The organism is Herbaspirillum sp. RV1423 (assembly GCF_000577615.1).
GTDB lineage: Bacteria > Pseudomonadota > Gammaproteobacteria > Burkholderiales > Burkholderiaceae_D > Herbaspirillum.
Map to the genome: position 1 here is coordinate 57,672 of NZ_CBXX010000002.1, position 57,671 is coordinate 115,342.

Consider the following 57,671-nt stretch of genomic DNA (forward strand, 5'->3'; position numbering starts at 1 on the left):
GCGGCATCGGCGCTGACGCCCACCAGATACGGATGCGGCAACGGCGTCGGTTGCAGACGGGTGAAGAACGCCGGCGGCAATGTCGCGAAGGCGTTGGCAAACGGCAAAGAGGCAGCATCGGTATGGTCGCCGGAACCGCTGAAGGGGGCTGGTGCATTCATGGGCTGTACGCGCGTCGCGCGGAAGATAGGCAACTAAGGCAACTGCAAAACGCCATTTTGACAGAGATGCGGGGATTCCACCTGAGCAAGCTGCGTTTCCCGACAAGATATGAGACCATCCGGCAAAACATCGACAAGCTCAATCATGAAAAACATCCATCGCCTCAGACATTGCGTGCTGCTCCTGACAGCGTTTCTTTGCATCGCCGTTGGCGCCGCAGCGGCCGGCACGCCGCCGTATGCGCCGGTGAAGGAACGCGTCTGCACCGACTGCAAGATCACCGCGCCGGCCGAGATGATCCCGTCGCGCGGCGTGGTGCTTTCCAACGGCAGTTTCAGCACGCCGCTCGGTTATTGGGAAGCGGTCGACATCGACAGTCGCAGGATGACGCGCTTCATCACGCAGATCAATCCATCCACGCACAAGCTCGCCATCGCGCAAAGCCGTTCGGTCGATTTGAGCGAGGAAGATGTGGCGGCGATCGTCGCGCTGGCCAATGCGGTCTGGCGTTTTCCGCAGAAACTGCCCGCCGCGGCGGCAACGGACGTGGTGTGGGGCGTCGACCTGTTCGACGGCGGCGCGACCAGGAAAGAGTCCGGCATGGGCGTGTTGCAAGGGGAAGGCGCCGATCTGAAGAACGGACTTGAGCAAATCTGGAAGCGTCTGGCGCGTTGACCCTGGCCTGTAACCCGGCGTTCGGCGTCATCTCCCGGTAACAATGCAGGACTAAGTTGGCATGGCGGGTTTGCCGCCCGGCCGGCGGATGGCGGCACATCTTGCGGTGATTCCTTCATGCCGGACCGAGGAGATGCAGATGCAGAATGCGGTGGCGTTTGCCGACAACGACGTGGTTGTGATTGCCTGGAGTTACGGCCGCAAGCTGGCCGGTTGCATGGGATTCGCGGTGTATCGCATCGACGCCGCCGGCAAGGAAACGCCGCTGCCGTCGATGGCGGTGTTTCCGAAGATGAAGCGTTTTCCGGCGCAGACCACAGAACAATTCCCGGTCCAGAAGTTCTACTGGAAAGATCCTTATGCCCGCCTGATCGCCGATGGCGGCAAGGATGGCGTCGACAACCGTACGTTCCGCTACAAGATCGTGCCGCTGGAAGGCGCGCCGGGAAAACTGCGGCCGATGCGTGTCGGTTTCGCCATTTCCAACGCAGTGACGCTGACGCCGCAAGTCGCGCCGGATCTGCGCGCCTATTTCAATCGCGGGCTGATCTCGACGCAGCGCGTGTCGCGCGCGATGGACGGTCGTCCCGACAAAGACAGTTTGCTGGCCATGGTCGCGCAGGCCGGCAGCGCTGTGCGCAAGAGTCTGGCCGGCGACATGCTGGATGCGCTGCTGGATTTCGTCGGCCGCGTCAGCCAAGGAGGCGCCCTGTACGCCGCCTTGTATGAGCTCGGGGACGACGAGCTGATTTCCGCCCTGGAAGGCGCCGGCAAGAAATTGCACCTGATCCTTTCCAACCCCAAGGCCGGCGACAAGCAGAGCGCCAGCGGCGTCACCGACGGCAATCAGGCCTCGCGCCAACGCCTGCGCAAGACGGCCGGCACGCTGATCGATCGCATGGCGCCGGACAACCATATCGCACACAACAAATTCCTCGTCTACGTCGACGCCAAGGGCAAACCGCGCGCGGTGCTGTTCGGTTCGACCAACTGGACGTCGACCGGTTTATGCACGCAGACCAACAACAGCATCGTCTCCGACGATGCGGCGCTGGCCGGACGTTATCTCGATTACTGGAAGCAATTGGCGAAGGACACCGAAGCCGCCGGCGGCAAGGCGAAATCCTTGCAGGGAGCGCAATTGCGGGCCTGGGATACCAAACCGAAGTCGTTCAAGCAGGATGGCGGTGCGACGGTTGCAAGCTGGTTTTCTCCCAATACGGCCAAGCCGCGCGGACGCTCGCGCGCCGATGAGCCGCGTCCGCCCGACATGGAAGCGCTGGCGGCATTGATCGCCGGCGCGCAGCACGCGGTACTGTTCCTGGCGTTTTATCCGGGCACGCCGAGCATCGTGAACTGGGTGGCGCAAGCGCAGAAAGCCAACAAGGCCCTGTTCGTGCGCGGCTGTGTGACCAATCCATCGACGGCGGCGGGTTTCCTGTACGAGTTGCAAGGCGTCGAGCCGCCCAAGCGCAAGAAGGGCGATCCGCCGGGCAAGCAGGATCCGCGAGTGATCTCGGCCAAGGCGCTGACCTCGGTGATTCCGTCCGGCTGGCAAAAGGAAATCCTGTCCGCCGGCTTTGCCGTCACGCACGACAAGATCGTCGTCATCGATCCGTTCTCGGAAAACTGCACGGTGGTCACCGGCAGCCACAATCTCGGCTACAAGGCGTCTTACGACAATGACGACAACCTCGCGATCTTCACCGGCCAGCGGGCGTTGGCGCAGGCTTACGTAACCCATGTGCTGGATATCTACGACCATTTCTCGTGGCGCTGGATGGTGCAGGAAAAAGGCGCAAAGGCCGCCGACACCATGCTGAGCCTGACGCCGGACGAATGGCAAAGCAAGTACTTCGACGACAACGGCGAAATCCGTTCGGCGCAGTTGAAGTTCTGGCTGGGGGCGGTGCCGGACTGATGTCCGGCACGGGAGAGCTTGCGCCCGGCAGGCGATGCCGGGCGCGGCAAGGCGGATTACTTGTTGACCAGCTTGGCTGGCACCGCCAGCGTCAATATGCCGCCCAAGAACAGCGACGCCGCCAGCACATACATCCCGCTATTGGTGCTTTGGGTAACGTCCTTGAGCCAGCCGACCACGTAAGGGCTGACAAAACCCGCCAGGTTGCCCAGCGAATTGATCAGCGCAATGCCTGCGGCCGCAGCCGTGCCGCTCAGGAAGGCGGTCGGCAGGCTCCAGAACAGCGGCAGCGTGGTCAGGATGCCGACCGCAGCCAGCGTCAGCGAAGCCATCGCCAGCAAGGTGTTGTGGTCGTACACGGTGCTGAACAGCAGGCCGACGCAGCCGAGGAAGGCCGGAATCGCCACGTGCCAGCGCCGTTCGCGTTGCTGGTCGGCGCTGCGGCCGATCATGATCATGGCGACCGCGGCAACGGCATACGGAATCGCGGTCAGCAAGCCGATGTTGAGCGGATCGGTGACCCCGGTGGTCTTGATGATGGTGGGCAGCCAGAAGCTCACGCCATATAGGCCCATCACGAAGCAGAAGTAGATCAGCGCGCTCAGCCACACCTTGCCGTCGGCGAACATCTGGCCGATGGAAATGGGTTCCTTGCCGGTTTCCTCTTCCTTGATCTGGCTTTCCAGAAGGCGCTTTTCATCCTCGTTGAGCCAGCCGGCATCGCGGATGCGATCCTTGAGGTAAAAGATCACGACCACGCCGAGGACTATCGACGGAATCGCTTCCAGGATGAACATCCACTGCCAGCCGGCCAGGCCGTGGACGCCCGGGAATGCATGCATGATCCAGCCCGACAGCGGGCCGCCGATCACGCCCGAGATGGCGATGCCGGTCATGAACAGCGCGGTGATCTTGCCGCGCCGATGCGACGGGTACCAGTACGTCAGGTACAGGATCACGCCGGGGAAGAAGCCGGCTTCGGCCACGCCCAGCAGGAAGCGCATGACGTAGAACATCTCCGGCGTGGTCACGTAGATCATGGCGCCGGAGATGATGCCCCAGGTGATCATGATGCGGGCGATCCACAGGCGCGCGCCCACCTTGTGCAGGATGACGTTGCTGGGCACTTCGAAGATGAAGTAACCGATGAAGAAAATGCCGGCGCCGAGACCGTAGATGGTTTCGCTGAACTTCAGGTCCTGCAGCATCTGCAGCTTGGCGAAACCGACATTGACGCGGTCGAGGTAAGAGGCGACATAACAGAGGAACAGAAGCGGAAGCAGGCGCCAGGTGACCTTGGCGAAGGTGGCTTCTTCAAACGACAGATTGCTGCCGGGCGACGCGGCAATGCCTTGTGCTGGGGTATACGACATGTCTCACTCCATACGTATTGAACAATTTGATCAGTCTTGTTGTTATAAAAAACCAGTCGCAAGGACTGGCGTATTAAGTACTGATGGATTTTCTTTTTATTGCAGCGTGATTATAGACACAAAAAATGCCGATTCCGCGCAAAGTCCCGCATCGCTGACAAAATCCTGACGCAGTTGTCATGCGCATGCTATACGCAGCGTCCGCCGTCCACTTCCAGGCAGGTGCCGGTGATGAACGAGGCTTCGTCCGAACCCAGGTAGAGGCAGGCGTTGGCGACATCGTCCGGCGTCGAGAAGCGGCCCAGCGGAATCGTCGCGGTGAATTTCTTGCGGTTTTCCGGGGTGTCGGGCAAGCCCATGAATTCGGTCAGCAGGCCGGTGGCCGACATCACCGGATTGACGCAGTTGACGCGGATATTGTCCGGGCCGAGTTCCGCCGCCATCGACTTGCTGGTCGTGATGACCGCGCCCTTGCTGCCGTTGTACCAGGTCAGGCCCGGGCGCGGGCGGATGCCGGCGGTCGAGGCGATATTGATGAAGGCGCCGCCGCCGGCCTTGCGGAAATAGGGCACGAAGGTCTTTGCGCTCAGGAAGATGCTCTTGACGTTGATGGCGTACAGGCGGTCGAATTCGTCTTCCTCGACTTCCAGCATGGGGCGGTTGCGGTGCGTGGTGCCGGCGTTGTTGACGACAATGTGCAGGCCGCCGAAAGCGTCCAGCGCGGCCGCCAGCATGGCCGCCGTGTCGGCGCTCCTGGATACGTCGGATCTGATGAAGCGCGCCTGGCCGCCGGCCGCGACGATCTCGTCGACGACGCGCTTGCCGCCGGCTTCGTTGATGTCCGCCACCAGCACGCGCGCGCCTTCGCGCGCATAGGTCTTGGCGATGCCTTCGCCGAATCCCGAACCGGCGCCGGTCACGATGGCTACTTTGTCTTTGAGTCGCATGTCTTCTCCTTGTGGTGTGATGAGTTGTTTTTGATCGTGTCGTGCTTAGTCGTGTTTGATGGCGATGGTTTTCAACACGGTGAAGCCGTACAGCGCTTCGAAGCCTTTTTCGCGTCCGTGGCCGCTGGCCTTGACGCCGCCGAACGGCAATTCCACGCCGCCGCCGGCGCCATAATTGTTGATGAAAATCTGGCCGCTGCGAATCGCGCGCGCCAGGCGCATCTGGCGTCCGCCGTCGCGCGTCCACACGCTGGCGACCAGGCCGAAATCGGTGGCGTTGGCCAGCCGGATTGCATCGGCCTCATCCTCGAACGGCATCGCCGCAAGCACCGGGCCGAACACTTCTTCCTGCGCCAGACGATGTCGATACGGCACATCGCGCAACAGGACCGGCGCCTGATAAAAACCGGAAGCCGGCACGCCGTCGGCGATGCGGCCTTGCGCCACGACGGGGATCCTGCTGTCGGCGGCTTCGCGCAGGAAACCGGCGACGCGTTCCTGCTGCGTCTTGCGGATCAGCGGACCGCAGTCCAGGTCCATCGTCGGCGTGCCGACGCGCAGCTTGCCGAAGGCCTGGCCGACACGTTCCAGCACCTGTTCGTAGGCGCTACGCTGCACCAGCAGGCGGCTGCCGGCGGAGCAGGTTTGGCCGGCGTTCTGCACGATGGCGTTGACGACCACCGGCAGCATGGCGTCGAAGTCGGCATCGGCAAACACCACCTGGGGCGACTTGCCGCCCAGCTCCAGTGTGACCGGCGTGTGGTGCTCGGCGGCGGCGCGCACCACGATCTTGCCGACGTTGGGCGAACCGGTGAACGACACATGATCGACCTCGGGGTGCTTGACCAGCAGGTCGCCGGCCTCATGTCCGTAGCCGGTCACGATGTTGAGCACGCCTTCCGGAAAACCGGTTTCGGCCGCCAGTTCGGCCACGCGCAGCAGCGACAGGCAGGCGTCTTCGGCGGGCTTGACGACGCAGGTGTTGCCGGCGGCGAGCGCGCCGCCGACACAGCGGCCGAAGATCTGCATCGGATAATTCCACGGCACGATGTGCGCGGTTACGCCATGCGGTTCGCGCAGCGTCAGCACGGTGTAGCCGGTCTGGTAGGGAATGGTCTCGCCGTGCAGCTTGTCGGCCGCTCCCGCATAAAACTCGAAATAGCGCGCGATCGCCGAGGCATCGGCGCGCGCCTGCTTGAGCGGCTTGCCGCAATCGCGCGCTTCCAGTTGCGCCAGTTCTTCGTGATGCTCTTGCAATTTCAGCGCCAGTTTCATCATCAGGCGGCCGCGTTCGGCGGCGCTGGTGCGGCTCCAGACGTGGTCGTAGGCCTTGCGCGCCGCTTGCACGGCGGCATCGACGTCGGCCGCATTGCCGCGCGCCAGCGATGCGAACACCTGGCCGTCGGAAGGATCGACGACGGGGATGCTCTCGCCCGAAGAGGGCGCGGTCCAGAGGTTGTTGATGAAGTGCTGTTTCATGGCGCTGAAAGTCCTTTCATGACGTGATTACATGGCAATCGACATGCCGCCGTCCACATACAGAACGTGACCGTTGACGTAGGAAGCGGCGCTGGAAGCGAGGAAAACCGCGGCGCCGGCGATCTCTGCCGGCTGCGCCCAGCGTCCCAGCGGCGTGCGCGTGGCGAAGTGGGCATTGATCTTGGGATCGGCGATCGCGGCGGCATTGGCCTCGGTGGCCACGCCGCCCGGCGCGATCGCGTTGCTGGTGATGCCGAGCGGACCGTATTCGGCGGCGAGCGCGCGCATCATCCCGGTCAGGCCGGCTTTGGCGCCGGTATAGACGGCGTCGCCGGAGCGTGCGATCTTGCCCGCGATCGACGTCACCGTGATCAGCCTGCCGCTCTTGTTGGGCACCATCAGGCGCGCCGCTTCGCGCGACAGCGTGTAGCCGGCCACCAGGTTGGTTTCCAGCATGGCATGGATATCGTCGTCGCTGAATTGCAGCAGGGGTTTGCGGTTGCGCATGCCGGCGTTGTTGACGAGGATGTCGAGGCGGCCATGTTGCTGCGTGATCTGCGCGAAAGCTTCCCTGACCGCCGCCTTGTCGGTCACGTCGAAGGCGAGGGCGCCGGCGGACAAGCCTTGTTCCGTCAGGCTTTGCACCGCGCTCGCCAGGGTGTCGGGATCGCGGCCGTTGAGAATCACATGCGCGCCGCTGCCGGCCAGCGCGCGGGCGATTTCCAGGCCGATATCGCGGGCCGCGCCGGTGACGAGGGCGATTTTCCCGGCCAGTGAAAACTGTTGCAGGTATGGTTGAAGATTCTGCTGCTGATTTGCTTGGATCATGATGGCTTCGATAAACAATGGACGGCAAAAGATACCACCGCCGCAGAGATCGGGCCGGGCCGTTTTGTCTCCTGTCGTTTTGTTTTATGGGTAGCGAATCGGAAGTTTCCGTCGCTGCCTCGGTTGCTTTCAATGTATGTTGGCAAACCAAAGATGTCAACTTATATTACTACTTTGGCCGCCAGGACCGCCTGGGCCATAACGCAGCCTTATGGCATCCTCGCGAATCGGGTAACATGGTCGACAAAACAAGCACTGCAGCATTGCCTGCCGGAGACACGCCATGACGAAATCGCAAGCCGATAAACTCGACGCCAACATTGTCAGCATCAAGCCACCGTTGCGGGCGACGCAATTGTCCGTCGAAGCTCTGGCGCTGGCCGCCGCCGGTCTCGGCCCGGTGCGCCAGGAGCGTTTTGCCGAGCGCGTCTATGAAAACCTGTTCCACGCCATCGTCGAAGGCAAGATCGCGGTCGGCAGCCGCCTGCCTTCCGAGAACGACCTGGCGACGTTGTTCGACGTTTCGCGCCCCATCGTGCGCCAGGCGCTGGACCGGCTGCGCGAAGATCAACTGGTCGAATCGCGGCGCGGTTCCGGCACCTATGTGACGGATAAGCCCGACCTTGCCGTCAAGCCCGCTGGCGCCGAGCCGTCCGAGCGCATCGGCCACATTATGAACGGTCTTGAACTGCGCATGGTGATCGAGCCCGAATGCGCCTACATGGCGGCCCTGCGCCGCAGCACCGCAGACCTGGCGAAAATGGACGAACTGCTGACCGGCTTCGAAGAAGCCAACGCCGTCGGCGGCATTGCCCATCACTTCGATTTCGCCTTCCATGAAGCGATTGCGACGGCGACCGCCAACATGCGTTTCGTACAAGTGCTCAAGACCCTGGAATACGACGTCAGCCATGCCGTCAACATGCTGCGCCACCTGATGCACATCCAGCCCTGGAAGCGCACCCAGGACGCCATGGACGAGCATCGCAACATCTTCGAACTGATCAGGAAACAGGACGCCGAAGGCGCGCGGCACGCCATGCGCGGCCATATTGAAAATGCACGCAGCCGGATGTTCAATAGCCGTCCCGGCTTGTAAGTGAAAATAACAACTTAAATCACGGATATATCCGCATGGAATTGCGTCAACTCAGATACTTCGTCGCCATCGTCGATCACGGTTCACTCTCGCGCGCGGCACGCGTGCTGCACATCGCCCAGCCGGCGCTGACCCAGCAGATCCGCCAACTGGAGGAAGAACTGGAAGCACAATTGCTGCACCGCTCAGCCCAGGGCGTGATTGCCACCGACGCCGGCAAGACGTTTTACGAACACGCGCAGGCCATTCTCAAGCAGGTCGCCGACGCCAAGTCGGCGGTGGCGCAATCCAACGACAAGCCGTCCGGCACCGTGGCGTTGGGCATTCCGCAAAGCGTCTCCGGCGCGCTGGCCTTGCCGCTGCTGACCGCCATCCGCGCCACCTATCCGGAAATCACCTTGCTGCTGACCGAGGAATTGACCGGCAACCTGATCGTGCAACTGCGTTCGGGGCGGATCAACCTGGCGGTGCTGTTCGACGACGGCCAGTTGTCGGCCTTTGCCAGCACGCCGATGGTGGAAGAGGAAATGATGTACATCACGCGCGCGGACTCGCAATACGGTGTCGCAGGCGGCAAAGGGCGGAACAAATCGGTCACGCTGGCCAAGGCCATCAAGGCGCCGCTGATCCTGCCGGGCTTGCAGCACGGCGTGCGGCCGCGCATCGAAGACATCGTCCGTTCGCACGGCATGTCGCTCGACAATGTGATTGAGATCAACTCGGTGGCGATCCTGAAATCAGCGATCCTGGCCGACATCGGCGCGACTATTTTGCCGGTCGCTCCCTTGCTGACGGAAATCGAACGCGGCGACATGGTCGCGCATCCGATCAGCGGCGAACGCATGGTGCGCACGCTGGTCTTGTGCGCCTCAAAGAATATTCCGTTGACCAATGCTGCGGCGGCGGTGGAGCGGCTGGTGCTGGATGTGACCGACGACTTGTGCCGCAAGGGCAAGTGGTTGCATACGGAGGCGCTGGCGCGGGAGTAATCCGTCCCTCCATCGCCGTCGTCCTGACGAAAGTCAGGACCCAGCGTCGTAGCTACCGTCTTCACGACACTGGGTCCCAGCGTTCGCCGGGACGACTGCGGCTTGTAGAGTTGCTCTTTTTCAGTGCTTGTCGACAGCCGGATCTGGTAATGCCTCGCCATCAAGCTAATCCAATGCCGTCGTCCTGACTTTCGCCGGGACGACTGCGGCTTGTAGAGTTGCTCTTTTCAGTGCTTGTCGACAGCCGGATCCGGCAATGCTGCGCCATCAAGCTAATCCAATGCCGTCGTCCTGACGAAAGTCAGGACCCAGCGTCGTAGCTACCGTCTTCACGATACAGGGTCCCAGCGTTCGCCGGGACGGCTGCGGCTTGTAGAGTTGCTCTTTTCAGTTCTTGTCGACAGCCGGATCCGGCAACGCCGCGCCATCCAGCAAGGCGCCCATCACGCGCTCGCCCAGCGCCAGTCCCACGCTCATGCCGATGCCGGTGTGCATCAGCACCACGGTCGTCCTGGCGTCGACGGGCGTCGCCGAGAACGGTCCCGGTCCTTTGCTGCCGTACACGCCTTGCCAGCGTTCCAGCACATTCAGGCGCACGCCCAGCGTGTGTTCCGTCAGACCGATCATCAACCGGTCGATTTCCTCATTATTGAACGGCGGCGCGTCGACGCCGTAGTAGTGGGAGTCGCCGATGATCAACTCTTGGTAAGGCGTCGGGCTGACCAGCAAATGGATGCCGTGGCGGTTCAGCGCCGGTGTTTTTTCTTCGATTTCGGCATGTACGCCGGCGGCACTGGACAAGTCAGAGAAGGCGCCGTAATGCGTGCAGGACAAGCCGGTCAGCACCGCATGCGTCAAGGGAAAATGCTCCTGCGGCACGGCGCGCAGCATTTGCAGGCGGCACACTTTCAGGTTCATCCCGGCAAGCTTGTCGGCAAACAGCGTCTGGTAGTCGTGACCGGAACAAACGATCACGCGCTCGGCGCGGAATTCGCCTGCGGTGCCGGAGAGGCGGCCGTCGGCGGCTTCCTTGACCAGCGAGTTGAAATGAAACTGCACGCCCTGGGATTGCAGGTAGCACACCAGCGCGGGCACCGCTTCGCGCGAATACAGTTGCAGATCCTGGGTACCGTGCAGGGCCGAGCGATGATGGCGGAAGCGGCCGCCGTACAGCGCTTCCAGTTGCGGTCCTTCCAGCAGCGAGGCGTCGTAGCCGTGCTGGCGCGCGCGCACGATCATGAATTCTTCAAGCACGGCATGTTCGGCTGCGCTGCGTGCAAACAGCAGGGTGCCGGCTTCGCGTGCGCTGAAGTTGGCGCGCTGCGCCAGGTGCAGCCAGATCTCGCGGCTTTGCTTGGCAAGGCCGAGCATGACGCCGGGCGGCTGGCCGGTGACCAGGCCCATGCCGAAATTGCGGATCGATGCGCCGAGCGGCGTCGAAGTGCGTTCGAATACCGCCACGCGCAGGCCGCGCCTGACGGCGGCGTAGGCGTGCGCCAGTCCGAGGATGCCGGCGCCGACGACGGCGACGTCAATGTGTTCCATGTTGCTGTTGCTCATTCGATGTCCTTGATGCGTGTGCCTGGTTTTTCGTTTCCTGAATCCCTTGCATGAGCCATCTCGCCGACGGAATGACTCATGCAAGGAATCGGCACGGGCCGGAGCAAAATCGCTTGCTCCGGCCCGTGCGTTCATGCGCGGCCGGTTATTTCTTTTCGGCCTTGCTTTCGTAACGCTTGCTCCATTCGGTCAGGATGCGGTCGCGGTTGGTGCTGGTCCAGACGAAGTCGTTCTTGGTCAGGCGCTTTTCGTAATCCGCGGGCAGCAGCGGGTCGGGCTTGGCGATGCCGGGCACGGCGAGCACGGCGAAGTTCTTTTCATACTGCAGCATGGCGTCCTTGCTGGCGGAGAAATCGGCCAGGCGCTTGGCGGCTTCCAGATTCTTGGTGCCCTTGACGATGGCGGTTGCTTCCAGATCCCAGCCCAGGCCTTCCGACGGCAGGATGATGTCGATCGGCGCGCCTTCCTTCTTGGTCTTCACGGCGCGGTATTCAAACGCGATGCCGATCGGGAATTCGCCGGTGGCGGCCTGTTTGCATGGCTTGGAGCCGGAGTGGGTGTACTGGCCGATATTCTTGTGCAGCGCGTCCATGTAGGCCCACGCCTTCTCTTCGCCCATCATCTGGATCCATGCGGTGACGTCGAGGTAGCCGGTGCCGGAAGAGGCCGGATGCGGCATCACGATCTTGCCGGCGTAGACCGGCTTGGTCAGGTCGGCCCACGAAGTCGGCTTCGGCAGACCTTGCTTTTGCGCTTCGACGGTATTGAAGCAGATCGCCGAACCCCACACGTCCATGCCGACCCATGCCGGCGGATTGGCGGGGCTGCGGTATTTGGCTTCGATGTTCGACAGATTCTTGGGAGCGTAAGGCGTCAGCATGCCTTCCTTGTCCAGGATCGCCAGGCTGGAAGCGGCCAGACCCCAGATCACGTCAGCCTTGGGATTGGCTTTTTCGGCCAGCAGCTTGGCGGTGACGATGCCGGTGGAGTCGCGCACCCATTTGATTTCGATGTCGGGATTGGTCTTTTCGAACTCGGTCTGGTAGGCCTTGATCTGATCGGCTTCCAGCGCGGTGTAGACGGTCAGCGTGGTCGCCGCATGCGCGGACAGCAGGGCGCCTGCACCCAGTACGGAAGCAAGCAGTTTAAGAATGTTTGTAGGTTTCATGGTTGCTTTCTTGTGGTGGAAAAGTTGGTACGACGAACGACAACATCAACAGGTCTTCAATGCGTTTCAATGTTTCTTGCCGGCGCTGCGCCATGCCTGCGCCTTGCGCACCCAGTAGCCCAGCCCCCAATGCATCAGCAGCGACACCGCAATCGAGGTCAGCAGAATCAAGGTCGACATGGCAGCCGCCGGCCCGACATCGCCGGCGTCGTCCATGTTCAGTACGGCGATCGCGGCCAGCACGGTGTTGGGGCTGTACAGGAAGATCACCGCCGACACCGTCGTCATCGACGACACGAACAGGTAGCGGAAGATTTCCAGCACCGCCGGCAGGCACAGCGGCACGGTGATGCGCAGGTAGGTGCGCAGCAAGGGCACCTTGAGCGAGGCCGAGGCGGCTTCGAATTCGGGATCGATCTGCTTCAATGCCGTGACGGCGGTCAGATGCGCCGTGGTGTAGAAGTGGATCACCGAGCACAGGATCAGGATCGCCATGCTGCCGTACAGGAAGTTCAGCGGATTGGCCGGATGGTTGAAAAAGAACACGAAGCCCAGCCCCAGCACCAGCCCCGGCACCGCCATCGGCAAAAAGGTCAGGAAGCGCAGCGAGGTGTCGAGCCAGCGGTGGCCGCGCGTCTTTTCCATGAGCCAGGCGCCGGTGAAAATGATCGCCGTGCCGACGATGCTGGTGCCGATCGCCAGGCGCAGGCTGTTCCAGTAGGCCAGCCAGCCGCCGCCGTCCATGTTGTCGAAGTCGTAGTGCATCAACGTCAGGTTCAGGTTGTACGGCCACAGTTTGACCAGCGACGCGCCGACCGCCACCGCGATCATCAGCAGCAAGGCGGCGCTGATGGCCATCAGGACCAGCGTGTAGACGCCGTCCCGGCGCCAGTGTCGGCGCGGCGTCAGCACTTCGGCGCGGCTGCTCATTTGCGCGCGCTGGCGCTTTTGCAGCCAGCCGTCGACGCAGAAAGTGAGCAGCGCGGGGATCAGCAGCAGCAAACCGATCAGCGCGCCCCGATCGAATTGCTGCTGGCCGACCACCGCCTTGTAGGCTTCCACCGCCAGCACGCTGAACGCGCCGCCGACGATCTTGGGCACGCCGAAATCGGTGATCGCCAGCGTGAACACCAGGCAGAACGCGCCGAAGATGCCGTAGCGCGAGGCCGGCAAGGTCACGGTGCGAAAGGTTTTCCAGCTATTGGCCCCCATTGCCGAGGCGGCGTCGTACAGCCGCGCGTCGGCCAGCGACAGCGCCGACAGCAGAATCATCAGCGCATGCGGAAAGGTGTAGAACGCCTCGCCCAGCAGGATGCCCCAGAAGCCGTAGATGCTGCCGTTCATCCATTCCTTGAACAGTCCCTGGTTGCCGAACAGGTAGATCAGCGCGATGCCGGGCAGCAGCGACGGCGCCAACAGCGGCAGCAGGGCGATGGCGCGCCACAGTCCCTTGAACGGCGCCAGCGTGCGCTGCAAGCCGTAGGCGAACAGATAAGCCAGCGGCACCACCAGCAGCGCCGTGGCGGCGGCCACGCCGATGCTGCGCGCGATCATCGGCACGAAGTTGGGATTGGCGACCAGCCGGCTCCACGGCGCCATGCCGGCCCAGAGGCCGCCGCGATCGAACAGCGCCTGTCCCAGCACCGCCGCCAGCGGCAATGCCAGCGCCAGCAGCAGGAGCAGCAGCAAGCCGTATTTCAGGCCGAGCGAGAGCAGCGCATCTTTATTGACGGAGGACAGCCGCCGCGCCGACGCTGCTGACGGTACTGGCGCCATTGGCGACATCGCCGGCAGTGCCTGCGCATGCGTCGAGGCATCCATGGGCGTGTTGGCGGAAGTATTCATACTTCAGGCAAACAGATGCAGGGAATGCTGGGGCAAGGCGATCCACATGCGCTGCGCGGACACGTCGGGCAATTGCGCGCGGACGTCGTTGCTCACGTCGGCCATCAGGCGCCGGCCCGGCAATTCGTCCAGTTCCAGCATCATCCGGTAGCGATTGCCGAGGTAGATCTGATCGACCACGCGCGCCGAAAAACGGTTGGCGGCATCGACCGCCGGCAGCACGTCGACCGCTTCCGGCCGGCAGAACAGGCGGCCGCTGTCGACTTTTTGCTTTTCCTGTTCTACGCTGAGCATCAGCGGGCCCACGCTGACCTGCCGCTCCGACACGCGCTGGAACGGCAGCCAGTTGGCCTGGCCGACGAAGTCGGCGACGAAGGGCGTGGCCGGATGGCGATAAATGCGGTCCGGTGTATCGAACTGCTCGATGCGGCCGTGGTGCATGATGGCGATGCGGTCGGACATCACCATCGCTTCTTCCTGGTCATGCGTCACCATCAGCGTGGTGATGTTGAATTCTTTTTGCAGACGGCGGATTTCCAGTTGCAGATGCTCGCGCACCTGCGCATCGAGCGCGGACAGCGGTTCGTCGAGCAGCAGCAGCGACGGCGAGGGCGCCAACGCGCGCGCCAGCGCCACGCGTTGCTGCTGGCCGCCGGACAACTGTCCCGGATATTTTTTTTCGCTGCCGGCCAGGCCGATCATGGCCAGCATGTCGGTCACGCGCTGCTGCATCTGCGCGCGCGTCATGCGGCGCGCATTGAGGCCATAGGCGACGTTCTGCGCCACGGTCAGGTTGGGGAAGAGCGCATAGGACTGGAACAGGATGCCGTAGTCGCGCGACTGCGGCGGCAGATGCGAGATGTCCCGGCCGTGCGCATGGATGCTGCCGTCGTCCTGCTTTTCGAGGCCGGCGATGGTGCGCAACAGCGTGGTCTTGCCGCAGCCGGAAGGGCCGAGCAGGCACACCATTTCGCCTTTCCCGACCTCAAGTGAAACATGATCGAGCGCCGTGAATGCGCCGAAGCGCTTCCGGATATTGCGAATCGATAAAAACGCGTCGGAAGAACTGGCGGCGACGTTGGCGGGAGTTGATAACGGAGTAGGCATCGCGCTCTTTCTATCAAGACTATGCCGGGTTCGGCCAGAAAGTGAGCGGATATTACGTAGCTAATATGACATCTGGATGACACCTGCCGTGATATATATGAACTGGATTCCATCCATAGATCAGGGTTATGGATGGAGTCTTTCCGGCAACTTTACGGCATGGCGCGCACGGGTTTTCGGCCGGGAGTGATCGTGAGCGGCAGGAAGATGCAGGGAGGGATGGAAGATATGGTCTAATAGGCTTCATCTTTCTGTATGGGTGACCCTTTGAACAAGTCCGGAATCAAAACGATGGTCGTGCTGAGCGCAGGCCTGCTGGCCGCTTGTTCCGTCCCGAAGCCGGACACGCAGGCCAATCGCGATGCCACCGCGAGGGAAATTGCCGAGCAGGTCAAAACCACGCCCGACGGCACTTCCACCGCCGATTCCCTGGACGGCTACAAGGAAGATCTGGCGCGCCGCATTTCGCAGGTCAATTCGACCAGGGTACATGTGGAACGTCCGCAGGCGCTGTTGCGTTCGGTCATCGTCATCAAGTATGTGGTCGACAAGGACGGCAACCTGACGCGCAGCGAAGTGGTGCGCGGCAACAAGGACAAGGTCACCGAAGCGACCGCGCTGGCGGCGTTGCGCAACACGGCGCCATTTCCCAAGCCGCCGGCAATGCTGCTGCGCGGCGGCCGGGTCGAGATATCGGAGACCTGGCTGTTCAATAATGACGGACGCTTCCAGTTGCGAACGATCGCCCAGCCGCAGAAAAATGAATAAGGGCGACGCCGATTGCCTGCTTACCGTCAGGGAATCGGTGTCGTCGCTTGCCCTCAGAACTTTTTCACCATGGAGATCGACTTGATTGACTTTGACCATTTCACTCCCGGCCTGTCGTTGGCCGGTGGTTTGATGATTGGCGGCGCGGCGGCCGGATTGATCCTGTTCAACGGCCGGATCGCCGGCATCAGCGGCATCCTCGGCGGTTTGCTGAAAATGCCGCGGAAGGATACGGCGTGGCGGGCAGCCTTCCTGATCGGATTGCTCGCGGCGCCGTTGATCGCAGCCTGGTCCGGCGTCGCCGTTGTACTTGATGTCAAGGCCGGCTGGGGGGAAATCCTGGCGGCGGGATTCATCGTCGGTCTCGGCACCCGTTATGCCGGAGGCTGTACCAGCGGTCACGGCGTCTGCGGTCTGGCGCGCGGATCGTTGCGCTCGCTGGTCGCGACCTTGACATTCATGGTGACGGGCTTTCTGACTGTGTTCGTCAGACTGCATGTGATCGGAGCATGAAGATGAATATCTTGACCGCGTTATTGGCAGGCCTGCTGTTCGGTTTCGGTTTACTGGTGTCGGGCATGGCGAATCCCGCCAAGGTCCTCGGCTTTCTCGATCTGGCTGGCATATGGGACCCGTCGCTGGCCTTCGTCATGGTCGGTGCCATCCTTGTCGGCGTGCCGGCTTTCTGGATGGCAAAGCGTCGCAGCCTGTCCTTGCTGGGCTTGCCCATGCAATTGCCGGCCCAGGCAGCGGTGACGTTGCGGCTGGTGCTCGGCAGCGCCGCTTTCGGCGTAGGCTGGGGACTGGCGGGTTTTTGTCCGGGACCTGCCTTGGTCGCCATCGGCGCCGGCTATGCGAAAGCCTTCGGTTTTGGCGCGGCCATGATTGCCGGCATGCTGGTTTTCGATTTATTCGAGCGGATCAAAAAGCACTGAGTGTTTTTACGGGCGCACGCGACGTGCCGCCCGGCTGCAAGGATGCTCAGTCCTCGGCAACGATGCAATTGCGCCCACGCTGCTTGGCCATGTAGAGACGCTTGTCGACCAGTTCCATGAAGTCGATGCGATGGTCTTGCGTGGAGGGGATGATGGTCGCCATGCCCAGGCTGATCGTGACGACGCTTTCCACCTGCGATTTTTCGTGCGGGATTTTTTCCTTCAGCACCATCTTGCGGCAACGCTGCGCCACTTTGAGGCCTGAGGCGCGGTCGGTTTCCGGCAGGATCAGCACGAACTCTTCGCCGCCGTAGCGTGCAAAGAAATCGCGCGTGCGCGTGGCGGCCTGGTTCAGCACGCCGGCGATCTGCTTGAGGCAGGCGTCGCCGCGGATGTGGCCGTAATGATCGTTGTATTGCTTGAAGTAGTCGATGTCGAGCATGATGATCGACAAAGGCGTGCGGTTCTTGACAGCGTTGGCCCATTCGACTTCCAGCGCGGAGTCGAACATGCGGCGATTGGCGACCTCGGTGAGGCTGTCGCGGTAGGACAGCGCCTCCAGCTCTTTCTGCAATTCTGCCAGGCGCGCTTCGGTCTTCTTCCGTTCCGTGATGTCGAACATGAAGCCGATCAGCGCATCGACCTCGCCGTCGGGCTTGCGCACCACATGCACGACGTCGCGGATCCAGACATGCTCACCATCGCGCGTGATGGCGCGGTAATCGGCCTCGTGGTCGACGCCGGACTTCGACTGCGATACGCAAAAATTCACCACGCCTTCGCGGTCTTCCGCATGGATGCGCATGGCCCAGTCTTCCACGGTGACCCAGCTTTCCGGCGTCCAGCCCAATAGCGCCTCGATCTGCGGGCCGATGTAGGCGAACTTCATGGTGCTCCAGTCGATTTTCCAGGGGATCGCTTTGGTCGATTCAAGCAGCGTCTTGTAGACGGCGCTATCCGGTTCCATTTGTTTTTGTACTCGTTTGTTCATGAAATATGGATGAAATTAAAACGATGAGGCAGCTTCGCCGACGATGACCGTATTGTCGTAAGGATAACCTGCGGCAATCCCTGGCGGCTGTCATAGCGACGGGAAACCTCAAAAATATCAAGCGTGTGGGTAATGCTGTTCAGTTAAGTTCAAAAGCTCTTTACCGCATAGTCAGCCCATCACAACCGTCGTCCTGACGAAAGTCAGGACCCAGCGTCGTATCGGATGTTTTCACGACACCAGGTCCTGGCATACGCCGAGACGACGGCTGAAGAAAACAGGCTTGACTGAACGGCATTGCAAGCGCGAGAGCGTATTTTTTGTTCGATAGGTAGAGTTAATTAAATGAACACATTTAATCAATTGTGCAAAAGATGCGCGTCTGATTTATCGTTTAGGGCATTGAAGAAAGATTTGACGCTGCCCGAGCAGCGCGCCCGTCCTCAACTTATCTACTGACAGGAACGCAGCACATGTCTTCGAATGCCTCCACATTCACTTCGCAAAACGAACTTCCCCAAGACTCGGCAATTTATCGCAGCATGGCCGACATGCTCGGCCAGGCTGGCATCCGCATCAACGGCGGCAACCCATGGGACATGCAATTGCATCGCGCCGGCGTTCCCGAGCGTGCGTTCGCACAGGCCAACCTGGGATTGGGCGAGGCCTACATGGATGGCGACTGGGACGCCGAACAGCTCGATGAATTTTTCTCCCGACTGTTGCGCACCCGGCTGGCCGACACCGTCAAGCCGTTGCGGTTGATCGGCCATGTGCTCGCCGCGAAATTCATGAACCGACAGAACCTCAAGCGCGCGCGCACGGTCGGCGAAGTGCATTACGACCTTGGCAACGATTTTTATTCGGCGATGCTCGACTCGCGCATGACCTACACCTGCGGTTACTGGAACAGCGCCGCCACGCTGGAAGAAGCGCAGGAAGCCAAGCTCGACCTGATCTGTCGCAAGCTGCAACTCAAGCCGGGAATGCGCGTGCTCGACATCGGCTGCGGCTGGGGCAGTTTCATGGCCTTTGCCGCCGAGCGTTACGGCGTGCATGCCGTCGGCGTCAGCATTTCGAAAGAGCAGATTGCATTGGCGAAGGAGCGTTACCCGCATCTGCCGCTGGAGTTCCGCCTGCAAGACTATCGCGAACTCAACGAGCATTTCGACGCCATCGTCAGCATCGGCATGTTCGAACACGTGGGCCGCAAGAACTACCGCACCTACATGGACGTTGCCCATCGCTGCCTCGACAACGACGGTCTGTTCCTGTTGCACACGATCGGCAAGAACCAGCGTAAATCGTCGCCCGATCCGTGGATCGACAAGTACATCTTCCCGAACGGCGACCTGCCGTCGATCGGCCAGATCGGCGATGCGCTGGATCATCTGTTCGTGGTGGAAGACTTGCACAACTTCGGCGCCGATTACGACAAGACCCTGATGGCGTGGCACAGCAACTTCGAAGCCGCCTGGCCGCGTTTCGAAGCGCAACTGGGGGGACGCTTCCGCCGCATGTGGCGCTACTACCTGCTGTCTTGCGCCGGCGCTTTCCGCGCGCGCGATATCCAGCTATGGCAATGGGTGTTGTCCAAGAAAGGCGTGATGGGCGGCTATCGGCGCGAGAACGTCTGAAGCGCGTTTTCATGCGGCATGCGGATCGTCTGGTTCAGTCGCTGTGCAGGCGATCCGCAAGCAAAGGCAGCAATGATTCAGCCGGCGTCTCGCATTTCAGCACCAGCAAATGATCCGCCCGCGTGACGCCGCGATTGATCGCGGCAATCGGTTTGCCGGCTTCCGCGGCCATGCGGCAAAAGCGGTAGCCTGAAAACACCACCAGCGACGACCCGACCACCAATACCGCATCCGCCGCAGCCACTGCGCGTTCGGCAGCCTCCGAGCGATCCCGCGGCACGCCGTCGCCGAAGAACACGACATCGGGCTGAAGCATGCCGCCGCATGCCGGGCAGGGCGGAACCTGAAAGCCGGCCAGCGCGTCCGTAGCCAGTTCCGCATCGCCATCCGGCAAGGCGGCGGCGTCGTTGCCGACCAGACCGGGATTGGCTCGCTCGAGCAGCGTTTGCACTGCGCGGCGCGTCTGCATCGTGCCGCAAGCCAGACACACAACGCGATGGATGTTGCCGTGCAGTTCGATCACGGCACGGCTCCCCGCCTGCTGATGCAAGCCGTCGACGTTTTGCGTCAGGAGCGCGGCTATCCTGCCGGCTGCCTCAAGCGCGGCCAGCGCGCGATGGCCGGCATTCGGCGCGGTCTGCGCGAGCTTGGGCCAGCCGATCATGCTGCGCGCCCAGTAACGCCGCCGCATCGTTTCCGAAGCGCGGAAGGCCGGACCTTCCATCGGCGCCTTGCCGCGCCGCACGCCATTGGCGTCGCGATAATCCGGGATGCCCGATGCGGTGCTGATGCCGGCGCCGGTAAGGACCAGCACATTGCGGTGAGGCGCCACGAACGCCGAGACGGCGCTCGCATCCGCGTCGAGCCGGTTGATGTGGATGACGTCGTTTTCCAAGGATGCCGGGTTTCTTCAATGATCCTGCTTCACACTCTGTCCATGCCCGCCGACACCACAAACGACACCACCGCCGCCGTGATCGACCAGACGGCCAGGCGGTATTGCGGAATGAATTTGGTGATGAAAGGCAGCAGGAAATACAGGACGACGCCGATGAGGATGCTGGTAATGACTCGTTTCATGACTTGACGTTGTTAATGTGGATGAATGCGCCGGCCGGTTCAGCCGTGCCGGGGACGATTGCGATCCTATCATTGATTGGCGTCGGAAGACGATAGGGCGCCTGAACGTTTCTTCTCATCTGTCCTTATCGTTCACGTCCCGCCTCCTGAACGGCTTTTTGCACCGGGGACAATAGATATTCGAGCACCGTGCGCTTTCCTTGCTGTATTTCCGCGACAACCTGCATGCCTGGCGTTAGCGGCAGAAGCGCACCTTGCGGATCTCGTAGCGTTTGCCGATCCAGTCTGATTCTCGCTTTATAGGTCCATGCCGCAACGTTGGCCGATTCATTGCCGTTTTTGGTCGGATCGATCTGGCTTTGCCGGTTATTCTCGCTGGCGTCGGCGCCGATATGCGTGACAACGCCGCTGAGCATGCCGTATTTCTGGAATGGATACGTCGCCAGCTTGATTTGCGCTTTTTGGCCGATCAATACGAAACCGACGTCTTCGTTCTTGATATTGACATCGGCAAACAACAGTTCATCGCGGGGAACCAGCGACATGACGACGCTGCCCGGCTGCACCACAGCCCCCAGAGTCGTGGTCGCCAGATCCTTGATGGTGCCGTCCTGAGGCGCTTTCAATTCCATCAAGCCTTCGCGATACGCGGTCTTCTCAAGGCCGGGCTGCAACTGCGCGATCCTGGCCCGGATTTCGGCACGTTCCTTTTCCAGCTCGCTGCGGTAGGCGCTTTGTATCTGGCTGATGCGTTTTCCTTGGGCCTCGATGGTCGCATCGATGGCTGATACGGCGGAATGCTGCGCATCCAGATCGCGTGCCTTCTCGGTAGCTTCGCGACGTTTCTCCGCAGTCGCCAGCGGGCTGAAGAAACCTTCCTGTTCCAGTTTCGTGTATGCCTCGGCGGAACGCTCATAGGAAGGCAATGTCTGTTCGAGCTTGGCCAGGATCTGCAACGCGCTGCGACGCTCATGTTCTGCTTTGCTCAGCAGGGCGCGCTCCTGTTCCAGGCTGTCGAGGTAAGCCTGGCGATGGGCTCGGTATTGTCCCAGTACCTGCGCGAACAATACGGGATTGTCTCCGGCAACAGGCAGCATCGGTTGGCCCGAAAGTTCGGCTTCAATGCGCCGCTCCTGCATTGTCTGGTGAGCGAGGTCGTTGGCGATGCCGGCGCTGTCGGCCCGGGCAAGCGTGGTGTCCAGTCGCGCAAGGACTTGACCGGCCTTGACGCTGTCGCCTTCGTTGACAAGGAGCTGCTGGACAACGCCGGATTCGGCCGGCTGCACAATCTTGAGCAAGGTTTGCGGCGTCAGCTTGCCTTCCGCGCTGGCGATGATGTCAAGCTTCCCGAAGCTCGCCCAGAGAATCATCAGAAATATCAATATGCAGACTGTCCACAACACCAGTCGGCCAGTCTCGCCGGGAGCCGCGTCCTCGATCAGGCGCAAAGGATCGTCCCAGCGGTGACCGGGGCGCAGGGGAATGATTTTCGCGCCGGCCTGTCGCGGGCCGGATTGCGAGGATACCGCATCGATGCGGTTCTCCGAGGTGTTGCTGTCCGGTTGACCTTGGTTCTTCCCTGAAGATGTCGGCATGCTCATTCTCCTTGCCCATTGACGCGGTGAGCGAGAGCGGCGGAGTCGGGTGCAGCGGAAGGGACGGCCATTGCTTGCGCGCCGCCGACGCCGATTCTGTAGATGGCATCGACCTTGAGGCTGCGGGGCAGGCCGTGCGTGATGAACAGCATGGTGACCTTGCCTTTCAAGCCATTGATGGTCTTGGCGAAGAGTTCTGCGGTAACGGCGTCGAGCGCACTGGTCGCCTCATCGAAGATCAGGATGTCGGGGCGTTTCAGCAACGCCCGGGCAATGGCGATGCGCTGCTTCTGCCCACCGGAAAGACCGGCGCCGCGTTCGCCGATTTCGGTCTGGTAGCCTTGCGGCAATTCCTCTATCGCCTGATGAATTTCGGCCATCTTGCAAGCCGTGCTGACTTGCTCGAAACTGGCGCGAGGATTGGCCATCAACAGATTGTCGTAAATGGTGCCGGAAAATAACGTCGTCTCTTGCGGCACCACGCCGAAATGCTGGCGCAATTCATTGGCGGACAGGTAGCGGATGTCGACGCCATCCACGCGTATGCAACCGCTTTCGGGTTGATAAAACCCTTGCAGCAATTTGGCCAGCGTGCTCTTGCCGCAGCCAGACGGGCCCATGATGGCGACGGCCTGTCCCGGCTGAACATGCAAGGAGAGATTTTCGTAGAGCAACGCCTGCTGCTCGTGATAGCGGAAGGAAATCTGTTCGATCCGGATGCTGCCGCGAGCGTGATGGCTGCGCGCAGGCGTGACGGAGTATGGCTCCGCAGGCGCATTCATCAGGTCGCCGAGCCGGGCTACGGACAGGCTGGCCTGCTGGAATTGTTGCCACAGGCCGACCAGGCGCAGCATCGGTTGCGATATCTTTCCTGCAAACATCTGGAAAGCCACCAGCATGCCGATCGTGAATTCCACCGAATGCATTACCGTATAAGCGCCGATGCCGAGTATCAGCAGGCTCATGCATTGTTCGAGAAGGCTGGCAATCGTGTTGTAGGAGTTGCCAAGTTGTTTGGTGATGAAGCCCGCCTGCAGATAATCCGCCAGATAGTTGCGATAGCGGCTGCCCAATTGCGGCTCAAGCTGCAGCGATTTCACGGTCTCCATGCCGGCAATGTATTCCGTCACAAAAGCCTGATTGCGCGCACCCAACTGGAACTGCTCCTGCAAGCGCACCTGGAACAAAGGCGCCGCCACGATGCTCAAGACGACGATCAATCCCAGAATCGACAGCACGATCAGCGTCAACATGACACTGTAATAAAACATGATGCCGATGAAGATCAGTAAGAAAGGCAAGTCGAGAACCAAAGCCACCGCGGCGCTCGCGATGAATTCGCGTATCGTCTCCACGCCGTGCAGGCGGGCCGCGATGACGCCGGTAGGGCGATGCTGAAAATATAAAGGCGGCAACTTCAGCAAATGTTCAAAGACCGATGACCCCAATACCGCATCGACCCGGTTCCCGGTATGCAGGATCAAATACTGCCTCAACCATGACAGCGCAGCGGAAAACAGCGTGAATATCGCCATGCCGACGGCAATCACAATCAGGGTGCTTTGCGTGCGATGAACCACCACCTTGTCGATGATGGTTTGGGTGAAGAGGGGCGTCGCCAGCGCAATCAATTGAATGGCCAGCGATGCCAGCAAAACTTCCTGCCACAACTTGCGATGCTTCAGCAGTTCAGGGATGAACCAGCGGAATCCGAAGAGTCGTTGCGACCGGCCGGCCTCGTTCCGGTCTGCATCTTTGACCTCTTCAGGGGGAAGCGAGAGGCGGATCGCCCGGCCAAGATAACGCGCGGAGAAATCGGCGAATGTCAGCGAACATGGAGAAGACTCGCCCGATAAAACCAGCGACACATGAGTATCGCCGACCTGCAGGATCAGGGCCGGAAGCAAACCGGTTTCCTCAATGGATGGTGTCGCGTCGCTGCGTAGCCATACCAGCAAGGGCAATGGTTCGCTGTGCAGCTTGCGCACCGCGCACGAAGCAGGAGAAGCGTCGCAGCCATACGCCGCGATGGCCGCCAACAATGTCTCCTGCGTATACGGCGAAGCAAATTGTTGTGTGGCCAGCGTCAGCGAGAACGGTTTTCGGAACAGCGTACAAACGCTTTCCAGAATCCAGAAAAAATCCTTTTGCGCAAGCTCTGCTTGCTTCATGAACAACCCCCGAACAGGTTTTCGATATTTTTGTTTGCTTGCAACTCCGATATGCATTGAGTTGCGATAGACGGAAAACGCCGGAAATCATGTCATGAAAATCGCCGCATTCATCCTTCTTGTCGGTGCGAAATGACGGAAAAAATGAAGAACATTGGAAATGTCGCGACAAGTCGAGTCCTTGTTGATCGAAAATTGAAAAACAATTTCGCAATTATTCGTGGTGAGGGGAGACGGTTTCAATTTGGCAAGACTATTTGCGATGTTGCGACGGCTTGTAAAGAAGGATGTTCACCGCATAGGAAGCGGACAGCGATAGGGGCGATATTTCGTAAAAATGCGATGTTCCAAATGTGCGCAGGGAATTACCATGCCGAGATTGAAAGCAAAAGAGCGACCTCGCATTGCGTAACGCGGGAGTTGCTGAACGCATTCAGCAGCGCGTAATTTCAACATCAACTACATATGGCAGATATTCCATTGAAAACGACAGCATCGACCAGAAGGTACATTTTTACGCCCCTATTCATCGTGATGGCGGCTCTTTTTTATCGGCTTGTGCTCCATCCACGCACATCGTACGTAAGCCAACGAGCGTGCCCATTCTGGTTGAAGGCATCAACGTTCTTTTTGTGAATTCACCAATGGTGGGCCAAGGGAAGCCGACAAACAAAGTCACCGATCAGGAGTTGTCATCGCCTTTTGCGACAAACGATAAATTGCGCGACGCCGTGGTCGAAAAGCTCCCGCGGCTACTTGCAGAAAAAGGCATCGAGGCGCTTGCGGCATCAACCAATCCAGTCCCTGGTGTGCCATCGTCTCCGATCAATGATTTGTTCCCCAAAACATTTCGTACTAACCATCTGGTGGTGATATTGCCTATGTCCTCCAGCACCTCATGTTATTACAGCATTTGCACTACTCTTTATAGGGTATCGGTGAGCCTTCGAACTCCTGTTGAAAATAAAGAGCTTGCTTTAACGTATCTGGTCCAAGAGCCGTTTAATCGGGTTAAGGATTTCGATGAGTTTATCGGTGCGATGGCGGCCAATATATTCTCGATGATCTCTCCAAAAAATAACTCGGAGAAGGAAGATAGATAGGTGGTAACCAGTCTTGAGCTTCTTTAAGTCGAGACTATTTCAATAAAATTTCGGTGCGCCAATTTCAAAAAAGAATACTGGCTGTCAAATCGCTGACATCTCGTGAAAATACGATGTTCTCAATGCGAGCGGGTCTCTAGAATAGTGCGGTGGAAAATCGGGGAAAGATGAAGGCAAGATGTCGCGTGCGCTTTGACTTGTCTCCTATCGCAAGTCTGAATTAACCAAGAATCCCACACTTGAAATAGAACCGTGCAATGAATCCATTCAGCGTCGTCTTGCTTAGTGTCAGCCTTAGTTGTACAGGCTGTCACGACGAAAATATAGGAGCGACTCCCATGCTGGAACCGCCATTGAAGCCAGGGCAAGTACTGGACAAGAACAGCGAATATGCCAAGAAATGGCCGGGCAGGCCTGCGCTCTTCAAGCTGAAAGACAATCTGATTTTAGCGATACCGCCGCAGTACCAGCAATTCTGGTTGCAATATGACCGATGGGGACGTGACCGAGTGATGCGTCCGCCGACACCTATCAGCAAACTTCCTAAGGTAGGACCAATTGGTTTCAAAATGTTCTTCCCCGATTTCAACGGCTATACACCGGATAACTATTTGAATGAGTTTGATGAGGATATGGTGAATGTTGTGCAGGTGGGGTCTGCACCTATGGAATACGCGGAGCCGGGCGCCGCTGGTAGTCATGTACCCAATATGTTTGACCGTGTATCGACAGGTCAATATCGCTCAATTGATCCGGAGAAATATGAAGACAAATTCGGTTTGCGCTGTTACGAAAAACTCAATGTGACGTCAAAAGATGAGATACGGCGAGAGTATTGTTTTGGCTCGCGTGATGTAGCAACAGGCGAAACTATTATGTTGGACGTTGATGTCTCGCCATATCCTGATTGGGTCAAGTTTCCTTTTATAAAAACAAAATATTTCAGCAAAAAATACGGAGGCATGGAAATCGCGTGGCGAGCACATGCAAAGCATTTCAAGGATTGGGAAAGTATTGATGAGCAGATATGGAAATACATCGATGCATGGAATATTGCTCCTACTCCCAATACCGTTTCTGAAAAATAAATTGATAACACAAAAGGATAGATATGAGCGACATCAAACTCAGCGCTGCACAAATGGCAAAAATCGACGGCTTCGGAAAGTCTAAAAGCTATCCCGCTATGTATCGGTATATCTCCGATGAAATCAAAGCTGGACGTATTTCTGGCGTAAGTGCTGATCAGGCTTATTGGTTCGAGCAGGCAGGGCCGATCAATCAAGGTGATGTGTCATCGCCTGCCTCGGCGTTTATACGTGCCGCTACTAAACATGGATTGGCGCTGAATGGGCAGCCTGCTAATGACGCCTATATTCAGAAGATTTCCAATGAAATTGGTGAGCAGGTGTATGTGGATATACAAAGATCAAATGGGATACCACCGTTTTCTGAGCAGTTGCGTCGAGACATTGGCTCCGCTCTCAACACGGGCCACATGACCATAGGCGGCTGGGGTGGCTCTTTCTACTATTGGCGTGAGCAATATAAAGATCCCAATACCGGTGTCACCACCACAGTCGGCCAAGCGATTCTGGGCAACCCGGTCGAACGCGCCAAATTTATTGAAGTCAACAAGCAAGCCATTGCCGAGACGGTCGGCAAGTTCGGTGTCGGCATTCTGACCGATCCTGCATTTGTGTCGGCGGTTGGCGGAGGCTTCGATACTTTCTTCGGTCCGAATGCATCGGTCTCCGATGCGGCAATTGGCCTGAATATGCTTTCCTCCGCCAGCAAGGAGATGGTTATCAAATTTGGTCCAGATGCTGCGCGCCAATTGGAAAAGTCGATCCTGCAACAAGTGCCCGGTCTCAATTTGCTCTATGCACCCGCACGTGGTTTATCCGACAGCATTTCCAATCTCTTTGAAAGGCCGACGCCTGGTGGCGGCATCGATACCGCTTCCCAAGACTTGGCTGACAGCGTCAATGCCAAGCTCGATATTCTGCTGGCAAACAAGGACACGACTGATGCCATCGTCTACGCATTGCCTGGCGGGGTGAATGCTCATGGAGAAGAACAAGGTGCGGCCGGTGCTGTTGTTCTGCTCAAGAGTGGGGAAACGCTCACGATCAATGCCGACGGAGAGATTGCCTATCGCTTTAAAAACACCGATGCCGCTGGTGAGGAGATTTGGACCAATCAGAATTTCGATGGCGCCAAGTCAACCATCAAGCATGGTTCCGAAACCACCACTGACAGCGGCGCCCAAAACCTTTCCCATGCATTGGCCGTGACTGCCAGCTTCCTCGGTCTGGTGCAAGCGATTCAGAGCGGCAAGCCGTTGCCGATCGTGGGGGCAGGGATCAACACGCTGGCGGCGATTGACCCGAAAAACACCGTCCTCTCCGGAGCCAGTTCGGCGGTGAGCGCGGTGGCCAGTCTGATCAATCTACAAAAGAACATCCAGAAGGGCGATGCCGTCGGCAGCCTGGTGGCCGGCGCCAATCTTGTCAGCTACAGCGCATCGGCCTATGCCAGTTCGCTGGGTTACACCGCCACGCAGCAAGCCAGCGCACTGACGCAAGCCGCCGCCGCGGAAAAATTCGGCAGCGCCAGCGGCGCCATCGGCGCGGTAGGTGAAGCGCTTCCCTATATCAATCTCGTCTATAGCCTCACGCAAGGAAATTATGTCGGCGCGGCGGTTGCCATGCTGTCCCTGATTCCGGTCTACGGGCAAATGATTGCCGGCGCCTATGCCGTCTACAGCATGGTGACCGGCGACGACGATCTGCCATCGGCCAGCGGCGGCTACAAATGGAATGCCGACGGCAGCGTCGGCATAGACATCCGCTATACAGCAGGAGGCGGCGACCGCATTCTGGTCGGACGCCTGAGCAGTTACCTTGATACCCTCAAGGCCATCATGAATCAGGCGCAAGCACAAAACCCCGCCGCCAAGCTCGGCCTGATCGCCAATCGGCTGCCGGGCCTGCACTACGACACGGGCGGCGCCATACTGACCGACATTGATCCGGTCACCGGCAAGGACCGCAGCATTACCTACGACACCGAAGGCCGCCCCAGGAATGCAGCGGTCGGCAGCCCTGAATTCTTCCGCACGCTCAACGAACAATTCATCTATTCAGCATTGGGAAGAGAAGCCATCGCGCCGCAATGGGAAGTCGACACGGCACGCCTGCAAACGCAAGCCAACGACCCGCAAGCCGGCCTCACCGAACTGCAACGCGCCCAACGCAACAATCAACTCGCCGCTGCACCGGATAAGAACGCCAGCAGCCAAACCTGGCGCCCCATCATGCTCGACCTGAACGGCGATGGCGTGCAGGTGGTCGGCAAGAGCGCCACCAACGTCTACTTCGACATCGACAACAGCGGCTTCTTCAAGAACACCTCGTGGATCAGCAAGCAGGACGGCTTCCTCGTACTCGACCGCAACTACAACGGCTTCATCGACGACAGCAGCGAGCTGTTCTCGAACGGCTTTGTGGCCGATGCGGTCAAGGGACTTGCGAGCATGCGCTGGGTCGACGCCAACGCTGACGGTCACATCACCGTGGCTGATCCGGTGTTCGATCAACTGCGCATCTGGCAAGACGCCAACGGCAACGGCGTCGTCGATACCGGAGAGACCAAGACGTTAAAGGAACTCGGCATCACTGCGCTGCATTACAAGCTTGGCAGCTACGACCGCAACGGCCAGACCTGGCAGATGAGCAGTCCCGACCTGCAAGCCGATGCGGTAGGTACGCGCACGCACACCGTCGACGGCGGCATTATTGTCGAAAGCAGCAGCGGCACAGTCTCGATGATCGTCACGCGCACTGAAGACCTGTCCAACATCAAGCCTGGCAAGGACCGCATCAGTCAGGGGATTGAAGATATTCCCTTGGACATTCTTGCCAGCGATCTGTTGAAGAACGACATTGTTGGTGGCTCCAGCGGTTCGGCCTTGACGATGACGGGGGTGAGCGACGCCAAGCACGGTACGGTGAGCTTGCAAAACGGTGTGGTGCACTTTACGCCGGATCGCGACTACAGTGGCAGCGATGCCGGATTCAGCTATTCGGTGTCGGATGGTCACGGCGGTACAGCGACTACAGATGTGGCGATAACGTTCAAGGCGATCAATGATGCACCGGTGATTGTTAGTGACGGTCATGTCAAGAAATTCATCTATGGGTACGCGACTTTTGCACCCGGTGATTTTAGCGGTGACCCTGCAAACATCGTGAATATAATTCCAACTGGTAATTACCATCCGGAATCCGCTACGTATCCTGTCTATCAACCTTGGCGTGGCAGCCCGCAGCCGACGGACTATGTTGAGACGTACTGGGGGAAAATTACCGCCACCGATGTGGATAGTCACAGCCTGTCTTACGGCGTCAGTACCGGAACGGCGCTCACAGGAACACCATGGAATGTAGGCAATGCGGGGTCGGTTCTTGACGTCGTTGGCGGGGTTCCATGGAGCACCTTGAACGACTTGAGCACGAAAAATCCCATGTCATACCAGACTCAATACGGAAGGGTCGTTGTCGGCAACGACGGCACATGGGCTTATCTTCCTCAGCAATACAACACAAGGCCGTCGCGCGAGGGCATGTCCAACCCTCCTGAAGGCGGTCCTGCTATCTTGGCGAGCAATAAAGCCGACGAAGACGCGTTCTATATCACAGTGAAAGACGAGCAGGGCGCTATTGTGTCCAGGATGGTGACGGTGCGTCTTCCGGATTGGCATGCACCGAGAACTTTTGAAAATCCCATCGTCCTCGACCTCGACCGTAACGGCATCACCCTGCAATCGGCGCAAAACAGCAACGCCTACTACGACATCAAAAACGACGGCTGGCGCTACCAGATGGGCTGGACCACCGGCGGCGACGGTTTCCTGGCCTTCGATGCCAACGGCGACGGCAAGATTGCCGGGCGCGGCGAATTGAGCTTCAAGGACTACCTACCTGGCGCGCAGACTGACCTGGAAGGCCTGGCGGCGTTCGACACCAACCACGATGGCAAGATCAGCGCCGCCGACGCGGTGTGGAGCAAGCTGCGCGTCTGGCAGGACGCCAACGGCAACGGCGTCTCCGACGACGGCGAAATCATGAGCCTCGACAAGGCCGGCATCAAGGAAATATCGCTCACCAGCGACAAGAAGTTCTCCACCTCCAACGGCAATGTTATCCACGGCATGGCGCAGGTAACGATGACCGACGGCAGCGCCATGCAGGCGGCCGACGTGGCGTTTCAGACTACCGACCGGGTCGTGTTCACCGAGCCCGACGGCACGCAGGAAGTCTACACGCGCAAACCGTTCTCCGAAGCGACCGACATCAAGGGCAGCGACGCCGACGACACGCTGGTGGGCACCACCGGCAGCAACCATATCGTCGGCGGCAAGGGCAATGACTTTATCTTCGACGATCAGGGCAGCGACGTGATCGAAGGCGGCGACGGCGACGACGTTATCCATTCCGGCGCCGACGACGATGTCGTGGTGGGCGGTGCAGGGCGCGACACCGTCTTTGCCGGCAATGGCAACGACATGATCCTGGGCGGCGACGACGCCGATGCGCTATTCGGTGACGCAGGCAATGACATCCTCTTTGGCGGCGCCGGCAACGACCTGCTCGACGGCGGCATCGGCAACGACGTCTTGTCGGGCGACCAGGGCGACGACAACCTGTACGGCGGCAGCGGCGCCGATGCCCTGTTCGGCGGCGCTGGCAACGACATGCTCTCGGGCGGCGACGGCAACGATCAGTTGCAGGGCGATGCAGGCGACGACATCCTGGACGGCGGCGCCGGAGCTGACGCCATGACCGGCGGGACGGGCGACGACATCTACGTCGTCGACGACCGCGGCGACACCGTCATCGAGAAAGAGAACGAAGGCGTGGACACCGTGCGCACCAGCCTGGACGGCTACGTGCTGGCCGCCAATGTGGAGAACCTGACCCTGACCGATGTTGCCAACGCGGCCAATGAAGCGGCTCCTGTGATGGGTGAGATTCCTATAGGAACCGGTAGCGGTTTCAGTCCCCTCATGGGGTATTTTGCGCAGCGCGGCACCGGCAACGACCTGGACAACATACTTGTCGGCAACCGCACCGACAACGTGCTCGACGGCGGCAAGGGTGCCGACCGCATGATCGGCGGCGTCGGCAATGACACCTATATTGTTGATCAAGCCGGCGACGTCGTCGTCGAACACGCCGATGAAGGCAATGACACCGTGATTGCCGGCATCGACTATGTGCTCGGGGCCAATGTGGAAAATCTGATCCTCTCCGATGTTGCTGAGGAATTTCCTAGTGTGACAGGGGAGATCGCCATAGGAATTCCTAGCGACTTCATTCCTCACATAACGTATTTCGCAGAGCGCGGCACCGGCAACGACCTGGACAACGTGCTTGTCGGCAACCGCGCCGACAACGTGCTCGACGGCGGCAAGGGCGCCGACCGCATGATCGGTGGCGCGGGCGACGACACCTATATCGTCGACCAGTCCGGCGACGTGGCGGTGGAATATGCCGACCAAGGCATCGATACCGTCCGGTCCAGTGTCAGCTACACGCTGGGCCACCATCTGGAAAACCTCGTCCTGACCGGCAGCGGCATGCAAACCGGCACCGGCAACAACCTCGACAACACGCTCATCGGCAGCGACGATGCCTATAACATGCTCTACGGCGGCGGCGGCAACGACATCTTGCGCGGCGGCAAAGGTTTCGACTCGCTCTATGGCGGCGACGGCAACGATATTCTGGACGGCGGCGCGGGCATGGACCGGCTCATCGGCGGCGACGGCAGCGACACCTATGTGTTCCGCACCGGGTCCGGCGACGACATGGTTGAAATCTACAACAACGGCTACAACACCGGAACCGACGACAATCAAGACATCATCCAATTTGCCGACATCGCCTCGACCGGCCTCAAGGGCTTGAAGCGCAACGACTGGGACCTGATCATCAGCTACGGCCGCTACGACACGGTCACCATCCGCAGCTATTTCCTTGCCGACCACCTGAAACCGGCGCAATTCAGCTTCGCCGACGGCGTGACCTGGTCGCCCGAACAGTTGCTTGCCGCCTATCCATTGCATCTGACCGACCGCAGCGAGAATGTATCGCTCAACAACACCCATGCCCAGACCCTGTATGCCGAATGGGGCGATGACACCGTCTATGCCGGCCGCGGCAATACCATTCTCTATGGCGGCGCCGGTAACGATTATCTGTCGGGAGGCGCCGGCAACGACCTCGTCCACGGCGGCGACGGCAACGATACTTTATTGCATAGCCGCGGCAACAACCTGCTGATCGGCGGACGAGGCGACGATACCATGACGACCTCGGACGGCCGCGACGTCATCGCCTTCAACCGCGGCGACGGTCGCGACAGCGTCAATCTGATCATGGGAGAGGACAAGACGCTGTCGCTGGGCGGTGGAATCCGCTATGCGGACTTGCAATTGAAGAAGTCGGGCCTGGATCTGTTGCTGTCGACCGGCAACAACGACCAGATCACCTTCAAGAATTGGTACGAGACTTGGTACCCGACCACGGCATCGCACAATCTGTCGACCTTGCAAATGGTCATCGAAGGCAGCGCCGACTACAACGCCGCATCCGGCGACAAGATGCGCAACAAGAAGGTGGCGCAATTCGATTTCAATCAGGTGGTGCAACAGTTCGAGCAGGCGCGTCAGGCCGCGCCCGCGCTCAATAGCTGGAGCGTTGCAGACGCCTTGCTGAAGGCGCATCTGCAAGGCAGCGATACGGCCGCCATCGGCGGCGATCTGGCCTATGCCTATGCGAAAAACGGCAACTGGTCGGACACGGCTGCCCAGGCCTTGCTGGCGACGCCGGAATTCGGCCGGCAGCAGGCGCTTGCGACAGCGAAATAAATCGATGGCAGCACGAGAATGGATACACGCGAAACGACAGGAAATGCAATGACACCAACACAAGCGAACGATGCAGACGGCAAGACGCAGCAGTCTGCCATAGAGGAGGCCGAGGCGGCCCTGGACAAACTGTCGATGCTGGGCCCGGTGGCCTGGCTGTACGGACGTACCCAGGACCGGCGTTTCCTCTTCATGGCCGACCTGGATTGGGCGGTGATGCCGCCGGTGGTGCTCGACCAGTGCCGTCTCTTTATGCGGGGAAAGATGCCGTTTGCCTTCATGACCTGGGCGTTCGTCGGCGATGAAGTTCATGCGCGCCTCAGCCAGGGGCAGGGAAAACTGGCGCCGCATGAGTGGCGGTCGGGCGAACATGCCTGGCTGATCGATGTGGTTGCGCCCTTTGGCGGGGAGACGGAGATACTGGATGAACTGGCTCAGCTCAAATTCGCCGACCGTCCGTTGGTGAATTATCTGGCGTTCAGTCAGGCCACGCGGAAACTGGAGGTCAGAAGCCTGGTCCCCGGCCAGAAGATTGGCAGTACAGCCGAAACGGCAACCGTCCCGGCAACCACGCCCTTGCATTGAATGCTTTTGAAGGGATCGATGGGGTATATTTAAAACTTATACCACCATCGACAATCGGTATTTCCTTGGTCTTCTCTTAAAAGAATAGACTTCAGTCACAGCAGTTTCGGTGAACGGATTGTTGTGAAGACCGCTACCACGGTCGTTTTGTCTGGCAGTGACGCATCGTACCCGATGCAGTAATGGCAGGCGATATCTGAATAATCATTTTGGAGACGTACATGGAATACCGTTCGGCAGCCGAGCCTGCTGAATTGTCAGCCCCTGACCGGTCGGGGCGGGCAGTGCAGCCGGCAGCAACCTCTGCAGCAAGTTCCGTCTCGATTTCAGCACCGCTCGCGGCGGTCAGTCTCGACGACAAATACACCGCGACTTCGGGTTCGATCTTCCTGTCCGGCATCCAGGCGCTGGTGCGTTTGCCGCTGCTGCAATACCTGCGCGACCGGAAAGCAGGACTCAACACGGCAGGCTTCATTTCCGGCTATCGCGGTTCGCCGCTGGGCGGGCTCGACGAAGCCTTGTGGAGGGCGCAGCCGCATCTCGACGCGCACAAGATCAAATTCCAGCCCGGCACCAATGAAGACATGGCGGCCACTGCCGTATGGGGCACGCAGCAGGTTGACCTGATCGGCCCGGCCAAGGTCGACGGCGTGTTCGCCATGTGGTACGGCAAGGGGCCGGGCGTGGACCGCTGCGGCGACGTGCTCAAGCACATGAACCACGCCGGCACGTCGGCCAGGGGCGGCGTGCTGCTGGTGGCGGGCGACGATCACGGCGCGTATTCGTCGACGCTGCCGCATCAATCCGATCACATCTTTTCGGCATCGATGATTCCGATGCTGTATCCCTGCAATGTGCAGGAATACCTCGACCTCGGCCTGCATGGCTGGGCGATGTCGCGTTTCTCCGGCTGCACGGTGGGCTTCAAGGCGCTGGCCGATACGGTCGAGTCGAGCGCGTCGGTGGATGCCGATCCTTTCCGCATCGACATCAAATACCCGGTCGATTTCGTCATGCCCGAAGGCGGCCTCAACGCTCGTTTATCGACCGACACGCTGGGCGTGCAGGCGCGCAAGCAGGAAGCGCTGATGCAGGATTACAAGATTTACGCCGCGCTGGCTTACGCGCGCGCCAACAAGCTCAATCGCGTGATGATCGACAGCCCCAAGGCGCGGCTGGGCATCATCGCCTCGGGCAAGTCTTATCTGGACGTGCTGGAGGCGCTGAGCGAACTGGGCATTGACGAGGCATTCGCCGCCGACATCGGCCTGCGCCTGTTCAAGGTATCGATGCCGTGGCCGCTGGAGCCGGAAGGCGTGCGCGAATTCGCGCAGGGCCTCGACGAAATCCTGGTGGTCGAAGAAAAGCGCCAGATGGTCGAATACCAGCTCAAGGAACAACTCTACAACTGGCGCGACGACGTGCGGCCGCGCGTGATCGGCAAGTTCGATGAAAAGGGCGAATGGGTGGCGCCGCGCGGCGAGTGGCTGCTGACCTCCAAGGCGGATTTCTCGGTGGCGCAGATTGCGCGCGTGATCGCGGCGCGCATTGCGCGTTTCCACACCAGCGACCTGATCAAGGCGCGGCTGGCTTTCCTCGACGCCAAGGATGCGGTACTGAACAAGGCGGTGAGCACGCCGCCGCGTCCGGCGTATTACTGTTCGGGTTGTCCGCACAACACCTCGACCAAGGTGCCGGAAGGCAGCTTTGCGCTGGCAGGGATCGGCTGTCACGTGATGGCCACGGCGATCTATCCGGAATTCAACAAGCTGACCACGCATATGGGCGGCGAGGGCGGTCCGTGGATCGGGCAGGCGCCGTTTTCTCTGGTGCCGCACGTGTTCGCCAACCTCGGCGACGGTACGTATTTCCACTCGGGTTATCTGGCGATTCGCGCTGCCGTGGCGGCCAACGTCAACATGACCTACAAGATCCTCTACAACGATGCGGTGGCGATGACCGGCGGCCAGCCGGTTGACGGCACGACTTCCGTGCCGATGATCGCGCAGCAGATGGCCGCCGAAGGCATCAAGCGCATCGCGCTGGTGAGCGAAGACATCAGCCGCTACGCCGACCGCTCCAACCTGCCGGCACTGGCAACCGTCCATGACCGCAAGGACATGGACGCGGTGCAGCGTGAGTTGCGCGAGTTGCCCGGCGTGACCGTGATCATCTACGACCAGACCTGTGCCGCCGAGAAACGCCGTCGCCGCAAGAAAGGCGACTATCCCGATCCCGACCGGCGCCTGTTCATCAACGAGGCGGTGTGCGAAGGCTGCGGCGACTGCGGCGTGCAATCCAACTGCACGTCGATTTTGCCGTTGGAGACCGAGTTCGGCCGCAAGCGCGCCATCGATCAATCCTCGTGCAACAAGGACTATTCCTGCGTCAAAGGCTTTTGCCCGAGCTTCGTCACCGTCAGCGGCGGCAAGCTGAAGAAGTCCAAGACCGGCGTCATCAAGAAGGACAGCGCCGACGATTTCGGCGTGCTGCCGGAACCGGCAATACCATCCTGCGACACGCCGTTCAACATCCTCATCAACGGCATCGGCGGCACCGGCGTCATCACCATCGGCGCGCTGATGGGCATGGCCGCGCATCTGGAAGGCAAAGGCGCATCGGTGCTGGACATGACCGGCATGTCGCAAAAGAACGGTTCGGTCACCTCGCATGTGCGCATCGCGCGCACGCCGCAGGCGATCCGCGCCCAGCGCATCGCCACCGGCGAGGCCGACCTGATCCTCGGTTGCGACATGCTGACCGCCGGTTCGCACGACGCGATTTCCAAGATGCGTCCGGGCCGCACGCGCGCTGTGGTCAATGTGCATCAGCAACCGCCGGGACAGTTTGCGAAAAATCCCGACTGGCAGTTTCCCTTCGAGGAGGTCAAGGCGCTGATCCTGGAATCGGTCGACCGGCAAGCCGATTTCATCGACGCCACGCGTCTGGCGACGGCCTTGATGGGCGACTCGATCGCGACCAATCTGTTCATGCTCGGCTACGCGTATCAGCGCGGCGAATTGCCGCTGAGCGAAGCCGCCTTGCTGCGCGCCATCGAGATGAACGGCGTCGCCGTCGAATCCAACAAGACCAGTTTCCTGTGGGGCCGCCGCGCCGCCGTCGATCCGGCGCGCGTTGAGCGCATCGCCGTGCCGGCGCAACCGGTGGTGGTCCGCATGCCGGAAACGCTGGACAAGCTGATCAAGCGTCGCGTGGCTTTCCTGACCGACTATCAGGATGCGGCCTATGCACAATCCTTCGCACGTTTCGTCGAACTGGTGCGCCAGAAGGAAGCGGCATTGAATCTCGGCGACAAGCTCAGTATGGCGGTGGCGCGCAATCTGTCCAAACTGATGGCTTACAAGGATGAGTATGAAGTCGCACGCCTGTATGCCGACGGACGTTTCATGGAGCAGCTCAGGCAGCAATTTGAAGGCGACTTCACGCTGAGCTTCAACCTGGCGCCGCCGCTATTTTCGAAAAAGGATGCGCAAGGCCGTCCGGTCAAGGCGAATTACGGTGCGTGGATGATGCCGGCGTTCAGGTTGCTGGCGAAACTCAAGGGCTTGCGCGGCGGCAGCTTCGACATTTTCGGTTACACCGAAGAGCGCAAAGCGGAGCGCCGCCTGATCGCCGAATATCTCGAGGCGGTGGGCTTGCTGTTGAATGAGCTGAGTGCGGACAAGCTGGCGCTGGCTATCGAGATCGCGCAGTTGCCGGAGCAGATCCGCGGCTATGGCCACGTCAAGGACAAGGCGCTGGCGCAAGCGCGCATCAAGCAGCAGGATTTGCTGGCGCGTTATCGGAAACCGCTTCCTGTCCCGTTGGAAGCGGCATAGACAGAAGTTTTTCATTGGGAAACATGGGCGTCAATTGTTGTGCTATCGACAATTGTCTTGTCAATCAAGTCCCAATCCCAATGGAGAAATGCATGTCCATACGTCCGATAAAAATGATCCTGTGCCTGTCGCTCGCCGCATTTGCGTTTCTGGTGACGGTGAATAATGTCACCGATTACCAGTCCAATTACGCCTTCGTGCGGCACGTCCTGTCGATGGACACGACGTTTCCCGGCAATGCTTTGATGTATCGCGCCATCACGGAAGAAGCACTGTGGCATGCCGCTTACTGGCTGATCATTGCGGGCGAGGCGGCGACATGCCTGGCGTTGCTGGCGGGGACGCTGCAATTGTGGAAACGGCGCCATGCCAGCGGCGCCGTCTTCAACGCCGGCAAGCGGTGCGTATTGGTCGGCTGCACGATCGGTTTTGTCGTCTGGTTTGTCGGTTTCCTGGTGATCGGCGGCGAGTGGTTCGTCATGTGGCAGTCGCCGACATGGAAGGGACAAGATGCGGCCTTCCGTTTTTGCATGACAATCATCGGCGTCATGATTTTCGTGAACCAGCCGGATATCGACACGATTGAGGCGCCGGCGGAAACGATGGGTTAATGTCGCGCCGATGACAGCCGGCTTCTGCTTTTTGCGTTAGGCTGCAATTGGACAGTGATTCGGCTGTAATGCCTGTACAGGCACAATAAAATATATCAATAGACTGAGGAGACCCTCCATGGATTTTGAACTGAACGAAGACCAACTGGCCTTCCAGAGCAGCGCGCGCGACTTCGCCGCCGGCGAGATGGCGCCGCATGCGGCCAGGTGGGACGAAGAAGCGTATTTCCCTGTCGACGTCATCGCCAAGGCCGGCGAGCTCGGATTCTGCGGCCTGTACACGCCGGAAGAGGCGGGCGGCCTCGGCTTGTCGCGCCTCGACGCGACCGTGGTGTTCGAAGAGCTGGCGCACGCCTGCCCGTCGACGGCGGCTTTCCTCACCATCCATAACATGGTCAGTTGGATGATCGCATCCTGGGCGACTCCTGAAGTCAAGGCAAGCTGGTGCGAAGCGCTCGCCGCCGGCAAGAAGATCGGCTCTTATTGCCTGACCGAACCCGGTTCGGGCTCCGATGCCGCCTCGCTCAAGACTACCGCCAAGCTGGTCGACGGCCATTACGTCATCAACGGTTCCAAGGCCTTTATCTCGGGTGCGGGCGCCACCGACGTGCTGGTGCTGATGGCGCGCACCGGCGGCGAGGGGGCCAAAGGCGTGTCGGCCATCGTGGTGCCGGCCGATACGCCCGGCATCGGTTACGGCAAGAAGGAAGTCAAGATGGGCTGGAACAGCCAGCCCACGCGCACCATCAGCTTCGACAACGTCAAGGTGCCGGCCAGTCATTTGCTCGGGCAGGAAGGCGAAGGCTTCAAGTTCGCCATGAAGGGACTGGACGGCGGCCGCATCAACATCGCCACCTGTTCGGTCGGTGCGGCGCAGGCGGCGCTCGACGCCGCGCACGCCTACATGAAGGAGCGCAAGCAGTTCGGCCGTCCGATTGCGGACTTCCAGGCGCTGCAATTCAAGCTGGCCGACATGCAGACCGAACTGGTCGCTTCGCGCCAGATGGTGCGCCTGGCCGCCGTCAAACTCGACGCCGGATCGCCCAACGCCACGACTTACTGCGCGATGGCGAAGCGCTTCGCCACCGATCTCGGTTTCAAGATCTGCAACGAGGCGCTGCAGATCCACGGCGGTTACGGTTACATCCGCGAATATCCGCTGGAACGCTATTTCCGCGACGTGCGCGTGCATCAGATCCTGGAAGGCACCAACGAAATCATGCGCGTGATCATCGCGCGCCATCTGCTCAACAACGAATCCAACGAGGACATCCGATGACTTCCTATGCCAACCTGCGTCTCGACACGGTGGGCCATACCGCCGTCGTCACGCTCGCCAATCCGCCTGCCAATACCTGGACGCAGGAGGGGCTGGCCGACCTGACGCGCCTGGTCGGCGACCTGAATGACGACCGCAACATCTACAGCATGGTGGTCACGGGCGAGGGCGAGAAATTCTTTTCCGCCGGCGCCGACCTCAAGCTGTTCGCCGACGGCGACAAGGCGCTGGCGCGTGAAATGGCGCGCCGTTTCGGCGAAGCCTTCGAGACGCTGAGCGGGTTCCGCGGCGTGTCGATTGCCGCCATCAACGGCTATGCCATGGGCGGCGGGCTGGAATGTGCGCTGGCTTGCGACATCCGCATCGCCGAAACGCAGGCGCAAATGGCCTTGCCGGAGGCATCGGTCGGGCTGCTGCCGTGTGCCGGCGGCACGCAGTTGCTGCCCTGGCTGGTCGGCGAAGGCTGGGCCAAGCGCATGATCCTGTGCGGCGAGCGCGTCAACGCCGACACCGCCTTGCGCATCGGCCTGGTGGAAGAAGTCGTGCCGCAAGGGCAGGCCAAAGCGCGTGCGCTCGAACTGGCCAGGCAGGTCGACAAGCAAAGCCCGTCCAGCGTCGCGGCCAGCAAGAAACTGATCCAGGGCGCGCGGCATCAGCCGCCGGCAGCCAATCTGCCGATCGAGCGCGAGCTGTTCCTCGACCTGTTCAGCACCCAGGACCAGAAGGAGGGTGTGAATGCCTTCCTGCAAAAACGCAGTCCGGAATGGAAAAACGCCTGACGCAAGAAGTTGCGATTCTGGAAAGAAGCAGGGGGAGCCGGAAGCGAAAACTTCCGGCTTTTATGTTTTTCGGTTGCAACATTTTGTGTTTTGCATGGCATCATAACGTCGGTTTTTGGTTCCCGTTTTGATCCCATTCGAATCTACATTGCATTCAGCCTGAAAATGAAACAGCAAATCATCACCCTGGGCGGCGGCGGTTTTTCGACCGAGAGCGATCCTTCGCTCGATGAGTACATCCTGCAACAAGCCCGCACGGCGCATCCGCGCATCGGTTTCGTGCCGACCGCCAGCGGCGATGCGGCGGCCTCTCTGTTGAAGTTTTATGCGCGCTTTGCCGCGCTCGAATGCATGCCGACGCATTTGTCTTTTTTTGGCCGCACGCCCGACCTGCGGGACTGGACGATGGCGCAGGACGTGATTTTCGTCGGCGGCGGCAACACCAGAAGCATGCTGGCCATATGGCGTGAATGGGGTTTTGCCGACATCCTGAAGGAAGCCTTGCAAAACGGCGCCGTGCTGGCCGGCGTCAGCGCGGGCGCGATTTGCTGGTTCGAGCATGGCGTCACCGATTCCCATGCCGGCATGCTGGCGCCGATTGACGGACTGGGTTTTCTGCGCGGAAGCTGCTGTCCGCATTATTCCCAGGAAGCGGAGCGCAGACCGGCTTTCGAGCAATTCGTGCGTGCTGAAAAAATCCCGGCCGGCGTCGCCATCGACGACGGCGCGGCCTTGCATTTCATCGACGGCAAACCGGTGCGGGTCGTGGCCGGAAGGACCGGCGCGGGAGCCTATCTGGTCAGCAAGCAGGGTTCAGCGACGCTGGCGGAGAATTAAAGCCGGTTATCGGACCGTAGGGCCATGCGCTGCGGGAACTGTCGCCCGCATCAGCGATCTTCCTGTCTGACATCCAGACAGGAGCCGCACATGGAAATACCTTTTCTCAACGACTTGCCGCGGGGGCCATTGCAGTCCGGCCTGATCGTCGCCGTTGCCGCCGTTGTGGCGATTTCGCTCGCGCTGATCGTGCATCGGGCGGGTATCCTGCTGTTGCGACGGCTGGTGCGCAACCGGCCGTTTACCACCAACGCCACCCACATCGCGTTTCGCGCGAGCCAGTTATGTGCGGTCTTGCTTGCCGTGCGCCTGGTGTTGACCGCTGCTCCGGACGACACGCCGGGATTGCAATCCTTGTCCTATATCGGCACGGTGGCGCTGATACTGGCGCTGACCTGGTTGGCGATGAAGTGCATCGAGTCGGTCAGCGCCACGGTCATCCAGCTCAACCCCTACGACGTCGCCGACAATCTCAAGGCGCGTCGCATCCTGACACAGACGCGCGTGCTGACGCGCAGCGCTTATTTCATCATCGGCCTGCTGGGGTTGTCGTTCGTGCTGCTGACGTTGCCGGGGGCGCGCCAGTTCGGCGCCAGCCTGCTGGCGTCGGCGGGCGTGGCCGGGCTGGTCGCCGGTATCGCGGCGCGGCCGGTGCTGGGCAACTTCATCGCCGGCCTGCAGATCGCCTTCTCGCAACCGATCCGCATCGACGACGTGCTGATCGTCAACGGCGAATGGGGACGCGTGGAAGAAATCACCGGTACTTTCGTCGTCGTGCGCATCTGGGATGAGCGCCGCATGATCGTGCCGCTGCAATGGTTTATCGAGAATCCGTTCGAGAACTGGACGCACACTTCGTCGACCATCCTCGGCACGGTATTTCTGTGGCTGGATTTCAGCGTGCCGGTCGACGCATTGCGCGTGGAGTTCGAACGCCTCTGCAAGGAAGCGCCGCAATGGGACGGGCGTGTCTGCGCGCTGCAGGTTACCGACGCCAATGAACGCGCCATGCAGGTCCGCCTGCTGGTGAGCGCGCAGAATTCCGGCAATGCCTTCGAGCTGCGCTGCAAGATTCGCGAATCGATGATCGCTTTCATTGCCGACAACCATCCCGATGCCTTGCCGCGCCTGCGGTCGGCGGTCGACCCGGTGGCGCCGGACAGGATAAACGGCGGCGCGCCGATGCAGCGCTGATCCTTCGCAGCGCCGTCTTTTCGCGCAGCGTGGAGGCAAGGCGTCAGGCTGAACTGCCGCCAATCCCTCGCCAATCCCCTATACTTGCGCGATCTTGAAACAGACGGCAACGGCGCCGTGACGAAGGCAGCAACGTGACGCAACAACAAGCAGGTTTTCTTCTCACCAGACACTGGCGCGATACGCCGGCCGGCACGGAGGTCGAGTTCTGGCTGGCGACCGACGACGGGCCGCGTCTGGTGCGCCTGCCGGTGCAGCATTCGGTTGCCTTCATCCCCGCCGAGCAGCGCGCGCAGGCCGAAGCGGTTTTGCAAAGGGAGCGCCAGGTCGAGTTGCGTCCCCTGCAACTGGTCGATTTCCGGCACCGCCCCATGCTGGGCTTGTATTGCCGTCAGCACCGCCAGTTGATCAAGATCGAAAAGCTGCTCAGGGAATACGGCATCGATATCTACGAAGCAGACATTCGTCCGCCCGAACGCTACCTCATGGAGCGCTTCATCACGGCGCCGGTACTCTTTTCCGGCGAAGCCAACGGCGACGGTCCGTTGCTCAACACGCAACTCAAGCCCGCGCCCGGTTATCGTCCGCAACTGAAGCTGGTGTCGCTGGACATCGAAACGACCATGCGCGGCGACCTGTATTCGATTGCACTGGAAGGCTGCGGCCAGCGCCAGGTTTATATGCTCGGTCCGCCCAACGGCAACGCCGCCGGACTCGATTTCGACATGGTGTATTGCGACAGCCGTCCGCAGATGCTGGAAAAGCTGAATCAATGGATGGCGCGGCACGACCCTGACGTCATCATCGGCTGGAACGTGGTGCAGTTCGACCTGCGCGTGCTGCAGGAACATGCCGGACGTTTCGGGATCCCGCTGCGTTTCGGCCGCGACGGCAGCGCACTTGAATGGCGCGAGCACGGCTTCCAGCAAAACCATTATTTCGCCGCCGCTGCCGGACGCCTGATCGTCGACGGCATCGAAGCGCTGCGCTCGGCGACCTGGAGTTTTCCGTCGTTCAGCCTGGAGTCGGTCGCGCAAACCTTGCTGGGCGAGGGCAAGGACATCACCAACGCTTACCAGCGCATGGATGAGATCGACCGCCGCTTTGCCGAAGACAAACCGGCGCTGGCGGCCTACAACCTCAAGGATTGCGAACTAGTCACGCGCATTTTCGCCAAGACCGAACTGCTGTCCTTCCTGCTTGAGCGCGCCTCTGTCACGGGCTTGCCGGCTGACCGCAATGGCGGCTCGGTGGCGGCGTTCAGCCATCTCTACATGCCGCACATGCATCGCCTCGGGTTCGTCGCGCCCAATCTCGGCGACACGCCGGGCGAGCCGAGTCCGGGCGGTTTCGTCATGGATTCGCAGGCGGGATTGTTCGACTCGGTGCTGGTGCTGGATTACAAAAGCCTGTATCCGTCCATCATCCGCACCTTCCTGATCGACCCGGTCGGGCTGGTCGAAGGGCTGGCCCATCCGGGCGATGCCGACTCGGTGCCGGGGTTTCGCGGTGCGCGTTTTTCACGCCGCAAGCACAGCCTGCCGGCCATCGTCGCGCAGATCTGGCAAGGCCGCGAAGTCGCCAAGCGTCAGCAGAACAAGCCCTTGTCGCAGGCGCTGAAGATCATCATGAACGCCCTGTACGGCGTGCTCGGTTCGACCGGCTGCCGCTTCTTCGATGCGCGCCTGGCGTCGTCGATCACCATGCGCGGCCACGAGATCATGCATCGCACGCGCGAACTGATCGAAGCGCAGGGCTATCAGGTCATCTACGGCGACACCGATTCGACCTTCGTCTGGCTCCGCAAGGCGCACAGCGAAGCGCAGGCCGACGCCATCGGCAACGCGCTGGTCCGGCACGTCAACGCGTGGTGGGGCGCGCACCTGCAACAGGAATACGGACTCGACAATGCGCTTGAGCTGGAATACGAAACGCATTACCGCCGCTTCCTCATGCCCAACGTGCGCGGCACGGATTTCGGCAGCAAGAAGCGCTATGCCGGCATGGTGGTCAAACCGGACGGCAGCGAGGAAATGGTCTACAAGGGACTGGAATCGGTGCGCACCGACTGGACGCCGCTGGCGCAGCAGTTCCAGCAGGAGCTATACCAGCGCATCTTCCGGCGCGAACCTTATCAGGCTTACGTGCGCGACTACGTCCGGCGCACGCTCGGCGGCGAACTCGACGACGCGCTGGTCTATCGCAAGCGCCTGCGGCGTCCGCTCGACGCCTACGAACGCAACGTGCCGCCGCATGTGCGGGCGGCGCGCATGGCCGATGAATTCAACCGCGAACAAGGCCGGCCATTGCAATACCAGGACGGCGGCTGGATCAGCTACGTCATGACCACGGCCGGGCCGGAACCGCTGGAAACGCGCCGCTCGACCATCGACTACGACCACTACGTGACGCGCCAGTTGCAACCGGTGGCCGACGCCATCCTGCCGTTCTTGCAGGACGATTTCGCCGCGCTGGTGACGGGACAGAAGGAATTGTTCTGACTGTGCCGGCCGCCGGATGTTTTCGGCGGCCGGCATTCTATCCTCAGTCCGCGACCTTCACGACGATTTTTCCGAACTGTTGTCCGGATTCCAGATAGGCATATGCCTGTGGCGCTTCTTCAAAGCCGAACACGCGGTCGATGACAGGATGCAGCCGCTTGGCGCCGGCGAACGATTCCGTGCTGGCGCCGTGCGGCGAGCCGTTCAGCAGAAATCGCGGCTGCCGACATGGATTTCGCCGAGCAGATGCGACAGGTCGACTAAGCGTTTGGCCACCAGGTGCTTGACGCCTGAATGGGTCTGCCAGATGCCGTAGACGCCTAACAGCGTGGCGTTGAGGACTTCGTTGCGCTGTTTTTCCACCAGCGACGGCCAGAGGATGACGTTGGTCGAGCCGGTCTCGTCTTCGATCGTGATGAACAGCACGCCTTTGGCCGTGCCGGGGCGCTGGCGCACGGTGACGATGCCGCAGCCGCGCGCGAACTGGCCGTCCTGGAAAGTGGCCATGACTTCATAGGGAAGAAATTTACGCTTGCTCAGGATCGGCCGCAGCAAGGCCAGCGGATGGCGCCCGAGCGTCAGGCCGGCGCTGCGGTAATCGGCGACGATGTCCTCGGCTTCCGACGGCGCCGGCAATTGCAAGGCGTCTTCCCGCGACGGCGCGGCGTGCAGCAAGTCTTTGGCGGGCGCGGCATCGAGCGCCTGCCACAGGGCCTCGCGCCGATGGCCGCTCAGCGCGCTCAGGGCGTTGCCGGCCGCGAGCGCCTGCAGGTCGCGCTTGTCGAGGCCGGCGCGACGGGCCAGGTCTTGCAGGTCGGTGAAGGGATGCGCGCGGCGCGCCTGTTCGATGCCTTGCGACGGTTCCTGTTTCATGCCGCCGATCAGGGACAGGCCGAGGCGCACTGCGGGGCGGGCATCGGGATGCTGGGCGTCGATATTTTCCAGCGTGCTTTCCCAATCGCTGTGCATGACGTCGGCCGGCAGTACGCGCACGCCATGCCGGCGGGCGTCCTGGATCAGTTGCGACGGCGAATAAAACCCCATGGGCTGGCTGTTGAGCAGCGAGCACAGGAAGGCTTCCGGCTCATGGCATTTGATCCAACTGCTGGCATAGGCGAGCAGGGCGAAGCTGGCGGCGTGGCTTTCGGGGAAACCGTATTCGCCGAAGCCCTGGATCTGGCGGAAGATGGCTTGCGCGAACGCCTTTTCGTAACCGCGTTCGAGCATGCCCTGGATGAGCCGGGTTTCGTATTTTTCCATGCCGCCCTTGCGTTTCCAGGCCGCCATGGCGCGCCGCAAACCGTCGGCCTCTCCCGGCGTGAAGCCGGCTGCGAGGACGGCGATCTGCATGACCTGTTCCTGGAAGATCGGCACGCCGCGCGTGCGCTCCAGGGCCTGGCGCAGGATTTCCTTGGGATAGGTTTCGGGTTCGCGGCCTTCGCGCCGGCGCAGGAAGGGATGCACCATGCCGCCCTGGATCGGCCCCGGCCGCACGATCGCCACCTGCACCACCAGATCGTAAAAGCGGCGCGGCTTCAGCCGCGGCAGCATGCTCATCTGGGCGCGGCTTTCGATCTGGAACACGCCGATGGTGTCGGCCTTGCAGATCATGTCGTAGGTGACGGGGTCTTCGCGCGGGATATCCTGCATCGTGAACGGCATGCCGCGCCGCTTGCCGACCAGTTCCAGCGCACGCCGCAAGGCCGACAGCATGCCCAGCGCCAGCACGTCGACCTTGAGCAGGCCGAGCGATTCGAGGTCGTCCTTGTCCCACTGGATCACCGAGCGATCCGGCATGGCGGCATTCTCAATCGGCACCAATCGCGACAGCTTGTCGCGCGCGATCACGAAGCCGCCGCTGTGTTGCGACAGGTGACGCGGGAATTTGATCAGTTGCAAGGCCAGGATGGCCCACTGGCGGGCGATCGGCGATTCCGGGTCGAGGCCGCATTCGGCAAAGCGTTCCAGCATGTTGTAGCGGTTGTCGAACCACTGGTGCGACTTGGCGACCTTGTCGACGATGGACGCATCCACGCCGAGCGCCTTGCCGACGTCGCGCAACACGCCGCGCGGCCGGTAAGTGTGTACGGCGGCGGCGATGGCGGCGCGCATGCGGCCGTATTTGCGGTAGATGTACTGGATAACTTCTTCGCGCCGCTGGTGTTCGAAGTCGACATCGATGTCGGGCGGCTCGCCGCGCTCCTTGCTGATGAAGCGTTCGAACAGCATGACCGAGCAGGTCGGATCGACTTCGGTCACGCCCAGGCAATAGCAGACCACCGAGTTGGCAGCGGAACCCCGGCCCTGGCGCAGGATGCCGTGATCGCGCGCGAAGCGGACGATGTCGTAGACCGTGAGGAAATACGGTTCGTAGGCCATGTCGTTGATCATCGTCAGTTCGTGCTCGATCTGGTCGGCAACCTGTTGCGGGATGCCGCCGGGATAGCGCATGTGCGCGCCGAGATAGGTTTCCTGGCGCAAATAGGCGGCCGGCGTCTGGCCGTCGGGAACCAGTTCTTCCGGATATTCGTAGCGCAACTGGTCGAGTTTGAAGGTGCACATGGCGGCGATGCGCAAGGTTTCTTCCAGCGCCGCCGCCGGGAAAACGTTCGCCAGCCGCAGGCGCGAGCGCAAGTGCTGTTCGGCATTGGGCGCCAGGTCGTAGCCGCAGTCGCCGACCGCCTTGCCGAGGCGGATGGCGGTCAGCGTGTCTTGCAGCGGCTTGCGCGAACGCACATGCATATTGACCTGGCCGAGCGCGACGACGCGCAGGCCGTGGCGATCGGCGGCCTCCTGGATGACGCCGCGATGCAGGTCGTCGAAGGGCCGATAAAGCCGGGTCAGGCCGAGCCAGGCGCGTTGCGGGAAGGTCGCCGCCAGCCAGCTTGCCTGCTGTTCCAGCAGGTCGGCGTCGGCGGGATAATGCGGCGCCAGGATCAGCAGGCAATCGGGCAGGCCGCGCAGATGGGCGTGCGACGCCTGCGGCGCGGAGAAGTCATCGATGCCGATGCGGTAGCTGCCCTTGTCGGCGCGGGTGCGGCCCAGCGTGATCAACTCGGACAGGTTGCCGTAACCCTCGCGGTTCTGCGCCAGCGCGATCAGGCTCATGGGTGGTTTCCCGGGTTCCCATTCGATGCGGAAATACGATCCGATGATCAGCTTCATGCCTGCATTCCTGGTTTCCACATGCGCGCGCACGACGCCGGCCAAGGAACATTCGTCGGTCATGGCGAGCGCCGTGTAGCCGAGCTGTACCGCGCGCGCGGCCAGCTCTTCTGCATGCGAGGCGCCTTCCAGAAAGGTGAAGTTGGACAGGCAGAACAGTTCGGCGTAATCGGGGACGGCAAATGGAGGTGTGTCGGAACTCATGCTTGCTCCTTGCGCTCAGCCGAACATGCCATGCAGGTACCAATGCGGGTCGATGCCGTCGACATCGCCGATGCGTTCCCGGTAAATCCAGTAATGGCAATGATTGGCATCCTCGGCGATGTAATAATCGCGCGTCGCCAGCAGGCCGTTCCACCAGCCAGCCTCGATGCGCTCGGGCGGCGACACCGGGCGCAGGCGCGAGCCGTACCAGGGACGGTGCTGGCGTACGGCCAGCGCAACCGGCTGTTCCAGCAGCCAGGCCGGGCGCGGCGGCAGCGGCCGCGCATCGAGCGGCGCGGCGGGCTCCATGACGGAGATCCAGCGATTGGCCTGTTCCGGGCGGTAGTCGGGCAGCGGCGACGCATGCAGTACCTGGCCGGGGCCCAGGCGCGCGACCAGCAGTTCGAGCAGGCGGCGGTAATCCTCAGACGTGCCGCCCGGTTCGGGAAACAGCTTGTCGCTGACCGGCGCCATGGCTTCGGTGCGGGCGGCTTCCAGCACGATGGCGATGATGGGTGCGACGATCTCCAGTTGCGCCAGCCGCTCTTTCATCAGCCGTATCAGATGGGCGTCTTGCCAGGTCGGTTCGGCCAGGGCAAGGTCGATCGGCGTGGGTGCGACGGCTTGCCGGCCGCGTTCGTGTTCCAGTTGCACGCGCACCTGCGTGACCGCCAGGTGGCGTGCGGCCAGCCAGCCGCATAACTGCGCCAGCAAGGACTGCACGACATGCAGCGTGGCATCGGCATGTTCGATGCGTTCGCTCAGTTCGATGCGCTGGCGGAAACTGGGAGGCGTCTCGATCCAGGCATGCAGTTCCGGCGCGTCGCCGTAGGCGCAGTCGAGCGCATCGAGCATGTGCTCGTCGCCGCGCCGCTGCAAGCCTGCGCGCGGCAGGCGGCGCAGGTCGGCCAGGGTGCGGCAGCCGATGCCTTCGAGCCAGTCGAGGTAGGGGGCCGTTGCCGGCAAGGCGGCGACGGGAAGCCGGTCGAGCCGGCAATGCAGGCGTTGTTCTTTCAGGATTCTGGCGTTGTTGCGGACATGGCGGGCCAGCAAGGCGGCGCCGGCGGCGGTCGGCGCGCAACTGATGGCCGCCGTCAGGCCAAGCTGGCGCATGGTGTCGCGTACACGCCGGCACAGCGCGCGGATGCCGTCGAACAGACGCAGGCTGGCGCCGATGTCAAGCAGGATGGTGGCGTCGCCGGTGAAGCTGGCCAGCGGCGTGTATTGCAGCAAGGCGGTGGCTGCGCCGGAGAGCGCCTGTTCTTCGCGACCGGGGGCGCGTTCATGCACTTGCGCGCGCGGCAGCAAAGCCAGTACGCCGCCGCGCCGCATGCCGTAGCGCACGCCGGCGTCGCAGGCGGATTGCGACGCCGCCATGACGCGGGTGTGTTCCAGCACGACGGCGGCGGTTTCATCCGACCAGTTCGGATGGAATACTTCCAGCGGCAGCAGGGGCAGGTGTACGGCGATCCACAGGCGCATGATGAAAAAGATTCAGAGAAGGCAAGGAAACAAACAAGGGGTCATCGCGCTGCGGCCCGCGCCGTTTGACGAAGCCGACATCGATGCCGCCGGCGGCCGGCGCCAGCGACAGCCGCAGCGGCGCCGGCGAGGCATCCCGGGCGCAACTGAGCGGGCGCAGCATGACGAACAGGGTATTGCCGCCTTGCGCCGCCAGATGCAGCCGGCGCAGGCTGTCCTTGCGCAGATGACGCTGCCAGAACAGCAGCGCGGCGCAACTGCCGGATTTCAATATCTGTTCGGCGGCCCAGGCGGCATCGGCGCTGGTGGGCGCGCGCACCGACAGCAGCCGGGCGGCATCGACGCCGATCTGGCGCCAGCCGATGGCTTGCGGCGCATGCGGCGTCTGCACCAGCGCAATGCGGCGCGGCGCCAGCGATTGCAAGGCCGGACCGAGCAGGCGCAATTCACCGATGCCGGCTTGTCGCAGCAGAAATTCAATGAGGACGCCGGTCGGCCATCCCTGTCCCGGCAATTCGGCCGACAACGCGGCAAAACCGGTATCGATGCAATGCATGCCGCCACGGGCGAGCTGAGAGGCAAGCCAGAGCGAGGCGTGGATGTGCTGAGGGGAAACGAGCGCCATGATGCATATACAAATACTGTATAAATATACAGTATAAAGGCATCAAAGGGAACGTGGGATGAAATGTGTCCCAAATGCGCTGCAGGACCGCAACCGCGGCAGGGTGATTGTCTGCCGTCAGGGCGTAACGGTCTGACTCCACGCGTTGCCGCGTTGCGTGAAAGTTTGCGCCGCCGCCGGTGCAAAAAGTCCCTGCTCCGCTTGCCAGCTCATGCGCTCCACGACGATCCGATGCGCTTCCACGCGCAGTACATTGAAGGAGTTGCTTTCGCCGCGGCTGCGGGTCGAGGTGGCGGTGCCGGCCTGCACCACCAGCGCGGAATAGCCTTGAATGTCGTAGCGTCCGGCGCTGCTGACGGCGGAACTGGCATGGACATGGCCGGCCAGCAGCATGTCGGCGCCGCAAATCGCAAACGCGCGCATGGCGGGCAAGGCCTTGCCGACCAGGTCGTGGTGCCGCGGTCCGGGCGGCAGATCGAAAGGATGGTGCGTCACGATGATCTTCACCACATGGTCGCCGAGCGTGGAAAGTTCGCGCCGCGCTATTTCGATTTGCCGGTCGTTGACGCGGCCGTCCTTGATGGTCAGCGAGCGCGCCGTATTGATGCCGATGACGGCGATTTCCTCGTCGATGAAGGTCGGCTGCAACTGCGGCGTGATGTGGCGGCGATATTTGGTCAGCGGGCTGAAAAAGCGCGCCACGACGTTGAACAGCGGAATGTCGTGGTTGCCCGGCACGATGATCTGCGGCTGCGGCAAGGCGTCCAGGAACTGGCGCGCTTGCCTGAACTGTTCGGAGCGCGCGCGCTGGGTCAGGTCGCCGGAAACCACGATCAGGTCCGGCGCGATGTCGTGTATCTGGGCGATGATCGGCGGGATGACGGCTTCGTCGATGCGGCCGAAATGCAGGTCGGAGAGATGGACGATGGTGCGCATGCTCAGGCCTCCTGTACTGAGGATGGCGGCACGATGACCGTCAGCGACGCCGGGCGGATGCGATACAGCAACGGCGTCTGCATGATGGTGACTTCGCCGTCGGTGGCGACGCGCAGGCGTTTGGCGCGGCGATGATGGGTGTCGATCTCGATTTCCCTGGCGCTCAGGACGTCGAAGTCGCGCGCTTCCCGCAATCGTCCGAACAGCGCATGCAGCGCCAGCCGCACCAGACCGAGCCGGCCGGTGCGGTGGCATACGTACAGGCTGAGCTTGCCGTCGGCCAGGGTGTTGCGCTTGCCGATATTGAGGCCGTCCATCAGGTATTCATTGTTGCCGATAAAGACGAAGGGCGTGCGGCGGCGATGTTCGGTGTTGCCGACCAGCATGCGCACATCGAGGAAAGGGTAGCGTCGCAACGCCTCCATCGCGGCCCGGCAGAATGCCAGCCATTTGCCGCGACCGAAGCGGTGCTGCTGTTTTTCGCGGTTGCGCACGATGTCCGGGTACAGGCCCAGGCTGGAGTTGTTGATGAACAGCACGCCGTTGACTTCGGCGGTATCGATGACGAGCCGGCGGCCTTCGGCGATGTTGCGGATGGCGTCTTCCAGCAGCAGCGGGATGTGCAGGTCCTTGGCGAAGTGATTGAGGGTGCCCAGCGGCAGCACGCCGAGTGCGGAATTGCTGCCGCTGACAGCCGACGCGACTGCATTGACGCTGCCGTCGCCGCCGCCGGCAACGACGATGTCCGTACCAGCGTGGACTGCCGCACGTGCTGCACCGATGAGTTGCATGCCGTCTTCCGCGAGCATGACCTGGGCCTGAATCTGGTGTTGCCGGAAACCGTCCATGACGCGTTGCGCCAGTTCCTGCGAATGACCGCTGCCGGCGCGGGCGTTGATGATGACGGCGACATGGGCGGGGTGGCGGGGCGATTCGGGTTTGACTGTCACTGGCGGAACATTCGTGAAAATCAGTTTGAAGACTTCTGCGCCAATTGGTGCCGCTGCACGGTAAAAATAATCGTTGCCCATAAGGCAAACCAGCCCAGGCCTTCCAGCATGGCGGCCAGCGCGTCGCTGAAAAAATGCGCGCCGAGATAGATCCGGCTCAGTCCGGTCAGCAGCGTCAGGACTGCCGCCATGCCGATGATCGCGGGACGGCGTGCGGCATTGTCCGGCAGGCTGGTCAGCCAGGCTGCCAGCACGCTATAGAACAAGGTCGCGCCGACGGTGTGGCCGCTGGGGAAGCTGTAGCTGTGCAAGACCAGGATGGAGTCTTCGAACTGGGGGCGGAGGCGCTGAAACAGGTGCTTGAGCCAGTAATTGAACAGCATGCCGCCCGGCACCGTCGCCGCCAGCGTCAGCAGCCAGGTCCATGCACGGCGTCGCACCAGCCAGAACGTCAGCACGAGGCTCATGGCGCAAATGCCGATGGTGCTGTGCAAATGGGTGTAAGCCAGCACGGCGAGTGTCAGCGCAGGCGTGGCGCGCGCATGAAACCAGTCGGCGATGTGTCGGTCCAGGTCGGCCAGCACGCCCGGCGACAAAGCGAGCACGGCTACCAGCGTGAACAGGGCGCAGGCGCACAAAACCGCCAGCATGCCGGTGGTCAGCGGCAGTCCCAGGTAATGGTCGCGCGCCAGGCGCGCTTGCAGGAAAGACGGTTTATCCGACGAACGTAGAGACATACCTCTATGAAACTACGAGCAAGGAGCGGCACCCAGTGCGATGGCGCGCAGCGCCGGCAAATCCAACAGTTCCAGTTCGCGATGATTGACCTCGACGATGCCGTTCTTCTTGAGCGTCGACAGCAGGCGGCTGACGCTCTCGACGGCCAGTCCGAGGTAATTGCCGATCTCTTCGCGCGTCATGCGCAACTGGAAACGGGTCGCGGAATAGCCGCGCGTGGCATAGCGCGATGACAGGTTGACCAGGAAGGCGGCCAGCTTTTGCTGTGCGCTCATGCTGTTGAGCGTGAGCATCACGCCTTGCTCGCGCGAGATTTCCTTGCTCATGATGCGGTGGAACTGGCGCAGCAGTGCTGGCATGTCCTGAAACAATTCTTCGAGCTGGCTGAACGGAATCTCGCAGACTTCGCTGTCTTCCAACGCGACGGCTTCACATTGATGGCGACTGGCGCCGATGGCGTCCATGCCGAGCAGCTCGCCGGCCATCTGGAAGCCGGTGATCTGCTGGCTGCCGTTGCTGTTGACCTGATAGGTTTTGAAATGGCCGAGGCGGATGGCATACAGCATGTCGAAGGAATCATCCATGCGGTAGAGGGTCTGGTCGCGCTTGATGCGGCGGCGGCGGCCGATGATCTGGTCCAGCCGGACCATGTCGGATTCGTCCAGCCCCATGGGCAGGCATAGCTGATGCAGACTGCATGCTGAACAACCGGCTTTGAGCGCCTGCAGAATCGGGACCGGCGCGGCGTTGGAGAGAGTGGGCATAGGGGCGTTGACTCCTGTTATGGTCCTGCTGTGATTATTTATTGTAAGTCTGATGGTACAAGTTTACTTGATTAAACTTGATTAAACTTGATTCATTTTTCATTTGATTAGTTTTAATACTTCTCTAAATAACGGATGGCGGCTGTCGCGCATCCATTCAAACGCCACCATTTCCAGCGTGACCAGATGTGCCCCCGCCTGCGCCAGCCGGGTGAAAGCGGCGTCGCGGTCGGACGTCTTGCGCGAGCCGGCGGCATCGGTCGCCACCCACACGCGATAGCCGTTTTGCAACAACGTCATGGCTGTCTGCAGCATGCAGACATGGGCTTCGCAACCGCTGATGACGATTTCCTTGCATGCCGGCAAGAAAGCCGCCGGCAAACCGTCGACGCAAGCGTCGAAATGGGTCTTGACCAGCGTGCGGTCGCACAGCTTTTTGATGTCGGGATGATTGGGGCCCAGTTTTTCCGGCGTCTGCTCGGTCGCGATCACGGGCAGCCCGAGCAGGCTGGCGATGGTCGCCAGGCGGATGTTCTGCGCCAGCACCGCCGCGCCGTCGTGGATCGCCGGCATGAGTTTTTCCTGGACGTCGATGATGAGCAGGGCGGACTCGTTGGCATTGATCAGCATGGATATCTCCTGGGTGGCAGGAATTGAACGATTTGTGTCGTTGACGACATTTTGCCTGGATTCGACAATTTCCCATCGCCAATTCTCAAAGGAAAAATGTGGACTCGCCAAAATCACAGCAAGACCGGCATGTTAGCCAGTCTTCCTTACCCGAGACTTATAGCCGGTCAGGGTATCGCAATGCACGCATCTTGGCTATATGTCAGGGGCTATATACCTGCGCCATTTCGATCGACCTGACATTGACGGCATTGACCGGTTACCAGTTGGCGCCGGACAAGGCGCTGGCGACCTTGCCGTTTGCGCTCATCACGGTGGCCGGGGCGGTGGTGACCTGGTTCGCGGCGTTCCTGATCCAGCGGCTGGGACGGCGCCTGAGCTTTGCGCTGGGCGCACTGGCGGGCGCAGTCGGCGGCGCAATTTCGGTGTGGTCGGTCTTCAACGGAAATTTCTGGAGCTTTTGCATCGGCACGGCCGGTGTTGGCGTGTTCCAGGCGTTCGCCCAGTATTACCGGCTGGCGGCGGCGGATGCGGTCGATACCGAACTCAAGAGCCGGGCGATCTCGATGGTGCTGACCGGCGGCGTGATCGCCGCCGTGCTGGGGCCGGCGCTGGCCGCCTGGAGCAAGGATCTGTTTCCGACGGCCTTGTTTGCGGGCGCTTACCTGATGGTGGCCTTGATGAGCCTGTTGTCGATCGTGGTCTTGCTGGGTTTTTATCGCGATGCCGAAACGGTGGGCGCGGATGCGCCATCGGTGCAGGCGGTGCAGGCGCCGCCGCGTCCGACTTCGGAGATCGTGCGTCAGCCGGTATTCATGGCGGCCCTGGCCAACAATGTGGTCGGCTCGATGGTAATGATGTTCATCATGACCGCCGCGCCGCTGGCGGCCGTGGCCTGCCACCACGGCATCGACGACGGCGCCAGCATCATCCAGTGGCATCTGGTGGGCATGTACGGGCCATCCTTTTTTGCCGGCCATCTGATCAAGCGGTTCGGGCTGGGGCCGATTGTGTTGACGGGCGTGGCGCTCAATCTGGCCTGTGCGTTGATCGCGATGGCATCGACGACCTTGCCGGCGTTCTATATTGCCTTGCTGTGCCTGGGCATCGGCTGGAATTTCATGTTCGTCGGCGGCACCACCCTGCTGGCGCAATCGTACCAACCCAGTGAGCGCGCACGTACGCAAGGATTGTCTGAATTTTTGCGCTATGCTGCTACCGCGCTGGCGACGCTGGGGGCCGGACCTCTGCTGGAGCATTACGGCTGGTCGGCGCTCAATGTCGCCATCCTGCCTCTGCTGCTGATCTGCGCGCTTGTCAACATGCGCTGGATGGCGGCGGCCAATCCGTCCAAAGCGGCGGCGTCGGCCTGAGGCGCGATCCGGGACGATTCACTTCCATCATTTCCATCATTGAGGGGGACACAGAGAACCATGAAGCACAGCAAGACCTTGCGCGTTGTATTGCTGGCCTATCCGGGCATGAACCTGATCGACCTCAGCGGGCCGCTGCAATCCTTCGTCACGGCCGGTCGCATCGGACCGGCGGCGGGCGTCGGCGAACCGCGCCCGTTGTACGAAGTGCGCGTGCTGTCGGCGCAGGGCGGCGCCTTGCTGACCGGTGCGGGCCTGACCGTGACAACCGAACCGCTGGAGGCGCTCGACGGACAAGCGATCGACACGCTGATCGCGCCGGGCGGCAGCGTCGGCGAAGCGTTTGAAGCCGATCCCGCGCTGGTGGCGTGGATAGGGAAGAATGCCGCCAGGGCGCGCCGGGTGTGTTCGGTCTGTACCGGCGCCTTCCTGCTGGCCGCCGCCGGATTGCTCGACGGCAAGCGCGTCACGACGCATTGGGACTGGGCGCTGCGGCTGCAGCAGCAATATCCGGCGATCGAGGTCGATCCCGAACCGATCTTCATCCGCGAGGGCGACATCTGGACTTCGGCCGGCGTCACGGCGGGCATCGATCTGGCGCTGGCATTGATCGAGCAGGATTACGGCCACAAGGTGGCGATCGCCACGGCGCGGCAACTGGTGATGTTCATCAAGCGGCCGGGAGGACAATCGCAGTTCAGCGTGCCGCTGGTGTCGCAATCGTCGGAAAACGCCCGTTTCGCCGAATTGCACGCCTGGATTGCGGGCAATCTGAAAAACGACCTGCGGGTGGAAAACCTGGCCAGCCGGGTCAACATGAGTCCGCGTACATTCGCCCGCACCTACGTCGCCGAGCAGGGCCGCACGCCGGCCAAGACGGTGGAAGCCATGCGTCTGGAAGCCGCCTGCCGCGCATTGGAGGAAACCGATCTGCCGCTCAAAAGCATCGCCACCGAAACCGGCCACGGCGAGGAACAGAACTTGCGGCGGGTGTTTCAGCGTCAGCTTGGGGTGAGTCCGGCGCAGTACCGCAGCCGGTTTTCGGCGCATTAGGGGCGGTTTTTCAGGTGACGCTGATCCCATCCAGCGTCGTCAGCGCCGCCAGCGAATCCAGCCACCACGACAAGGCCGGCCCGGCGCGATAGTCGGGCCGGTATACGCACTGGATCGGCAGGGCCATGCCTTCGGGGGCGTGCTGCGAGGTCAGGATCCGCACCAGCTTTCCCGACTTCAGGTCGTCTTTCACCACATGTTCCGGCATATAGCCCCAGCCCATGCCGGCACGCAACAACGCATGCTTGGTGCCGAGGTCGCTCATGCGCCACGACAGCCGCGAGTGCACCGAGAAATCCTGGCGTGCGGTCAGTTCGCTGCGGTCGCTCAGCACCAGTTGGGTTTGCTGCGACAGCAGCTTGTCGGGAATCCTGCCCTTGACCGCCGCCAATGGATGCTGCGGCGACGCCACGCCGACTATCGTCACGCTCGGCAGCGTCACGCGCAGCAGGTTCGGCGGCGTGGTCGGCAAGGTGCCGAGGATACCCAGCATCGAGCGGCCGTCAATGACGCGCTCGGCGACCGCACCCAGCGCCTCGATTTCCAGCCGCATCGTCACCGCCGGGAAAGCATCGCGAAAACGGCGCAGCAAATCGACCAGGCAATCGGTGGGAAAGAACACGTCCACCGCCAGCGCCACTTCCAGTTCCTGTCCTTGTGAAAACGCATTGGCGCGCACTTGCAGCGAGTCGGCCTGGTCCAGCACCTGGCGTGCGTCGCGCAACAAGGCTTCGCCGGCGTCGGTCAGTTGCGGCCG

Annotated in this window: 44 protein-coding genes and 1 pseudogene (2 of these 45 cut by a window edge); 21 read left to right on the forward strand and 24 right to left on the reverse strand. The window is 61.2% G+C overall.

The genetic code is table 11. The annotated features are described in order from the left end of the window. Positions 1 to 161 carry the 5' end (the start) of a YdiU family protein gene (locus tag RV1423_RS02140; protein WP_034292655.1) on the reverse strand. The gene continues 1,345 nt to the left of window position 1, outside the view, so only the first 161 of its 1,506 coding nucleotides appear in the window; the start codon lies at positions 159 to 161; the stop codon falls past the left edge of the window. A 145-nt stretch (positions 162 to 306) separates the two neighbouring features. On the opposite strand from RV1423_RS02140, the gene RV1423_RS02145 reads away from it, so the two are divergent. After that, on the forward strand, positions 307 to 837 hold the full coding sequence (locus tag RV1423_RS02145) for a hypothetical protein (RefSeq protein WP_231502018.1): 531 nt from the start codon (positions 307 to 309) through the stop codon (positions 835 to 837). 133 nt (positions 838 to 970) lie between these two features. Further along, positions 971 to 2,758 carry a phospholipase D-like domain-containing protein gene (locus RV1423_RS02150; protein WP_231502019.1) on the forward strand — a complete coding sequence of 596 codons (1,788 nt, stop codon included), beginning with the start codon at positions 971 to 973 and terminating at the stop codon, positions 2,756 to 2,758. 56 nt (positions 2,759 to 2,814) lie between these two features. Here the strand turns inward: RV1423_RS02150 and RV1423_RS02155 are convergent, their stop codons facing one another. The 4 genes from RV1423_RS02155 to RV1423_RS02170 form a co-directional block, all read right to left on the reverse strand. After that, complete coding sequence (locus RV1423_RS02155) at positions 2,815 to 4,131, reverse strand: MFS transporter (protein ID WP_034292659.1); 1,317 nt, start codon at positions 4,129 to 4,131, stop codon at positions 2,815 to 2,817. Positions 4,132 to 4,319: 188 nt separating this feature from the next. Beyond that, on the reverse strand, positions 4,320 to 5,078 hold the full coding sequence (locus RV1423_RS02160; RefSeq protein ID WP_034292661.1) for an SDR family oxidoreductase: 759 nt from the start codon (positions 5,076 to 5,078) through the stop codon (positions 4,320 to 4,322). 45 nt (positions 5,079 to 5,123) lie between these two features. After that, positions 5,124 to 6,557 (reverse strand): aldehyde dehydrogenase family protein, encoded by a 1,434-nt coding sequence (locus tag RV1423_RS02165; RefSeq protein WP_034292662.1) that lies wholly within the window; start codon positions 6,555 to 6,557, stop codon positions 5,124 to 5,126. A gap of 27 nt (positions 6,558 to 6,584) precedes the next feature. After that, the gene (locus RV1423_RS02170) at positions 6,585 to 7,385 is read right to left on the reverse strand and encodes an SDR family oxidoreductase (protein ID WP_034293090.1); all 801 of its coding nucleotides are present in this window, start codon (positions 7,383 to 7,385) and stop codon (positions 6,585 to 6,587) included. 283 nt (positions 7,386 to 7,668) lie between these two features. Between RV1423_RS02170 and RV1423_RS02175 the strand changes: the two genes are divergently transcribed. Beyond that, positions 7,669 to 8,484, forward strand: a complete 816-nt coding sequence (locus RV1423_RS02175) for a FadR/GntR family transcriptional regulator (protein WP_051516425.1) — start codon at positions 7,669 to 7,671, stop codon at positions 8,482 to 8,484. Between the two features lie 35 nt (positions 8,485 to 8,519). Then, positions 8,520 to 9,473 (forward strand): LysR substrate-binding domain-containing protein, encoded by a 954-nt coding sequence (locus RV1423_RS02180; protein ID WP_034292663.1) that lies wholly within the window; start codon positions 8,520 to 8,522, stop codon positions 9,471 to 9,473. Between the two features lie 387 nt (positions 9,474 to 9,860). On the opposite strand, the gene RV1423_RS02185 is transcribed toward RV1423_RS02180, so the two are convergent. From RV1423_RS02185 to RV1423_RS02200, 4 genes are all read right to left on the reverse strand, one after another. Next, positions 9,861 to 11,033, reverse strand: coding sequence for a TIGR03364 family FAD-dependent oxidoreductase (locus tag RV1423_RS02185; RefSeq protein ID WP_034292664.1), 1,173 nt, complete (start codon positions 11,031 to 11,033; stop codon positions 9,861 to 9,863). Positions 11,034 to 11,178: 145 nt separating this feature from the next. Beyond that, the gene (locus RV1423_RS02190) at positions 11,179 to 12,201 is read right to left on the reverse strand and encodes a putative 2-aminoethylphosphonate ABC transporter substrate-binding protein (protein WP_034292666.1); all 1,023 of its coding nucleotides are present in this window, start codon (positions 12,199 to 12,201) and stop codon (positions 11,179 to 11,181) included. A gap of 66 nt (positions 12,202 to 12,267) precedes the next feature. Beyond that, positions 12,268 to 14,046 carry a putative 2-aminoethylphosphonate ABC transporter permease subunit gene (locus tag RV1423_RS02195; RefSeq protein ID WP_373419943.1) on the reverse strand — a complete coding sequence of 593 codons (1,779 nt, stop codon included), beginning with the start codon at positions 14,044 to 14,046 and terminating at the stop codon, positions 12,268 to 12,270. Between the two features lie 3 nt (positions 14,047 to 14,049). Further along, complete coding sequence (locus RV1423_RS02200; RefSeq protein ID WP_034292670.1) at positions 14,050 to 15,153, reverse strand: putative 2-aminoethylphosphonate ABC transporter ATP-binding protein; 1,104 nt, start codon at positions 15,151 to 15,153, stop codon at positions 14,050 to 14,052. A 291-nt stretch (positions 15,154 to 15,444) separates the two neighbouring features. On the opposite strand from RV1423_RS02200, the gene RV1423_RS02205 reads away from it, so the two are divergent. From RV1423_RS02205 to RV1423_RS02215, 3 genes are all read left to right on the forward strand, one after another. Beyond that, a complete protein-coding gene (locus tag RV1423_RS02205; RefSeq protein ID WP_034293096.1) occupies positions 15,445 to 15,921 on the forward strand; it encodes an energy transducer TonB in 477 nt (158 codons plus the stop codon). 69 nt (positions 15,922 to 15,990) lie between these two features. After that, positions 15,991 to 16,434: a YeeE/YedE family protein gene (locus RV1423_RS02210; protein WP_034292672.1), complete on the forward strand. Its 444-nt coding sequence runs from the start codon at positions 15,991 to 15,993 to the stop codon at positions 16,432 to 16,434. A 2-nt stretch (positions 16,435 to 16,436) separates the two neighbouring features. Beyond that, positions 16,437 to 16,856: a DUF6691 family protein gene (locus tag RV1423_RS02215; RefSeq protein WP_034292674.1), complete on the forward strand. Its 420-nt coding sequence runs from the start codon at positions 16,437 to 16,439 to the stop codon at positions 16,854 to 16,856. Between the two features lie 46 nt (positions 16,857 to 16,902). On the opposite strand, the gene RV1423_RS02220 is transcribed toward RV1423_RS02215, so the two are convergent. Beyond that, positions 16,903 to 17,847, reverse strand: a complete 945-nt coding sequence (locus RV1423_RS02220; RefSeq protein WP_034292676.1) for a sensor domain-containing diguanylate cyclase — start codon at positions 17,845 to 17,847, stop codon at positions 16,903 to 16,905. A gap of 473 nt (positions 17,848 to 18,320) precedes the next feature. Between RV1423_RS02220 and cfa the strand changes: the two genes are divergently transcribed. After that, a complete protein-coding gene (gene cfa, locus RV1423_RS02225) occupies positions 18,321 to 19,484 on the forward strand; it encodes a cyclopropane fatty acyl phospholipid synthase (protein ID WP_034292679.1) in 1,164 nt (387 codons plus the stop codon). Between the two features lie 34 nt (positions 19,485 to 19,518). Here the strand turns inward: cfa and RV1423_RS02230 are convergent, their stop codons facing one another. The 4 genes from RV1423_RS02230 to RV1423_RS02240 all read right to left on the reverse strand — a co-directional run bounded on the left by RV1423_RS02230 (position 19,519) and on the right by RV1423_RS02240 (position 24,330). Continuing rightward, positions 19,519 to 20,379: an NAD-dependent protein deacetylase gene (locus tag RV1423_RS02230; protein ID WP_231502020.1), complete on the reverse strand. Its 861-nt coding sequence runs from the start codon at positions 20,377 to 20,379 to the stop codon at positions 19,519 to 19,521. A 29-nt stretch (positions 20,380 to 20,408) separates the two neighbouring features. Continuing rightward, the gene (locus RV1423_RS30315; RefSeq protein WP_197034861.1) at positions 20,409 to 20,564 is read right to left on the reverse strand and encodes a hypothetical protein; all 156 of its coding nucleotides are present in this window, start codon (positions 20,562 to 20,564) and stop codon (positions 20,409 to 20,411) included. 125 nt (positions 20,565 to 20,689) lie between these two features. Further along, a complete protein-coding gene (locus RV1423_RS02235; RefSeq protein ID WP_081768645.1) occupies positions 20,690 to 22,159 on the reverse strand; it encodes an HlyD family type I secretion periplasmic adaptor subunit in 1,470 nt (489 codons plus the stop codon). Positions 22,160 to 22,161: 2 nt separating this feature from the next. Beyond that, positions 22,162 to 24,330: a peptidase domain-containing ABC transporter gene (locus RV1423_RS02240; protein ID WP_051516427.1), complete on the reverse strand. Its 2,169-nt coding sequence runs from the start codon at positions 24,328 to 24,330 to the stop codon at positions 22,162 to 22,164. Positions 24,331 to 24,734: 404 nt separating this feature from the next. On the opposite strand from RV1423_RS02240, the gene RV1423_RS02250 reads away from it, so the two are divergent. From RV1423_RS02250 to RV1423_RS02300, 11 genes are all read left to right on the forward strand, one after another. Next, complete coding sequence (locus RV1423_RS02250; protein WP_155835002.1) at positions 24,735 to 25,433, forward strand: hypothetical protein; 699 nt, start codon at positions 24,735 to 24,737, stop codon at positions 25,431 to 25,433. Between the two features lie 338 nt (positions 25,434 to 25,771). Beyond that, entirely contained in the window at positions 25,772 to 26,521 is a 750-nt protein-coding gene (locus RV1423_RS02255; protein WP_034292685.1) for a hypothetical protein, read from the forward strand. A 410-nt stretch (positions 26,522 to 26,931) separates the two neighbouring features. Continuing rightward, positions 26,932 to 33,369, forward strand: a complete 6,438-nt coding sequence (locus RV1423_RS02260) for a cadherin-like domain-containing protein (RefSeq protein ID WP_034292686.1) — start codon at positions 26,932 to 26,934, stop codon at positions 33,367 to 33,369. 48 nt (positions 33,370 to 33,417) lie between these two features. Next, positions 33,418 to 33,954 carry a toxin-activating lysine-acyltransferase gene (locus tag RV1423_RS02265; RefSeq protein ID WP_051516428.1) on the forward strand — a complete coding sequence of 179 codons (537 nt, stop codon included), beginning with the start codon at positions 33,418 to 33,420 and terminating at the stop codon, positions 33,952 to 33,954. Between the two features lie 221 nt (positions 33,955 to 34,175). Beyond that, positions 34,176 to 37,793, forward strand: coding sequence for an indolepyruvate ferredoxin oxidoreductase family protein (locus RV1423_RS02270; RefSeq protein WP_231502021.1), 3,618 nt, complete (start codon positions 34,176 to 34,178; stop codon positions 37,791 to 37,793). Between the two features lie 92 nt (positions 37,794 to 37,885). Continuing rightward, complete coding sequence (locus tag RV1423_RS02275) at positions 37,886 to 38,404, forward strand: DUF2165 family protein (RefSeq protein WP_034292691.1); 519 nt, start codon at positions 37,886 to 37,888, stop codon at positions 38,402 to 38,404. A gap of 118 nt (positions 38,405 to 38,522) precedes the next feature. Next, positions 38,523 to 39,683 (forward strand): acyl-CoA dehydrogenase family protein, encoded by a 1,161-nt coding sequence (locus RV1423_RS02280; RefSeq protein ID WP_034292694.1) that lies wholly within the window; start codon positions 38,523 to 38,525, stop codon positions 39,681 to 39,683. Continuing rightward, the gene (locus RV1423_RS02285; RefSeq protein ID WP_034292696.1) at positions 39,680 to 40,462 is read left to right on the forward strand and encodes an enoyl-CoA hydratase; all 783 of its coding nucleotides are present in this window, start codon (positions 39,680 to 39,682) and stop codon (positions 40,460 to 40,462) included. The genes RV1423_RS02280 and RV1423_RS02285 overlap by 4 nt, the downstream gene beginning before the upstream one ends. Before the next feature lie 165 nt (positions 40,463 to 40,627). Continuing rightward, positions 40,628 to 41,299 (forward strand): peptidase E, encoded by a 672-nt coding sequence (locus tag RV1423_RS02290; RefSeq protein ID WP_034292698.1) that lies wholly within the window; start codon positions 40,628 to 40,630, stop codon positions 41,297 to 41,299. 90 nt (positions 41,300 to 41,389) lie between these two features. Further along, on the forward strand, positions 41,390 to 42,493 hold the full coding sequence (locus tag RV1423_RS02295) for a mechanosensitive ion channel family protein (protein ID WP_034292700.1): 1,104 nt from the start codon (positions 41,390 to 41,392) through the stop codon (positions 42,491 to 42,493). 134 nt (positions 42,494 to 42,627) lie between these two features. Further along, complete coding sequence (locus RV1423_RS02300; protein ID WP_034292703.1) at positions 42,628 to 44,994, forward strand: DNA polymerase II; 2,367 nt, start codon at positions 42,628 to 42,630, stop codon at positions 44,992 to 44,994. Between the two features lie 43 nt (positions 44,995 to 45,037). Here RV1423_RS02300 and RV1423_RS30540 read toward each other — a convergent pair. The 9 genes and pseudogenes from RV1423_RS30540 to RV1423_RS02340 form a co-directional block, all read right to left on the reverse strand. Continuing rightward, a pseudogene (locus RV1423_RS30540) lies at positions 45,038 to 45,157 on the reverse strand (zinc-binding dehydrogenase); the annotation flags it as partial. A 41-nt stretch (positions 45,158 to 45,198) separates the two neighbouring features. Then, the gene (locus RV1423_RS02305; protein ID WP_034292706.1) at positions 45,199 to 48,363 is read right to left on the reverse strand and encodes an error-prone DNA polymerase; all 3,165 of its coding nucleotides are present in this window, start codon (positions 48,361 to 48,363) and stop codon (positions 45,199 to 45,201) included. A 15-nt stretch (positions 48,364 to 48,378) separates the two neighbouring features. Continuing rightward, positions 48,379 to 49,845, reverse strand: coding sequence for a DNA polymerase Y family protein (locus RV1423_RS02310; protein ID WP_034292708.1), 1,467 nt, complete (start codon positions 49,843 to 49,845; stop codon positions 48,379 to 48,381). Then, positions 49,775 to 50,470, reverse strand: a complete 696-nt coding sequence (imuA, locus tag RV1423_RS02315; protein WP_034292711.1) for a translesion DNA synthesis-associated protein ImuA — start codon at positions 50,468 to 50,470, stop codon at positions 49,775 to 49,777. The genes RV1423_RS02310 and imuA overlap by 71 nt, the downstream gene beginning before the upstream one ends. A 117-nt stretch (positions 50,471 to 50,587) precedes the next feature. Further along, positions 50,588 to 51,406: a metallophosphoesterase gene (locus RV1423_RS02320; RefSeq protein WP_034292713.1), complete on the reverse strand. Its 819-nt coding sequence runs from the start codon at positions 51,404 to 51,406 to the stop codon at positions 50,588 to 50,590. A 2-nt stretch (positions 51,407 to 51,408) separates the two neighbouring features. After that, complete coding sequence (locus RV1423_RS02325) at positions 51,409 to 52,356, reverse strand: diacylglycerol kinase family protein (protein ID WP_034292715.1); 948 nt, start codon at positions 52,354 to 52,356, stop codon at positions 51,409 to 51,411. A 20-nt stretch (positions 52,357 to 52,376) separates the two neighbouring features. Continuing rightward, positions 52,377 to 53,093 (reverse strand): phosphatase PAP2 family protein, encoded by a 717-nt coding sequence (locus tag RV1423_RS02330; RefSeq protein ID WP_034292718.1) that lies wholly within the window; start codon positions 53,091 to 53,093, stop codon positions 52,377 to 52,379. A gap of 12 nt (positions 53,094 to 53,105) precedes the next feature. Beyond that, positions 53,106 to 53,858 carry a fumarate/nitrate reduction transcriptional regulator Fnr gene (gene fnr / locus RV1423_RS02335; RefSeq protein ID WP_034292720.1) on the reverse strand — a complete coding sequence of 251 codons (753 nt, stop codon included), beginning with the start codon at positions 53,856 to 53,858 and terminating at the stop codon, positions 53,106 to 53,108. Positions 53,859 to 53,957: 99 nt separating this feature from the next. Further along, on the reverse strand, positions 53,958 to 54,488 hold the full coding sequence (locus tag RV1423_RS02340; RefSeq protein ID WP_034292722.1) for an isochorismatase family protein: 531 nt from the start codon (positions 54,486 to 54,488) through the stop codon (positions 53,958 to 53,960). A 191-nt stretch (positions 54,489 to 54,679) separates the two neighbouring features. Here RV1423_RS02340 and RV1423_RS02345 point away from each other — a divergent pair, with 191 nt between their 5' ends. Next, positions 54,680 to 55,861 carry an MFS transporter gene (locus RV1423_RS02345; RefSeq protein ID WP_197034862.1) on the forward strand — a complete coding sequence of 394 codons (1,182 nt, stop codon included), beginning with the start codon at positions 54,680 to 54,682 and terminating at the stop codon, positions 55,859 to 55,861. Between the two features lie 60 nt (positions 55,862 to 55,921). Beyond that, complete coding sequence (locus tag RV1423_RS02350) at positions 55,922 to 56,914, forward strand: GlxA family transcriptional regulator (protein ID WP_034292727.1); 993 nt, start codon at positions 55,922 to 55,924, stop codon at positions 56,912 to 56,914. A 10-nt stretch (positions 56,915 to 56,924) separates the two neighbouring features. Here RV1423_RS02350 and RV1423_RS02355 read toward each other — a convergent pair whose 3' ends face one another. Further along, positions 56,925 to 57,671 carry the 3' portion of a LysR family transcriptional regulator gene (locus tag RV1423_RS02355; RefSeq protein WP_034292729.1) on the reverse strand. It continues 174 nt past the right edge of the window, so the window shows 747 of its 921 coding nt (coding positions 175–921); the start codon falls outside the window, past its right edge; the stop codon is at positions 56,925 to 56,927.

Excerpts from the sequence above, each read along its gene's own strand:
- RV1423_RS02145 (WP_231502018.1), top strand. The coding sequence starts at position 307 with ATGAAAAACATCCATCGCCTCAGACATTGCGTGCTGCTCCTGACAGCG.
- RV1423_RS02150 (WP_231502019.1), top strand. The coding sequence starts at position 971 with ATGCAGATGCAGAATGCGGTGGCGTTTGCCGACAACGACGTGGTTGTG.
- RV1423_RS02155 (WP_034292659.1), bottom strand. The coding sequence starts at position 4,131 with ATGTCGTATACCCCAGCACAAGGCATTGCCGCGTCGCCCGGCAGCAAT.
- RV1423_RS02160 (WP_034292661.1), bottom strand. The coding sequence starts at position 5,078 with ATGCGACTCAAAGACAAAGTAGCCATCGTGACCGGCGCCGGTTCGGGA.
- RV1423_RS02165 (WP_034292662.1), bottom strand. The coding sequence starts at position 6,557 with ATGAAACAGCACTTCATCAACAACCTCTGGACCGCGCCCTCTTCGGGC.
- RV1423_RS02170 (WP_034293090.1), bottom strand. The coding sequence starts at position 7,385 with ATGATCCAAGCAAATCAGCAGCAGAATCTTCAACCATACCTGCAACAG.
- RV1423_RS02175 (WP_051516425.1), top strand. The coding sequence starts at position 7,669 with ATGACGAAATCGCAAGCCGATAAACTCGACGCCAACATTGTCAGCATC.
- RV1423_RS02180 (WP_034292663.1), top strand. The coding sequence starts at position 8,520 with ATGGAATTGCGTCAACTCAGATACTTCGTCGCCATCGTCGATCACGGT.
- RV1423_RS02185 (WP_034292664.1), bottom strand. The coding sequence starts at position 11,033 with ATGAGCAACAGCAACATGGAACACATTGACGTCGCCGTCGTCGGCGCC.
- RV1423_RS02190 (WP_034292666.1), bottom strand. The coding sequence starts at position 12,201 with ATGAAACCTACAAACATTCTTAAACTGCTTGCTTCCGTACTGGGTGCA.
- RV1423_RS02195 (WP_373419943.1), bottom strand. The coding sequence starts at position 14,046 with ATGAATACTTCCGCCAACACGCCCATGGATGCCTCGACGCATGCGCAG.
- RV1423_RS02200 (WP_034292670.1), bottom strand. The coding sequence starts at position 15,153 with ATGCCTACTCCGTTATCAACTCCCGCCAACGTCGCCGCCAGTTCTTCC.
- RV1423_RS02205 (WP_034293096.1), top strand. The coding sequence starts at position 15,445 with ATGGTCGTGCTGAGCGCAGGCCTGCTGGCCGCTTGTTCCGTCCCGAAG.
- RV1423_RS02210 (WP_034292672.1), top strand. The coding sequence starts at position 15,991 with ATGGAGATCGACTTGATTGACTTTGACCATTTCACTCCCGGCCTGTCG.
- RV1423_RS02215 (WP_034292674.1), top strand. The coding sequence starts at position 16,437 with ATGAATATCTTGACCGCGTTATTGGCAGGCCTGCTGTTCGGTTTCGGT.
- RV1423_RS02220 (WP_034292676.1), bottom strand. The coding sequence starts at position 17,847 with ATGAACAAACGAGTACAAAAACAAATGGAACCGGATAGCGCCGTCTAC.
- cfa (WP_034292679.1), top strand. The coding sequence starts at position 18,321 with ATGTCTTCGAATGCCTCCACATTCACTTCGCAAAACGAACTTCCCCAA.
- RV1423_RS30315 (WP_197034861.1), bottom strand. The coding sequence starts at position 20,564 with ATGAAACGAGTCATTACCAGCATCCTCATCGGCGTCGTCCTGTATTTC.
- RV1423_RS02235 (WP_081768645.1), bottom strand. The coding sequence starts at position 22,159 with ATGCCGACATCTTCAGGGAAGAACCAAGGTCAACCGGACAGCAACACC.
- RV1423_RS02240 (WP_051516427.1), bottom strand. The coding sequence starts at position 24,330 with ATGAAGCAAGCAGAGCTTGCGCAAAAGGATTTTTTCTGGATTCTGGAA.
- RV1423_RS02255 (WP_034292685.1), top strand. The coding sequence starts at position 25,772 with ATGCTGGAACCGCCATTGAAGCCAGGGCAAGTACTGGACAAGAACAGC.
- RV1423_RS02260 (WP_034292686.1), top strand. The coding sequence starts at position 26,932 with ATGACCATAGGCGGCTGGGGTGGCTCTTTCTACTATTGGCGTGAGCAA.
- RV1423_RS02265 (WP_051516428.1), top strand. The coding sequence starts at position 33,418 with ATGACACCAACACAAGCGAACGATGCAGACGGCAAGACGCAGCAGTCT.
- RV1423_RS02270 (WP_231502021.1), top strand. The coding sequence starts at position 34,176 with ATGGAATACCGTTCGGCAGCCGAGCCTGCTGAATTGTCAGCCCCTGAC.
- RV1423_RS02275 (WP_034292691.1), top strand. The coding sequence starts at position 37,886 with ATGTCCATACGTCCGATAAAAATGATCCTGTGCCTGTCGCTCGCCGCA.
- RV1423_RS02280 (WP_034292694.1), top strand. The coding sequence starts at position 38,523 with ATGGATTTTGAACTGAACGAAGACCAACTGGCCTTCCAGAGCAGCGCG.
- RV1423_RS02285 (WP_034292696.1), top strand. The coding sequence starts at position 39,680 with ATGACTTCCTATGCCAACCTGCGTCTCGACACGGTGGGCCATACCGCC.
- RV1423_RS02290 (WP_034292698.1), top strand. The coding sequence starts at position 40,628 with ATGAAACAGCAAATCATCACCCTGGGCGGCGGCGGTTTTTCGACCGAG.
- RV1423_RS02295 (WP_034292700.1), top strand. The coding sequence starts at position 41,390 with ATGGAAATACCTTTTCTCAACGACTTGCCGCGGGGGCCATTGCAGTCC.
- RV1423_RS02305 (WP_034292706.1), bottom strand. The coding sequence starts at position 48,363 with ATGAGTTCCGACACACCTCCATTTGCCGTCCCCGATTACGCCGAACTG.
- RV1423_RS02310 (WP_034292708.1), bottom strand. The coding sequence starts at position 49,845 with ATGCGCCTGTGGATCGCCGTACACCTGCCCCTGCTGCCGCTGGAAGTA.
- imuA (WP_034292711.1), bottom strand. The coding sequence starts at position 50,470 with ATGGCGCTCGTTTCCCCTCAGCACATCCACGCCTCGCTCTGGCTTGCC.
- RV1423_RS02320 (WP_034292713.1), bottom strand. The coding sequence starts at position 51,406 with ATGCGCACCATCGTCCATCTCTCCGACCTGCATTTCGGCCGCATCGAC.
- RV1423_RS02330 (WP_034292718.1), bottom strand. The coding sequence starts at position 53,093 with ATGTCTCTACGTTCGTCGGATAAACCGTCTTTCCTGCAAGCGCGCCTG.
- fnr (WP_034292720.1), bottom strand. The coding sequence starts at position 53,858 with ATGCCCACTCTCTCCAACGCCGCGCCGGTCCCGATTCTGCAGGCGCTC.
- RV1423_RS02340 (WP_034292722.1), bottom strand. The coding sequence starts at position 54,488 with ATGCTGATCAATGCCAACGAGTCCGCCCTGCTCATCATCGACGTCCAG.
- RV1423_RS02350 (WP_034292727.1), top strand. The coding sequence starts at position 55,922 with ATGAAGCACAGCAAGACCTTGCGCGTTGTATTGCTGGCCTATCCGGGC.